The organism is Arthrobacter sp. TmT3-37, from assembly GCF_054510835.1.
Map to the genome: position 1 here is coordinate 338,475 of NZ_JBTNDU010000001.1, position 56,683 is coordinate 395,157.

The 56,683-nt window shown below is 69.2% G+C and carries 50 protein-coding genes and 1 tRNA gene (2 of these 51 only partly in view); 19 read left to right on the top strand and 32 right to left on the bottom strand.

The window, feature by feature from the left end:
• The 10 genes from rpsJ to ACX80U_RS01615 form a co-directional block, all read right to left on the bottom strand.
• Nucleotides 1–122: the 5' end (the start) of a 30S ribosomal protein S10 gene (gene rpsJ / locus ACX80U_RS01570; RefSeq protein WP_026531952.1), read on the bottom strand. Its footprint begins 187 nt before the window's first position; 122 of the gene's 309 nt are visible here — the first part of the coding sequence; its start codon is at nucleotides 120–122; the stop codon falls past the left edge of the window.
• 488 nt (nucleotides 123–610) lie between these two features.
• Entirely contained in the window at nucleotides 611–1,801 is a 1,191-nt protein-coding gene (gene tuf / locus ACX80U_RS01575) for an elongation factor Tu (RefSeq protein ID WP_104118804.1), read from the bottom strand.
• A 206-nt stretch (nucleotides 1,802–2,007) separates the two neighbouring features.
• Nucleotides 2,008–4,122, bottom strand: a complete 2,115-nt coding sequence (gene fusA, locus ACX80U_RS01580) for an elongation factor G (protein ID WP_459267176.1) — start codon at nucleotides 4,120–4,122, stop codon at nucleotides 2,008–2,010.
• An 87-nt stretch (nucleotides 4,123–4,209) separates the two neighbouring features.
• The gene (rpsG, locus tag ACX80U_RS01585) at nucleotides 4,210–4,680 is read right to left on the bottom strand and encodes a 30S ribosomal protein S7 (RefSeq protein WP_043440595.1); all 471 of its coding nucleotides are present in this window, start codon (nucleotides 4,678–4,680) and stop codon (nucleotides 4,210–4,212) included.
• Nucleotide 4,681: 1 nt separating this feature from the next.
• Entirely contained in the window at nucleotides 4,682–5,056 is a 375-nt protein-coding gene (rpsL, locus tag ACX80U_RS01590; protein WP_043440593.1) for a 30S ribosomal protein S12, read from the bottom strand.
• Nucleotides 5,057–5,420: 364 nt separating this feature from the next.
• Nucleotides 5,421–9,314, bottom strand: coding sequence for a DNA-directed RNA polymerase subunit beta' (locus tag ACX80U_RS01595; RefSeq protein WP_133082406.1), 3,894 nt, complete (start codon nucleotides 9,312–9,314; stop codon nucleotides 5,421–5,423).
• A gap of 175 nt (nucleotides 9,315–9,489) precedes the next feature.
• Nucleotides 9,490–12,999 carry a DNA-directed RNA polymerase subunit beta gene (rpoB, locus tag ACX80U_RS01600; protein WP_133082405.1) on the bottom strand — a complete coding sequence of 1,170 codons (3,510 nt, stop codon included), beginning with the start codon at nucleotides 12,997–12,999 and terminating at the stop codon, nucleotides 9,490–9,492.
• 313 nt (nucleotides 13,000–13,312) lie between these two features.
• A complete protein-coding gene (gene crtI / locus ACX80U_RS01605) occupies nucleotides 13,313–14,929 on the bottom strand; it encodes a phytoene desaturase family protein (protein WP_459267177.1) in 1,617 nt (538 codons plus the stop codon).
• Entirely contained in the window at nucleotides 14,926–15,825 is a 900-nt protein-coding gene (locus ACX80U_RS01610) for a phytoene/squalene synthase family protein (RefSeq protein ID WP_244185837.1), read from the bottom strand. Before ACX80U_RS01610 ends, crtI begins: the two co-directional genes overlap by 4 nt.
• Nucleotides 15,826–16,893, bottom strand: coding sequence for a polyprenyl synthetase family protein (locus ACX80U_RS01615; RefSeq protein ID WP_133082403.1), 1,068 nt, complete (start codon nucleotides 16,891–16,893; stop codon nucleotides 15,826–15,828). It abuts the gene before it with no gap.
• A 121-nt stretch (nucleotides 16,894–17,014) separates the two neighbouring features.
• On the opposite strand from ACX80U_RS01615, the gene idi reads away from it, so the two are divergent.
• Nucleotides 17,015–17,611, top strand: coding sequence for an isopentenyl-diphosphate Delta-isomerase (gene idi / locus ACX80U_RS01620; protein WP_459267178.1), 597 nt, complete (start codon nucleotides 17,015–17,017; stop codon nucleotides 17,609–17,611).
• A gap of 79 nt (nucleotides 17,612–17,690) precedes the next feature.
• On the top strand, nucleotides 17,691–18,890 hold the full coding sequence (locus tag ACX80U_RS01625) for an acetyl-CoA C-acetyltransferase (RefSeq protein WP_459267179.1): 1,200 nt from the start codon (nucleotides 17,691–17,693) through the stop codon (nucleotides 18,888–18,890).
• A 115-nt stretch (nucleotides 18,891–19,005) separates the two neighbouring features.
• On the opposite strand, the gene rplL is transcribed toward ACX80U_RS01625, so the two are convergent.
• The 8 genes from rplL to ACX80U_RS01665 form a co-directional block, all read right to left on the bottom strand.
• Nucleotides 19,006–19,386, bottom strand: a complete 381-nt coding sequence (rplL, locus tag ACX80U_RS01630; RefSeq protein ID WP_133082401.1) for a 50S ribosomal protein L7/L12 — start codon at nucleotides 19,384–19,386, stop codon at nucleotides 19,006–19,008.
• Between the two features lie 57 nt (nucleotides 19,387–19,443).
• Nucleotides 19,444–20,043 (bottom strand): 50S ribosomal protein L10, encoded by a 600-nt coding sequence (gene rplJ / locus ACX80U_RS01635; protein ID WP_133082400.1) that lies wholly within the window; start codon nucleotides 20,041–20,043, stop codon nucleotides 19,444–19,446.
• A 266-nt stretch (nucleotides 20,044–20,309) separates the two neighbouring features.
• A complete protein-coding gene (locus ACX80U_RS01640) occupies nucleotides 20,310–21,395 on the bottom strand; it encodes a GNAT family N-acetyltransferase (RefSeq protein WP_459267180.1) in 1,086 nt (361 codons plus the stop codon).
• A 102-nt stretch (nucleotides 21,396–21,497) separates the two neighbouring features.
• Complete coding sequence (gene rplA, locus ACX80U_RS01645; RefSeq protein ID WP_133082398.1) at nucleotides 21,498–22,202, bottom strand: 50S ribosomal protein L1; 705 nt, start codon at nucleotides 22,200–22,202, stop codon at nucleotides 21,498–21,500.
• 147 nt (nucleotides 22,203–22,349) lie between these two features.
• Entirely contained in the window at nucleotides 22,350–22,781 is a 432-nt protein-coding gene (gene rplK, locus ACX80U_RS01650) for a 50S ribosomal protein L11 (RefSeq protein WP_087030133.1), read from the bottom strand.
• A 122-nt stretch (nucleotides 22,782–22,903) separates the two neighbouring features.
• Entirely contained in the window at nucleotides 22,904–23,800 is an 897-nt protein-coding gene (nusG, locus tag ACX80U_RS01655) for a transcription termination/antitermination protein NusG (protein ID WP_459267181.1), read from the bottom strand.
• Nucleotides 23,801–23,907: 107 nt separating this feature from the next.
• Entirely contained in the window at nucleotides 23,908–24,165 is a 258-nt protein-coding gene (gene secE / locus ACX80U_RS01660) for a preprotein translocase subunit SecE (protein WP_244185840.1), read from the bottom strand.
• Nucleotides 24,166–24,318: 153 nt separating this feature from the next.
• Nucleotides 24,319–24,391, bottom strand: a tRNA-Trp gene (locus ACX80U_RS01665).
• A gap of 257 nt (nucleotides 24,392–24,648) precedes the next feature.
• On the opposite strand from ACX80U_RS01665, the gene ACX80U_RS01670 reads away from it, so the two are divergent.
• Nucleotides 24,649–25,884: an aminotransferase class I/II-fold pyridoxal phosphate-dependent enzyme gene (locus tag ACX80U_RS01670; protein WP_133082396.1), complete on the top strand. Its 1,236-nt coding sequence runs from the start codon at nucleotides 24,649–24,651 to the stop codon at nucleotides 25,882–25,884.
• A 25-nt stretch (nucleotides 25,885–25,909) separates the two neighbouring features.
• Here the strand turns inward: ACX80U_RS01670 and ACX80U_RS01675 are convergent, their stop codons facing one another.
• Entirely contained in the window at nucleotides 25,910–26,590 is a 681-nt protein-coding gene (locus ACX80U_RS01675; RefSeq protein WP_459267182.1) for a LuxR C-terminal-related transcriptional regulator, read from the bottom strand.
• Nucleotides 26,591–26,734: 144 nt separating this feature from the next.
• On the bottom strand, nucleotides 26,735–28,066 hold the full coding sequence (locus ACX80U_RS01680; protein WP_459267183.1) for an ATP-binding protein: 1,332 nt from the start codon (nucleotides 28,064–28,066) through the stop codon (nucleotides 26,735–26,737).
• A gap of 124 nt (nucleotides 28,067–28,190) precedes the next feature.
• Between ACX80U_RS01680 and ACX80U_RS01685 the strand changes: the two genes are divergently transcribed.
• From ACX80U_RS01685 to ACX80U_RS01700, 4 genes are all read left to right on the top strand, one after another.
• Nucleotides 28,191–29,870 carry a PspC domain-containing protein gene (locus ACX80U_RS01685; protein ID WP_459267184.1) on the top strand — a complete coding sequence of 560 codons (1,680 nt, stop codon included), beginning with the start codon at nucleotides 28,191–28,193 and terminating at the stop codon, nucleotides 29,868–29,870.
• Nucleotides 29,867–30,115, top strand: a complete 249-nt coding sequence (locus ACX80U_RS01690; RefSeq protein ID WP_133082392.1) for a hypothetical protein — start codon at nucleotides 29,867–29,869, stop codon at nucleotides 30,113–30,115. The genes ACX80U_RS01685 and ACX80U_RS01690 overlap by 4 nt, the downstream gene beginning before the upstream one ends.
• 43 nt (nucleotides 30,116–30,158) lie before the next feature.
• Nucleotides 30,159–30,401, top strand: coding sequence for a PspC domain-containing protein (locus tag ACX80U_RS01695; protein WP_133082391.1), 243 nt, complete (start codon nucleotides 30,159–30,161; stop codon nucleotides 30,399–30,401).
• An 80-nt stretch (nucleotides 30,402–30,481) separates the two neighbouring features.
• On the top strand, nucleotides 30,482–31,276 hold the full coding sequence (locus tag ACX80U_RS01700; protein WP_459267185.1) for a carotenoid biosynthesis protein: 795 nt from the start codon (nucleotides 30,482–30,484) through the stop codon (nucleotides 31,274–31,276).
• A 32-nt stretch (nucleotides 31,277–31,308) separates the two neighbouring features.
• Here ACX80U_RS01700 and ACX80U_RS01705 read toward each other — a convergent pair whose 3' ends face one another.
• A complete protein-coding gene (locus tag ACX80U_RS01705; protein WP_459267186.1) occupies nucleotides 31,309–32,736 on the bottom strand; it encodes a phytoene desaturase family protein in 1,428 nt (475 codons plus the stop codon).
• Nucleotides 32,733–33,599 (bottom strand): UbiA family prenyltransferase, encoded by an 867-nt coding sequence (locus tag ACX80U_RS01710; protein ID WP_244185841.1) that lies wholly within the window; start codon nucleotides 33,597–33,599, stop codon nucleotides 32,733–32,735. The genes ACX80U_RS01705 and ACX80U_RS01710 overlap by 4 nt, the downstream gene beginning before the upstream one ends.
• A 228-nt stretch (nucleotides 33,600–33,827) precedes the next feature.
• On the opposite strand from ACX80U_RS01710, the gene ACX80U_RS01715 reads away from it, so the two are divergent.
• Nucleotides 33,828–34,853 (top strand): 6-phosphofructokinase, encoded by a 1,026-nt coding sequence (locus ACX80U_RS01715; protein WP_459267187.1) that lies wholly within the window; start codon nucleotides 33,828–33,830, stop codon nucleotides 34,851–34,853.
• Between the two features lie 4 nt (nucleotides 34,854–34,857).
• Entirely contained in the window at nucleotides 34,858–35,580 is a 723-nt protein-coding gene (locus ACX80U_RS01720) for a GNAT family N-acetyltransferase (protein WP_133082387.1), read from the top strand.
• A 59-nt stretch (nucleotides 35,581–35,639) separates the two neighbouring features.
• Here the strand turns inward: ACX80U_RS01720 and ACX80U_RS01725 are convergent, their stop codons facing one another.
• From ACX80U_RS01725 to ACX80U_RS01740, 4 genes are all read right to left on the bottom strand, one after another.
• A complete protein-coding gene (locus ACX80U_RS01725) occupies nucleotides 35,640–36,068 on the bottom strand; it encodes an ankyrin repeat domain-containing protein (RefSeq protein WP_133082386.1) in 429 nt (142 codons plus the stop codon).
• Complete coding sequence (ygfZ, locus tag ACX80U_RS01730; protein WP_459267188.1) at nucleotides 36,065–37,153, bottom strand: CAF17-like 4Fe-4S cluster assembly/insertion protein YgfZ; 1,089 nt, start codon at nucleotides 37,151–37,153, stop codon at nucleotides 36,065–36,067. The genes ACX80U_RS01725 and ygfZ overlap by 4 nt, the downstream gene beginning before the upstream one ends.
• A gap of 91 nt (nucleotides 37,154–37,244) precedes the next feature.
• Entirely contained in the window at nucleotides 37,245–37,844 is a 600-nt protein-coding gene (locus tag ACX80U_RS01735; protein ID WP_087076961.1) for a heme-binding beta-barrel domain-containing protein, read from the bottom strand.
• Nucleotides 37,845–38,040: 196 nt separating this feature from the next.
• Nucleotides 38,041–38,787 (bottom strand): hypothetical protein, encoded by a 747-nt coding sequence (locus ACX80U_RS01740; RefSeq protein ID WP_459267189.1) that lies wholly within the window; start codon nucleotides 38,785–38,787, stop codon nucleotides 38,041–38,043.
• A 185-nt stretch (nucleotides 38,788–38,972) separates the two neighbouring features.
• Here ACX80U_RS01740 and ACX80U_RS01745 point away from each other — a divergent pair, with 185 nt between their 5' ends.
• The 6 genes from ACX80U_RS01745 to ACX80U_RS01770 all read left to right on the top strand — a co-directional run bounded on the left by ACX80U_RS01745 (nucleotide 38,973) and on the right by ACX80U_RS01770 (nucleotide 45,407).
• Complete coding sequence (locus ACX80U_RS01745; protein ID WP_133082384.1) at nucleotides 38,973–39,680, top strand: winged helix-turn-helix transcriptional regulator; 708 nt, start codon at nucleotides 38,973–38,975, stop codon at nucleotides 39,678–39,680.
• A 210-nt stretch (nucleotides 39,681–39,890) separates the two neighbouring features.
• The gene (mshD, locus tag ACX80U_RS01750) at nucleotides 39,891–40,862 is read left to right on the top strand and encodes a mycothiol synthase (RefSeq protein WP_133082383.1); all 972 of its coding nucleotides are present in this window, start codon (nucleotides 39,891–39,893) and stop codon (nucleotides 40,860–40,862) included.
• 79 nt (nucleotides 40,863–40,941) lie between these two features.
• A complete protein-coding gene (locus ACX80U_RS01755; RefSeq protein WP_208739754.1) occupies nucleotides 40,942–43,164 on the top strand; it encodes an RNA degradosome polyphosphate kinase in 2,223 nt (740 codons plus the stop codon).
• Nucleotides 43,164–44,132, top strand: coding sequence for an NUDIX hydrolase (locus ACX80U_RS01760; protein WP_459267190.1), 969 nt, complete (start codon nucleotides 43,164–43,166; stop codon nucleotides 44,130–44,132). Before ACX80U_RS01755 ends, ACX80U_RS01760 begins: the two co-directional genes overlap by 1 nt.
• A 192-nt stretch (nucleotides 44,133–44,324) precedes the next feature.
• Complete coding sequence (locus ACX80U_RS01765) at nucleotides 44,325–44,564, top strand: hypothetical protein (protein WP_133082380.1); 240 nt, start codon at nucleotides 44,325–44,327, stop codon at nucleotides 44,562–44,564.
• Between the two features lie 69 nt (nucleotides 44,565–44,633).
• Nucleotides 44,634–45,407, top strand: coding sequence for a 4'-phosphopantetheinyl transferase family protein (locus ACX80U_RS01770; protein WP_459267191.1), 774 nt, complete (start codon nucleotides 44,634–44,636; stop codon nucleotides 45,405–45,407).
• Between the two features lie 61 nt (nucleotides 45,408–45,468).
• Here the strand turns inward: ACX80U_RS01770 and ACX80U_RS01775 are convergent, their stop codons facing one another.
• Nucleotides 45,469–46,836, bottom strand: a complete 1,368-nt coding sequence (locus ACX80U_RS01775; protein ID WP_459267192.1) for a M1 family metallopeptidase — start codon at nucleotides 46,834–46,836, stop codon at nucleotides 45,469–45,471.
• Complete coding sequence (locus tag ACX80U_RS01780) at nucleotides 46,833–50,822, bottom strand: Pls/PosA family non-ribosomal peptide synthetase (RefSeq protein ID WP_459267193.1); 3,990 nt, start codon at nucleotides 50,820–50,822, stop codon at nucleotides 46,833–46,835. The genes ACX80U_RS01775 and ACX80U_RS01780 overlap by 4 nt, the downstream gene beginning before the upstream one ends.
• Nucleotides 50,823–50,908: 86 nt before the next feature.
• On the opposite strand from ACX80U_RS01780, the gene ACX80U_RS01785 reads away from it, so the two are divergent.
• From ACX80U_RS01785 to asd, 3 genes are all read left to right on the top strand, one after another.
• Nucleotides 50,909–51,688 carry a thymidylate synthase gene (locus ACX80U_RS01785; RefSeq protein ID WP_459267342.1) on the top strand — a complete coding sequence of 260 codons (780 nt, stop codon included), beginning with the start codon at nucleotides 50,909–50,911 and terminating at the stop codon, nucleotides 51,686–51,688.
• Nucleotides 51,685–52,248, top strand: coding sequence for a dihydrofolate reductase (locus ACX80U_RS01790; RefSeq protein ID WP_459267194.1), 564 nt, complete (start codon nucleotides 51,685–51,687; stop codon nucleotides 52,246–52,248). The genes ACX80U_RS01785 and ACX80U_RS01790 overlap by 4 nt, the downstream gene beginning before the upstream one ends.
• A gap of 79 nt (nucleotides 52,249–52,327) precedes the next feature.
• Nucleotides 52,328–53,467: an aspartate-semialdehyde dehydrogenase gene (asd, locus tag ACX80U_RS01795; protein ID WP_459267195.1), complete on the top strand. Its 1,140-nt coding sequence runs from the start codon at nucleotides 52,328–52,330 to the stop codon at nucleotides 53,465–53,467.
• Here the strand turns inward: asd and ACX80U_RS01800 are convergent.
• Nucleotides 53,464–54,261 carry an ANTAR domain-containing protein gene (locus ACX80U_RS01800; RefSeq protein WP_459267196.1) on the bottom strand — a complete coding sequence of 266 codons (798 nt, stop codon included), beginning with the start codon at nucleotides 54,259–54,261 and terminating at the stop codon, nucleotides 53,464–53,466. The genes asd and ACX80U_RS01800 overlap by 4 nt on opposite strands.
• 167 nt (nucleotides 54,262–54,428) lie before the next feature.
• Here ACX80U_RS01800 and ACX80U_RS01805 point away from each other — a divergent pair, with 167 nt between their 5' ends.
• A complete protein-coding gene (locus ACX80U_RS01805; RefSeq protein WP_133082372.1) occupies nucleotides 54,429–54,857 on the top strand; it encodes a hypothetical protein in 429 nt (142 codons plus the stop codon).
• A gap of 37 nt (nucleotides 54,858–54,894) precedes the next feature.
• Here the strand turns inward: ACX80U_RS01805 and ACX80U_RS01810 are convergent, their stop codons facing one another.
• The 3 genes in view from ACX80U_RS01810 to ACX80U_RS01820 are tightly spaced (at most 8 nt apart) and all read right to left on the bottom strand, a layout consistent with a single transcriptional unit that may run on beyond the window.
• A complete protein-coding gene (locus ACX80U_RS01810) occupies nucleotides 54,895–55,974 on the bottom strand; it encodes a UDP-N-acetylmuramate dehydrogenase (RefSeq protein WP_459267343.1) in 1,080 nt (359 codons plus the stop codon).
• Nucleotides 55,975–55,982: 8 nt separating this feature from the next.
• Nucleotides 55,983–56,423, bottom strand: a complete 441-nt coding sequence (locus ACX80U_RS01815; protein WP_459267197.1) for a MaoC family dehydratase — start codon at nucleotides 56,421–56,423, stop codon at nucleotides 55,983–55,985.
• A 2-nt stretch (nucleotides 56,424–56,425) separates the two neighbouring features.
• A protein-coding gene (locus ACX80U_RS01820; RefSeq protein ID WP_133082370.1) for an FAS1-like dehydratase domain-containing protein crosses the window boundary here: on the bottom strand, nucleotides 56,426–56,683 show its 3' portion. Its footprint extends 192 nt past the window's final position; only the last 258 of its 450 coding nucleotides appear in the window; the start codon falls outside the window, past its right edge; the stop codon is at nucleotides 56,426–56,428.

Consider the following 56,683-nt stretch of genomic DNA (forward strand, 5'->3'; position numbering starts at 1 on the left):
GGCACGGGGCCCACTACCGTTGCGCCTGCGCGCGTCACCGTCTCAACGATCTTCCGTGCTGAAACATCGATGACCTCGTGGTCATATGACTTCAGCCGGATGCGGATTTTTTGTCCCGCCATGGCGTCTCGACTCTCTCTCTACATAACTGCCTGGGCAGTTCCGGTACGTACGTACATTTCCTGCGTCCGTTGTACGACGCTTCCTGAGCAGACTGAATCCGGACAGATCCGGGTTCCTCACCCTGCCAGGGCTCCGACCCCCGCGCTCGGGCGTGTCGCACTTCCTGACACGCACGGTCCGCTGATTTCGGACGAGCCGAACGGGGTGGACTATATTTGGGCCCTGCGCCTCGGCGGACTCGATCCCTGCATCAGGCATTATCCTGACCGGGAAGAAGTCTCGAACCGCGCGCGCCGGCGCTTGAACAACTTATCCAGTGTGGCAGATTACCGCGATGATTGCGAACCGGGGCCCAGCGGGGTAGGGGTGATCTGCGCTACTGGGACGCCCCTCCCCCACCCCGGCGACGAGAAGGCCCCCGCCGTGGATACGGCGGGGGCCTTCCTGTCGCCTACCGGTCAGAGCCCGGTGGCTGGGTGATACCGAATTACTTCAGGATCTTGGTGACACGTCCCGAACCGACGGTGCGGCCGCCTTCGCGGATCGCGAAGCCGAGGCCCTCTTCCATGGCGATGGGCTGGATGAGCTCGACGGTCATCTCAGTGTTGTCGCCGGGCATGACCATCTCGGTGCCCTCGGGGAGGGTGATGACGCCGGTCACGTCCGTGGTGCGGAAGTAGAACTGCGGGCGGTAGTTCGAGTAGAACGGGTTGTGACGCCCACCCTCGTCCTTGGCCAGGATGTAGACGTTGGCCTCGAAGTCGGTGTGAGGGGTGATGGAACCCGGCTTCACGATGACCTGTCCGCGCTCTACGTCCTCGCGCTTGATGCCGCGGAGGAGCAGGCCACAGTTCTCGCCGGCCCAGGCCTCGTCGAGCTGCTTGTGGAACATCTCGATACCGGTGACCGTGGTCTTCTGGACCGGACGGATACCGACGATCTCGACCTCGGAGTTGATCGCGAGGGTTCCGCGCTCGGCGCGGCCGGTGACGACGGTTCCACGACCGGTGATCGTGAAGACGTCCTCGACGGGCATGAGGAAGGGCTTGTCCTTGTCGCGCACGGGGTCCGGCACGTTGTTGTCGACAGCTTCCATCAGTTCCTCGACGGACTTGACCCACTCGGGGTCGCCTTCGAGGGCCTTCAGGCCGGAGACGCGGACGACAGGAGCGTCGTCACCGTCGAAGCCCTGCGAGCTGAGCAGCTCGCGAACTTCCATCTCCACGAGGTCGAGGAGCTCTTCGTCGTCGACCATGTCGGACTTGTTCAGGGCGACCAGCAGGTAGGGGACACCGACCTGGCGGGCGAGCAGCACGTGCTCGCGGGTCTGGGCCATGGGACCGTCGGTGGCGGCGACAACGAGGATGGCACCATCCATCTGGGCCGCACCGGTGATCATGTTCTTGATGTAGTCGGCGTGACCGGGGGCGTCTACGTGTGCGTAGTGGCGCTTCTCGGTCTGGTACTCGACGTGCGAGATGTTGATCGTGATGCCGCGCTGCTTCTCCTCGGGAGCCGAGTCGATCGACGCGAAGTCACGCTGCTCGTTGAGGGTGGGGTACTTGTCGTACAGCACCTTGGAAATGGCAGCCGTCAACGTGGTCTTTCCATGGTCGACGTGACCGATGGTGCCGATGTTAACGTGCGGCTTAGTCCGCTCGAACTTTGCCTTCGCCACGGGTTCCTCCTAGAACGTTTGAGAAGATCTGCTTCCCAGCCGCGCTTTTCGCAGCTGAAACTCATGCAAGTCTACTGGGGGCTTTTGGTTTTGATGAAATTGCTCTGCACTGCCGGTCCGACTGGTCCTGCAGCTGGGGAGGAGGGCCGGCCTGCCCTGGGACAGGCCGGCCCTCGCTCCCCGTGGTCCCGTTTCCGGGAGGGGTACTACTCGCCGCGCGTCTTCTGGATGATCTCGTCGGCCACTGCCTTCGGGACCTCCGAGTAGCTGTCGAACTGCATCGAGTACACGGCACGACCCTGGGTCTTCGACCGCAGGTCACCGATGTAGCCGAACATGCCCGAGAGGGGCACGTGGGCGCGGATGACCTTGACGCCGCTTGCATCCTCCATGGACTGCATCTGGCCACGGCGGGAGTTCAGGTCACCGATGACTTCACCCATGTATTCCTCAGGGGTGCGGACCTCGACGTCCATGAGCGGCTCGAGCAGTACGGGCTGAGCCATCCGGGCGGCTTCCTTGAACGCCATGCGACCGGCGATCTTGAAGGCCATCTCGGAGGAGTCGACGTCGTGGTACGCGCCGTCGAGCAGCGTCGCCTTGATGCCGACCACGGGGTAGCCGGCGAGGACGCCGTCGTTGAGCGCGTCCTGGATGCCTGCATCGACACTCGGGATGTACTCGCGGGGCACGCGTCCACCGGTGACCTTGTTGTCGAACGAGTAGAGCTCGCCCTCGGCGGTGTCCAGCGGTTCGATCGCGATCTGGATCTTCGCGAACTGGCCCGAACCACCGGTCTGCTTCTTGTGCGTGTAGTCGTGCTTGGCGACGGCGCGCTTGATGGTCTCGCGGTAGGCCACCTGGGGCTTGCCGACGTTCGCCTCGACCTTGAACTCGCGGCGCATACGGTCCACCAGGATGTCCAGGTGGAGCTCGCCCATGCCGGCGATGATCGTCTGTCCGGTGTCCTCGTTGAGGGACACCTGGAAGGTGGGATCCTCGGCCGAGAGCTTCTGGATGGCGGTGGAGAGCTTCTCCTGGTCACCCTTGGTCTTCGGCTCGATGGCCACCGAGATCACGGGCTCCGGGAAGCTCATGGACTCGAGGACGATCTGGTTCGCCGAGTCGGACAGGGTGTCACCGGTGGTGGTGTCCTTCAGGCCGATCGCGGCATAGATGTGGCCGGCAAGGGCTTCCTCGACGGGAATCTCCTTGTTGGCGTGCATCTGGAAGAGCTTGCCGATGCGCTCCTTCTTGGTCTTCGTGGAGTTCGTCACCTGCGTGCCGGCCGAGATCTGGCCGGAGTACACGCGGATGAAGGTCAGCTGCCCGAAGAAGGGGTGCGTGGCGACCTTGAACGCGAGGGCGGAGAAGGGCTCCTCCGTGCTGGGCTTGCGCGTCAGCTCGACCTCTTCGTTCCGGGGATCGTGGCCGATCATCGGGGGGACGTCGAGGGGCGAGGGCAGGTAGTCGATGACGGCGTCGAGCATCGGCTGCACACCGCGGTTCTTGAACGCGGAGCCGCAGAGGATCGGGTAGAGCTCTGAGTTGATCGTCATCTTGCGGATGCCGGCCTTCAGCTCCTCGATGGTGATCTCCTCACCCTCGAGGTACTTGTTCATGAGCTCGTCGGACGACTCGGCGACGGTCTCGACGAGCGTCGCGCGGTACTCCTCGGCCTTCGCCTGGAGGTCCGCCGGGATCTCCAGGATCTCGTACTTCGCACCCATGGTCACGTCACCCTTGGCATCGCCGGGCCACACGAGGGCACGCATGTAGAGCAGGTCGACGACGCCGATGAAGTCGTTCTCGGCACCGATGGGGAGCTGCAGCACGAGGGGCTTGGCGCCCAGGCGGCTGATGATGGTGTCGACGGTGAAGTAGAAGTCCGCGCCCAGCTTGTCCATCTTGTTGACGAAGCAGATGCGGGGGACCTCGTACTTGTCGGCCTGACGCCAGACGGTCTCCGACTGGGGCTCGACGCCCTCCTTGCCGTCGAACACGGCGACGGCGCCGTCGAGGACGCGCAGTGAGCGCTCGACCTCGACGGTGAAGTCGACGTGCCCGGGGGTGTCGATGATGTTGATCTGGTTGTTCTCCCAGAAGCAGGTGACGGCGGCGGACGTGATCGTGATGCCGCGCTCCTTCTCCTGTTCCATCCAGTCGGTGGTGGAGGCGCCGTCGTGCGTCTCGCCGATCTTGTGGTTGACACCCGTGTAGAACAGGATGCGCTCGGTAGTAGTGGTCTTGCCGGCATCGATGTGGGCCATGATGCCGATGTTGCGGACCTTGTTGAGGTCGGTAAGCACGTCCTGTGCCACGGTGTCTCCCTTATGACGAGAATGGAGTTCTGCTGGACCGCCGGCCGGGCCGGCCCTGGTGGGGTGGCGGTCCGGCCGGCAGATCTGCTACCAGCGGTAGTGTGCGAAGGCCTTGTTCGACTCGGCCATCTTGTGCGTGTCCTCGCGGCGCTTGACTGCGGCACCGAGACCGTTGGAAGCGTCGAGGATCTCGTTCTGGAGGCGCTCCGTCATCGTCTTCTCGCGACGTGCCTTGGAGTAGCCGACGAGCCAGCGAAGGGCCAGGGCGGTCGAACGACCGGGCTTGACCTCGACGGGGACCTGGTAGGTGGCTCCGCCGACACGGCGTGAGCGGACCTCGAGGGTCGGCTTCACGTTGTCCATGGCCTTCTTGAGCGCTGCGACGGGGTCGCCGCCGGACTTGGCGCGAGCACCTTCGAGGGCACCGTAGACGATGCGCTCTGCGGTGGACTTCTTGCCGTCGACGAGCACCTTGTTGATCAGCTGCGTGACCAGGGGTGAGCCGTAGACGGGATCTACAACGAGCGGCCGCTTCGGGGCCGGGCCCTTACGTGGCATATTACTTCTTCTCCATCTTTGCGCCGTAGCGGCTGCGAGCCTGCTTGCGGTTCTTCACGCCCTGGGTATCCAGTGCGCCACGGACGATCTTGTAGCGGACACCGGGGAGGTCCTTCACACGACCGCCGCGCACGAGCACGATGGAGTGTTCCTGAAGGTTGTGACCTACGCCGGGGATGTAGGCGGTGACTTCGATGCCACCGTTGAGGCGCACGCGGGCGACCTTGCGGAGAGCCGAGTTCGGCTTCTTGGGGGTGGTCGTGTAGACGCGGGTGCAGACGCCGCGCTTCATGGGGCTGCCCTTCAGTGCGGGCGCCTTGGTCTTGGAGACCTTAGGTGTCCGGCCCTTACGGACCAGCTGGTTGATCGTAGGCACTTTCGTGTTCTCCGTAATGTCTGAAGTGTTCTCTGTCGCCCGAATCCGCGGTCGCGGCGCCTTTGCAGGGCCGCTCCGTCCGGGGATCGGGATCATCAGTCGTTTGGCGCTTCGCCTACCAACGAACTGCCGCAGAACGACTGTAGGCGTGCGAAAATGTGGCATTCGCTGTACAACTTACGTACAACACGGAGATACGTTTTGCAACGCCGATCCACTGCCACACAAACAATTGCCTTCAAGTCTACCAGAGATCGGCGGAGGGCGCTCCCGCCGGCCGCTCCCCCGCATGGTGGGGACCCCACGAGGGGACGGGAAAGGCCCCGGACCAGGAGGTCCGGGGCCTTTCCGCCGACAGTCGGGATCAGCGGAAGTCGCTGTTGCCCATGTCGTAGTCGTCCAGCGGGATGGCGTGGAACTCGGGGCTCAGGCCGCCCTCGACACCGGCGTAGTCGAAGTCGCTGAACGCGCTCGGACCGGTGAACAGGTTCGCCTTGGCTTCCTCGGTGGGCTCGACCGTGACCTTCGTGTAGCGGTCCAGACCGGTACCGGCCGGGATGAGCTTGCCGATGATCACGTTCTCCTTGAGGCCGAGCAGCGGATCGCTCTTGCCTTCCATGGCGGCCTGCGTGAGGACACGCGTGGTCTCCTGGAAGGAAGCGGCCGACAGCCACGACTCGGTGGCGAGCGACGCCTTGGTGATACCCATGAGCTCGGGCCGGCCCGAGGCCGGCTTCTTGCCCTCGGACACCACGCGGCGGTTCTCGTCCTCGAAGCGGCGACGCTCGGCGAGCTCACCGGGGAGCAGGTCCGACTCGCCGGACTCGATCACGGTGACGCGACGCAGCATCTGGCGGACGATGACCTCCACGTGCTTGTCGTGGATGCCCACACCCTGGCTGCGGTACACGCGCTGCACCTCGTCGACGAGGAACTCCTGGGCCTTGCGGGGGCCGAGGATGCGCAGGATCTGCTTCGGGTCGACCGCGCCGAAGACGAGCTGCTGCCCGACCTCGACGTGCTCGCCGTCGGCGACCAGCAGGCGCGCACGGCGCAGGACCGGGTACGCGATCTCCTCGGAGCCGTCGTCGGGGGTGACCACCAGGCGAAGCTGCTTCTCGGCATCCTCGATGGTGACGCGCCCTGCTACCTCGGAGATCGGAGCGACACCCTTGGGTGTACGCGCCTCGAAGAGCTCCTGGATACGGGGCAGACCCTGGGTGATGTCCTCCGCGGAGGCCACACCGCCGGTGTGGAAGGTACGCATGGTGAGCTGCGTGCCGGGCTCACCGATCGACTGCGCGGCGATGATGCCGACGGCCTCTCCGATGTCCACGGTCTTGCCGGTCGCGAGCGACCGGCCGTAGCAGAGCGCACACGTTCCGACACTGGACTCGCAGGTGAGCACGGAGCGCACCTTGATGTCCGAGATACCGGCCTCGAACAGTTCACCGATGAGCACGTCTCCGACGTCGGAGCCCGCGGCAGCGAGCACCTCGCCCTTGGAGTCGACGACATCGGTGGCCAGCGTACGGGCGTATGCCGAGTTCTCGACCTCCTCGTGCAGCACCAGCTCGCCGTCGGCGTTCGGTACGGCGATCGTGACCTTCAGGCCGCGCTCGGTGCCGCAGTCGTCCTCGCGGACGATGACGTCCTGCGAGACGTCGACCAGGCGCCGGGTCAGGTAACCCGAGTTGGCCGTACGCAGGGCGGTGTCGGCGAGGCCCTTACGGGCACCGTGCGTCGCGATGAAGTACTCCAGGACCGACAGGCCCTCGCGGTACGAGGACTTGATCGGACGAGGGATGATCTCACCCTTGGGGTTGGCCACGAGGCCACGGATACCGGCGATCTGGCGGACCTGCAGCCAGTTACCACGGGCACCGGAGGACACCATGCGGTTGATGGTGTTGTCCTTCGGCATCGCGGCGCGCATGGACGCGGCGACCTCGTTGGTCGCCTTGTTCCAGATGTCGATGAGCTCCTGGCGGCGCTCCTCGTCGGCGATGAGGCCCTTGTCGAACTGCGACTGGACCTTGGCGGCCTGCGTCTCGTAGCCCTCCATGATGCCGGCCTTGTTGATCGGCGCGGAGATGTCCGAGATGGCGACGGTGACGCCCGAGCGGGTGGCCCAGTAGAAACCGGCGTCCTTCAGGTTGTCCAGCGTGGCCGCCGTGACAACCTTCGGGTAGCGCTCCGCGAGGTCGTTGACGATCGTCGAGAGCTGGCCCTTGTCGGCGACCTTCTCCACCCAGGGGTAGTCCTCGGGGAGGGTGTCGTTGAACAGGACCTGTCCGAGGGAGGTCTCGATCAGCGCAGGGGTACCGGGCTCCCAGCCCTCGGGCGCAGCGATGTCGGCGCTGGGTACGAAGTTGGGGACGCGGATCCGGACGACCGAGTTCAGGTGCAGCTCACCGGAGTCGTGGGCCATGATGGCCTCGGACGGGCTGGTGAAGACGCGGCCTTCGCCGGCACTCCCCTCACGCTTGGTGGTGAGGTGGTGCAGACCGATGATCATGTCCTGCGAGGGCAGGGTGACCGGACGGCCGTCGGACGGCTTCAGGATGTTGTTCGAGGAGAGCATCAGGATGCGCGCCTCGGCCTGGGCCTCGGGGCTCAGCGGCAGGTGGACCGCCATCTGGTCGCCGTCGAAGTCCGCGTTGAACGCACCACAGACCAGCGGGTGCAGCTGGAGGGCCTTGCCTTCGACCAGCTGCGGCTCGAACGCCTGGATGCCGAGCCGGTGCAGGGTGGGTGCACGGTTCAGCAGCACGGGGTGCTCGGTGATGATCTCTTCGAGGACGTCCCACACCTGGGGGCGGTAACGCTCGACCATGCGCTTGGCGCTCTTGATGTTCTGCGCGTGGTTGAGGTCCACCAGGCGCTTCATCACGAACGGCTTGAAGAGCTCCAGGGCCATCTGCTTGGGCAGACCGCACTGGTGCAGCTTCAGCTGCGGGCCGACGACGATGACCGAACGGCCCGAGTAGTCGACGCGCTTGCCGAGGAGGTTCTGGCGGAAACGACCCTGCTTGCCCTTGAGCATGTCCGAGAGGGACTTCAGGGGACGGTTGCCCGGTCCGGTGACGGGACGGCCACGGCGGCCGTTGTCGAACAGGGAGTCGACCGCTTCCTGCAGCATGCGCTTCTCGTTGTTCACGATGATCTCGGGAGCACCGAGGTCGAGCAGTCGCTTCAGGCGGTTGTTGCGGTTGATGACGCGGCGGTACAGGTCATTGAGGTCGGACGTCGCGAAACGGCCGCCGTCGAGCTGGACCATGGGGCGCAGTTCCGGCGGGATCACCGGCACGGCGTCGAGGACCATGCCCAGCGGGCTGTTGGTCGTCGTCAGGAACGCGTTGACCACCTTAAGGCGCTTCAGGGCACGCGTCTTGCGCTGGCCCTTGCCGTTCTGGATGATGTCGCGCAGCAGCTCGGCCTCGGCCGGCATGTCGAAGTTCTCGAGGCGCTTCTTGATCGCCTCGGCGCCCATGGAGCCCTCGAAGTACAGTCCGTAGCGGTCGCGCAGCTCGCGGTAGAGTCCTTCGTCGCCCTCGAGGTCTGCGACCTTGAGGCTCTTGAAGCGGTCCCACACCTGGACGAGGCGCTCGATGTCGGCGTCGGCACGCTTGCGGACGTTCGCCATCTGGCGGTCGGCCGAGTCGCGGGCCTTCTTCTTGTCGGCAGCCTTGGCGCCTTCACCCTCGAGACGGGCGAGCTCGTCCTCGAGGTCCTTGGCGATCGCGGCGATGTCGGCGTCGCGCTGGTCCGTCATCTGCTTCTTCTCGAGGTCGTGCTCGGCCTGGAGGTTCGGCAGTTCGGCGTGGCGGTTCTCCTCGTCGACCGAGGTGATCATGTAGGCGGCGAAGTAGATGACCTTCTCGAGGTCCTTCGGTGCCAGGTCGAGGAGGTAACCCAGGCGCGAGGGAACGCCCTTGAAGTACCAGATGTGCGTCACGGGAGCGGCGAGCTCGATGTGGCCCATGCGCTCGCGGCGCACCTTGGCACGGGTGACCTCGACGCCGCAGCGCTCGCAGATGATGCCCTTGAAGCGCACGCGCTTGTACTTGCCGCAGTAGCACTCCCAGTCACGGGAAGGGCCGAAGATCTTCTCGCAGAAGAGGCCGTCCTTCTCGGGCTTGAGGGTGCGGTAGTTGATGGTTTCCGGCTTCTTGACCTCGCCGTAAGACCAGCCGCGGATTTCGTCCGCGGTGGCAAGGCCGATTCGCATGAGGCCGAAGGAGGATTCGCTGGACATAGGGTCCCTGTTCTCTCTTTGTTCTCTAAATTCTTGAAGTCTTATGGGTGCGGCGGGGGTCCAGGCCCTGCGCCGGACCGGTGTTCGAGGAAGCGGCCTTCAATATTTCAAGGCCGTCCGCGGCCGCCGGAAATTTCGTTGGCCGCGTTCGAACACCGGTTCGACGGGGTGAAACCTAGACTTCCTCGACAGAACTCGGCTCGGCCCGTGAGAGGTCGATGCCCAGTTCCTCCGCGGCCCGGAAGACTTCTTCATCCGAGTCACGCATCTCGATCGTGGTGCCGTCGGTGGAGAGGACTTCCACGTTCAGGCAGAGCGACTGCATTTCCTTGATGAGGACCTTGAAGGACTCGGGAACGCCCGGCTCGGGGATGTTCTCGCCCTTGACGATGGCCTCGTACACCTTGACGCGTCCGTGGATGTCGTCCGACTTGATGGTCAGGAGTTCCTGCAGCGTGTAGGCCGCACCGTAGGCCTCGAGGGCCCACACTTCCATCTCACCGAAGCGCTGTCCGCCGAACTGCGCCTTACCACCCAGCGGCTGCTGCGTGATCATCGAGTACGGGCCGGTGGAGCGCGCGTGGATCTTGTCGTCCACCAGGTGGTGGAGCTTCAGGATGTACATGTAGCCGACGGAGATCGGATCCGGGAACGGTTCGCCGGAGCGACCGTCGAACAGGCGCGCCTTGCCGGACTCGCCGATGAGGCGCTCTCCGTCGCGGGTGACGTTCGTGGAACCGAGCAGGCCGACGATCTCGTCCTCGGTGGCGCCGTCGAACACGGGGGTCGCGACGGTGGTCGAGGAGATCTCCCGGGGGAGGTTCGGGAGGTTCTTGAGCCACTCGGGCTCGCCCTCGATCTTCCAGCCCTGCTTGGCTGCCCAGCCGAGGTGGATCTCGAGCACCTGGCCGACGTTCATGCGTCCGGGAACACCGAGCGGGTTCAGGACGATGTCGACGGGGGTGCCGTCCTCGAGGAACGGCATGTCCTCGATCGGGAGGATCTTGGAGATGACGCCCTTGTTGCCGTGGCGGCCCGCGAGCTTGTCACCGTCCGTGATCTTGCGCTTCTGTGCCACGTAGACGCGGACCAGCTGGTTGACGCCCGGGGGCAGCTCGTCGTCGTTGTCGCGGTCGAAGATGCGAACACCGATGACCGTGCCGGACTCGCCGTGGGGGACCTTCAGCGAGGTGTCGCGGACTTCGCGGCTCTTCTCGCCGAAGATGGCGCGCAGCAGACGCTCCTCGGGGGTCAGCTCGGTCTCACCCTTGGGGGTGACACGGCCGACGAGGATGTCGCCGGCTTCGACCTCGGCACCGATGTGGATGATGCCGCGCTCGTCGAGCGCGCCGAGGACCTCCTCGGAGACGTTCGGGATGTCGCGGGTGATCTCCTCGGCACCGAGCTTGGTGTCGCGGGCATCGACCTCGTGCTCCTCGATGTGGATCGACGTCAGGACATCGTCGGAGACGATGCGCTGCGACAGGATGATCGCGTCCTCGAAGTTGTGACCCTCCCAGGACATGAACGCCACGAGCATGTTCTTGCCGAGCGCGAGCTCGCCCTGGTCCGTGGAGGGACCGTCGGCAATGATCGTGTTGTACTCGACGCGGTCGCCCTCGGAGACCAGGACGCGCTGGTTGTACGCGTTGCCCTGGTTCGAGCGGGCGAACTTCATGATCGGGTAGTTCGTCTCCGTGCCGTCGTCGTTGAGGACGCCGACCAGGTCGGCGGACACCTCCTTGACCACGCCCGCCTTCGTCGCGGTGACGGCGTCACCGGCGTCGACGGCTGCGTTCTTCTCCATGCCGGTGCCCACGAGGGGACGCTCGGAACGGAGCAGGGGCACGGCCTGGCGCTGCATGTTCGCACCCATGAGGGCGCGGTTGGCGTCGTCGTGCTCCAGGAACGGGATCATCGCGGTCGCGACGGACACCATCTGGCGCGGGGAGACGTCCATGTACTCGACCTCGGCGGGCTCGACGAGCACGGGCTCACCGGAACCACCACGCGTCCGCACGAGGACCATGTCCTCGGTGAACGTGCTGTTCGCGTCGAGGGGCGCGTTCGCCTGGGCGATGAGGCGCTCCACCTCGTCGTCGGCGGTCAGGTAGTCGATCTGGTCGGTGACGATGCCGTCGACGACCTTGCGGTACGGGGTCTCGATGAAGCCGAACGCGTTGATGCGGCCGTACGAGGCGAGCGAACCGATGAGGCCGATGTTCGGGCCTTCAGGGGTCTCGATGGGGCACATGCGGCCGTAGTGCGAGGGGTGGACGTCTCGGACTTCCATGCCTGCGCGGTCACGGGACAGGCCACCCGGGCCCAGCGCGGACAGGCGACGCTTGTGCGTCAGGCCGGCGAGCGGGTTGTTCTGGTCCATGAACTGCGACAGCTGGGAGGTTCCGAAGAACTCCTTGATCGCGGCGACGACGGGGCGGATGTTGATCAGGGTCTGCGGCGTGATGGCCTCGACGTCCTGGGTAGTCATCCGCTCGCGGACGACGCGCTCCATGCGGGACAGGCCGGTGCGGACCTGGTTCTCGATGAGCTCGCCCACGGCGCGGATGCGGCGGTTGCCGAAGTGGTCGATGTCGTCGACCTCGACGCGGAGCTCCACGTCCTCGCCGTCGCGCTTGCCGCCGAGGGTCTTGTCACCGGCGTGCAGGGCGACCAGGAACTTGATCATCGCGACGATGTCGTCGATGTTGAGCACCGAGGCGTCGGAATCGGTGAGGTCCTTGTCGATCCCGAGCTTGCGGTTGATCTTGTACCGGCCGACCTTTGCCAGGTCGTAGCGCTTCGGGTTGAAGTACAGGTTGTCCAGGAGGGTCTGGGCAGCCTCGACCGTGGGGGGCTCGCCCGGACGGAGCTTGCGGTAGATGTCGAGGAGGGCGTCCTCGCGGGTCTCCGTCGCGTCCTTCTCCATGGTGGCGCGGATCGAGTCGTACTGGCCGAACTCCTCGAGGATCTGGCCCTCGGTCCAGCCGAGCGCCTTGAGGAGCACGGTGACGGACTGCTTGCGCTTGCGGTCGAGCCGGACGCCGACCTGGTCGCGCTTGTCGATCTCGAGCTCGAACCAGGCACCGCGCGACGGGATGATCTTCGCGCTGAAGATATCCTTGTCGCTGGTCTTGTCGGCGGTGCGCTCGAAGTAGGCACCCGGCGAACGGACGAGCTGCGACACGACGACGCGCTCGGTGCCGTTGATGACGAAGGTGCCCTTGTCGGTCATGAGGGGGAAGTCACCCATGAACACGGTCTGCTGCTTGATCTCGCCCGTGTTGTTGTTCATGAACTCGGCCTTGACGTACAGCGGGGCGGAGTAGGTCGCGTCGCGATCCTTGCACTCGGCCATCGTGTACTTGGGGTCGGCGAACTCCGGCTCGGAGAAGCTCAGGGACATGGTGCCCTGGAAGTCCTCGATCGGGGAGATCTCTTCGAAGATGTCGGCCAGCCCGGAGGTGGTGGCCAGACCCTGCAGTCCCTTTTCCAGCGCTTCCTCAACGCGGGCCTTCCAGCGCTCGTTGCCGACGAGCCAGTCGAAGCTGTCCGTCTGGAGGGCGAGAAGATTGGGAACTTCAAGCGGTTCGTGAATCTTTGCGAATGAGAGCCGGGGTGCGGCGCCGTCGGCGTCGACCTGGCTGGTAGCGGTTGCATTATTAGAGGTGCTCGGGGCGACCAAGAGGGATCCTTCCACAGACCGTCAGGCTTGTCAGCGCTTTCGCCTCAGCACCGCCACCGCAGTATGCTGCGGGGATCTCAGTGCTCACCAGAGTCCGCCCGCGTGAACCCCACCATGTGGCCAGGTTAAACGACGAGAGCAGAGCAAAGCCCACCGCTATATGAAGGCTGAGGTTTAGAGGGAAGACGCAAAGAACTACGTTACGGCACGCGCAGCAAAAAGTCCAATACCCCTCTCCCCCTTCGTGCGTCAAGCCCGCCACGCCTGGTGGGGAGGAAGACCGGCCGGTACCATCCGGCGGCAGGAGCCGTTCCTAGCCGGCGGCAGGCTCCGGCAGCGGGCCCGTACTGGTGTCACCCCGCAGCCGCTTGACGATGAGCTCCGCGCTGATGAGGCACATGGGGATCCCGATGCCGGGGACGGTCGAGCTCCCCGCGTAGAACAGGTTCCCCACCCTGGCGCTGCGGTTCGAGCCGCGGAAGAACGCGCTCTGCTTCAGGATGTGCGCCGGCCCGAGGGAGGTACCGCGCCACGCGTTGAGGTCGTCGGCGAAGTCCTGGGGGCCGTAGCTGCGACGGACCACGATGCGCTCGGCGAGGTCCGGGATGCCGGCCCACTCGGCGATCTGCCCGATGACGGTGTCCGCGAGCTCCTCGACCCGCGCGTCTCCCCCGCGCTCCACGCCGCCCCTGCCGATCGTGACATCGGCCGGGATGGGCACGAGCACGAAGACGTTCTCGTGTCCCTCGGGGGCCACGGATCCGTCGGTCGCGCTGGGGCGGCAGACGTAGAGCGACGCCGGCGAGGGCACCGAGGTCTCCTTGCCGAAGATGCGTCCGAAGTTGTCGCGCCAGTCCGTGGTGAACAGCAGCGTGTGGTGTTCGAGCTGCGGCAGCCCGCCCCGCACGCCCAGGTACAGCAGCAGGGCGCTGGGCCCGGGAACGCGCTTGTCCCAGTACGTCTCCGGGTAGGTCTGCAGGTCCGCCGGCAGCAGCGTGGTCTCGGTGTGGTGAAGGTCCGCGGCGGACACGACGATGTCCGCGCCGATCGACGTCGTCGTACCGTCCGCGCGGTAGGTGACTCCGCGGACCGTCGCCGTCCGCCGGTCGATCGGGGACCGCCCGGGTGTGCGGGCCTCGGTGTCGATCGACACGACGTCGGCGCCCGTGCGGATCTCGACGCCGGCGGACGTCGCGACGCGGCGCATGGCATCGATGAGCGTGGCGAACCCGCCCATCGGGTAGAGCACCCCGTCGTCGAGGTCGAGGTGGCTCATGAGGTGGTACATGCTCGGCGCGTCGAAGGGTGAGCTGCCGAGGAAGACCGCGGGATAGCCGAGGATCTGCTGGATGCGTGGGTCCTTGAAGCGCTTCTCCACGAAGGACTGCAGGGGCTGCAGGAGCAGCGAACCGATCCTCGGGAGCCTGCGCAGGACGTCCGGCCGGAGGAACGGGAGGAAGGACTGGAAGGTCGAGTAGAGGAAGCGCCGCTTGGCGATCTCGTACGCGTCCTCGGCGGAGTCGAGGTATTTCGACAGCTGCTCGCCGGCGCCGGCCTCCAGGGACTCGAAGAGCTTCGTCACGGCCTCGCGCTCGGCCGGGACGTCGACCGCTCCCCCGGCCTCGAAGACCACACGGTAGCCGGGATCGAGCTTCACGAGCTCAAGCTGCTCGGCGGCGCTCGTGCCCATCAGTTTGAAGAAGTGGTCGATCACCTCCGGCATCAGGTACCAGGAGGGGCCCGTGTCGAAGCGGAAGCCGTCCTGCTCCCACGAGCCCGCGCGGCCACCGACCTGCCCGCGCTTCTCGAGCAGGGTGACGTTGTGGCCCTCCCGTGCCAGCAGGGCCGACGTCGCCAGACCGCCGATCCCGCCGCCGATCACGACGACGTCCCTGGCGCCCACGCGTGTACCGCTGTCCTGAGGTGTCATGCCGTCCTCTCCTGCGCGGCAGGTTCCGGTACCGCGCGACCGGTGAAAGCTCGGGCAAAAATGCGGACCTTGACCGGGTTCGGGACCCGGATCCGCGCCCGGAGGAGGTCCTCCGCGGGGGTGCGGCGCAGCCTGGCCGCGAGCTCGGTGAACAGGCCCTGCGCCAGCGCCACGGCCCGTCGGGGGGTGGGGGGCAGCCCGGGGAGCGCTGCAGCCGAGATGCGCAGGTCCTCGTCGATGTCGTCGAGGAGCCTGATCTTGTCGGCCTCCGAGAAGCTGCCGGGGCGGATCCCCGGGAAGTAGCTGCGCCCGAGGGTCGAGAAGTCCTCGGCGAGGTCCCTCAGGAAGTTGATCTTCTGGAATGCGGCGCCGAGGTGCCTGGCCCCGTCGACGAGCACGGCGTCCTCCGCCGCCGTCACCGGGCGGTCGACGAGGAAGGCCCGCAGGCACATCAGCCCGACCACCTCGGCGGACCCGTAGACATACAGCGCGAAGGATTCCGGGGTGTGCTCGCGCTGGGTGAGGTCGGCCCGCATCGAGGCGAAGAAGGGCCTGGTGAGGTCCACCCCGATGCCTGTCGCGCGGGCGGTGATGGCGAAGGCGTGCACCACGAGGTTGGCGCTGTAGCCGGTGCCCATCGCGTTCTCGGTCTCGCGTTCCAGACCGTCGAGGAGGTTCTCGACGTCGGCCGCCGCCAGCCCGGCGCCCGCGGCGGCTCCGTCGACGATCTCATCGGCGACCCGGACGAGCGCGTACACCGCCTCGATGGCGCTGCGGGTCGGCCGGTCCAGGATGCGCGAGGCCATCCCGAAAGAGGTCGAGTAGCAGCGGATCACCTCGGCGGAGGTCTTCAGCGCGGCCGCGTCGTAGCGTGCGAGGGAGTCGTCGATGCCCACTCAGTGCACCCGGTCCACGACGGCCGTCACCACGGGGTGGAGGGCGGAGCGCAGGGTCGCGGGCACGGCGTCGGACTCGAGGTGGGCGCGGGCCCGGGCGGCGTACTGAGCGGCGAGGTCCACGGAGTAGTCCCGCGCCCCGCTGTCCACGAGGACGCGCCGCACGTGGTCGGCGTCCGATGCGGACATCCCCGAGTCCCCGACGAGCGACGAGATGCTCTCCCACTCGGGACGGGCCGCGACATAGGACATCAGGGCGGTCCGCTTGCCCTCGCGCAGGTCGCCCCAGTTCGTCTTCCCGGTGCGCGTCTCGTTGCCGAACACACCGAGCAGGTCGTCCGCGATCTGGTAGGCGATCCCGGCGTCGCGCCCGAAGTCGCCGAGGCGGCCGATGACCTCCTCGTCCGCGCCCGCCAGCACGGCGCCGGCCTGCAGCGGCCCCTCGAAGGAGTAGACGGAGGTCTTCAGTCGCGCCATCTGCACGATGTCCTCGAGCGGCGGCATCGCGCTGGTCAGGGAGGTCTCGATGTCGAGGAACTCCCCCGCCGCGGATGCGAAGACCGCTTCGTCGAGGATCTCGCCGAGGCGGCGCCTGGTCGCAGCCGGCGCGTCGGCCCGCTCGAGCAGGCGGTACGCGTTGGACAGCGCGAGGTCACCGGCGATGACCCCCGCGGAGAAGCCGATGTGGCGCGCGCCGTCGGGCGACAGTCCCGCGTCCTCCGCGATGGCCCGGTACCGGCCGGAGACGTTGGGGATGCCGCGGCGGATGAAGTCGCGGTCGATCACGTCGTCGTGCACGATCAGCGCGGTGTGCAGCATCTCGAAGGCCGCGCCGACCTCGGCCGCGTTGTCGAGGTCGGTGCCTCCGAGCATCTGGTAGGCGGACATCACCAGCCTGGGCCGGAAGCGCTTCCCCCCTGCCGTGCACCGCTCGAGGGTTTCCCACAGGGCGTGGTACCCGGGTCCGATCTTCGCGGCGCGGACCTTGGACTCGTCGAAGAACCGGGCGAGGGCGCCCTCCACCTGCTCGAGCCCGGCGGGCGCGACCAGCAGAGTGTCCATGTCCATAGGTAAAGTAAACAACGGATAGTGCGCCGCTGACGAAACACAGGGCGTAGGCTGCCCGGCCGGTCGGCCGGGGGCAGCGGACTCCGCCCAGTGCGCGGACGATCAGCGGAGGAGACCCACGATGGCCAGCGAGACGGGCATCATGCAGCAATCGGCGGCGGACGGCACGGGCCACGAGGTGGTGGTGCTGCTCGCCGAGGACGGCACCGCGCTCGGCACGCACGACAAGGCGACCGTCCACACACCCGACACCCCGCTCCACCTCGCCTTCTCCACGCACGTGTTCGACGACGCCGGGCGCATCCTCGTGACGCGCCGTGCCCTGTCGAAGAAGGCCTGGCCCGGGGTCTGGACCAATTCCTTCTGCGGGCACCCCGCCCCGGGGGAGACCTTCGAGGCAGCCGTCCACCGGCGTGCGGCCCAGGAGCTCGGCTTCGCCGTGAGGGACATCAGGCCCGCGCTCCCCGACTTCAGGTATCGCGCCGTCGATGCGTCCGGCATCGTCGAGAACGAGATCTGCCCCGTCTACACGGCGATCGCGGACAGCGCCGTGGATCCGCTGCCCGACGAGGTCATGGACTACCAGTGGGCCGACGCCGCCGGACTCGTGCGGGCCGTCACCGCGACGCCGTGGGCGTTCAGCCCCTGGCTCACCCTCCAGCTCCCCCTGCTCTACCCGCAGGGCGCCGAGGGCCCCGGCCCCCGCGACCTCCCCTGACGACGCCGGCTCCGGGGTCCGCAGCTCGGAGCCATAGTCTTGTAGCGGCACCATTTCAACGACGAAAGAGAGTATCGCCATGGCGACACCCACGCCATCCCCCGACGACGTCGTTCTCGTCGGCGGCGCCCGCACACCCCTCGGACGCCTCAACGGACAACTCGCCTCCTTCACCGCCGTCGAGCTCGGCGCGCTCGCCATCGCCGGCGCACTGGACCGGGCCGGTGTCGAACCCGCCGCCGTGGACGCCGTCATCCTGGGTCACGTGGTCCAGGCCGGCTGCGGCCAGAACCCGGCCCGGCAGTCCGCGGTGAAGGCGGGCATCCCCTGGAACGTCCCGGCCGTCACCCTCAACAAGGTCTGCCTCTCGGGGCTCACGGCCGTGATCGACGCGGCCCGCCTGATCCGCAGCGGTGAGGCGCGTGTCGTGGTGGCCGGGGGCCAGGAGTCGATGACGCGTGGACCCCACCTGCTGCCCGGCTCCCGCCAGGGCTGGAACTACGGCTCCATCTCCGCCCTGGACTCGGTGGCCCACGACGGACTGACCGATGCCTTCGACCACGACTCGATGGGTGCCTCGACGGAACGCGGCAACGTACGCCTCGAGATCGACCGCACGGCCCAGGATGCGGTGGCCGCGGCCTCGCACCAGCGCGCGGCGGCCGCTACCGACAGCGGTGTCCTCGCCGAGGAGATCGTCCCCGTCACCGTCCGGCAGCGGAAGGGCGACGACATCGTCCTCACCACGGACGAGGGCATCCGGCCCGCGACGACCGTCGAGTCGCTTGCGAAGCTCCGGCCGGCGTTCAACCCGGACGGGGCGATCACGGCCGGCAACTCGTCGCCCCTGTCCGACGGCGCGGCGGCCCTCGTGGTCACCAGGCGCGCCTATGCCGAGGAGAAGGGCCTGGGAGTCCTCGCCGTCGTCGGACGTCCGGGCCAGGTCGCGGGCCCGGACAACACCCTGCACTCCCAGCCGTCCGAGGCCATCAAGCAGGCGCTCGACCGGGCCGGGTGGACGGCGTCGGACCTCGACTTCATCGAGATCAACGAGGCCTTCGGGTCCGTGGCCGTCCAGTCCCTCAGGGACCTCGACTACCCGCTGGAGCAGTGCAACATCCACGGCGGAGCCATCGCCCTGGGTCACCCGATCGGCGCTTCGGGGACGCGCCTGGCGCTGCATGCAGCCATGGAGCTCGCCCGGCGCGGGTCGGGGAGATCCGCCGTGAGCCTCTGTGGCGGCGGCGGTCAGGGAGAGGCCCTGCTCCTCTGGCGTTGAGGGTCCGGTCGGGCCATCCGGGTGCAGACACGAAAAAGCCCCGCTTCACCGGAAGCGGGGCTTTTTCGTGTCTGCACCCGGGCCCGGCGTGTGCCGGACCCGGGAGCAGCGGGTGTTACTTGAGGGTGACGGTGGCGCCGGCGGCCTCGAGGGCCTCCTTGGCCTTGTCTGCGGCTTCCTTGGTGACGCCCTCGAGGACGGCCTTGGGGGCGCTGTCGACAACGTCCTTGGCTTCCTTCAGGCCCAGCGAGGTGAGCGCGCGAACTTCCTTGATCACTGCGATCTTCTTGTCGCCTGCAGCCTCGAGGACGACGTCGAACGAGGTCTGCTCCTCTTCGGCGGCTTCGCCGGCTCCGCCACCGGCGGGGCCTGCGACTGCAACGGCAGCAGCGGTGACATCGAAGGTCTCCTCGAACAGCTTTACGAAGTCCGAGAGTTCAATGATGGACAGTTCCTTGAAAGCTTCGATGAGCTCTTCGTTGGTGAGCTTCGCCATGGGAGGCGTCCTTCCTTTAGTGGTGCACGGCACCGGAGTGTATGGATCGAGGCGAAACTAGTTCGCTTCGGTTGCTGCGGCTTCCTCGGCGGGAGCCTCCGTGGCAGCCTCTGCAGGAGCAGCGGCTTCCTCGGCAGCAGGAGCGTCGGCGTCGGCTGCAGGTGCAGCGCCGCTTCCCTCCTCGAGCTTGATGCGCAGGGCATCGACGGTGCGGGCCAGGGCGGACATCGGCGCCTTGAGCACGCCTGCGACCCGGGCGAGCTGGAGTTCACGCGACTCGAGGGCCGCCAGGGCGACGACCTCGGATGCGTCGAGGGCCTTGCCCTCGAAGATTCCAGTCTTGATGACGAGCTTCGGGTTGGCTTTCGCGAAATCCGTGAGGCTCTTGGCGGCAGCTACGGCGTCACCCTTGATGAAGGCGATCGCGGTGGGTCCGGACAGCTGGCCTTCGAACGCGTCGATGCCTGCTTCCTTCGCCGCGATGCCGGTCAGGGTGTTCTTGACGACGGAGAACTTGGTGTCCGCGCCAAGGGCACGGCGCAGTTCCTTGAGCTGAGCAACAGTGAGCCCGCGGTATTCGGTCAGGACAGCGGCGGTGGAGTCCTTGAAATCGGTGGTGATCTCGTCCACTGCAGAAACCTTTGTTGGCGTTGCCATAACCCTCCTTCCGGGGAATATGCGCCGGCTTTCCAGCCCCAATAAAAAACGCCCCGCGCAGATGCACGGGGCTGTGCTCGACACGGGCGGAGGCCGGTGGAGAGGAGCTTCGTTCACCTGCGTAGGCCGTCCCTCAGGGGAACTTTCGGATCCGAGTCCTTCTTCCTGGTCGCGCACGGGTGCGCTCGCGGGAAGTGGAGGTGGATCGACCGACGGTCTTTGGTCCTTCAAGCCTACGTGACGCACCCGGCGCGACCAAATCGGCGTCAGGCGAGCACCTTCTGCCAGCCCGCGGTCCGGCCCGAGGCCCTGAATCCGAGGGCCACATTGACGTCGAGCATGAACGTGTTCTCCTCGGCGTTCCAGGTGTAGATGCGCTCCGCAGTGGGCCAGGCGTCGCGCGCGCGCCGGAGATTGGCCGCCTTGAGCCATGTCCCCAGGCGGTGCCCCCGGTGCTCGTCGAGCACCAGGGTGTCCTCCTGGTAGACGACGGCCGGACGGGCCTCCGAACGCTCGAGGATGGTATGGCCCACCAGCTGCCCGCTCGCAGCGTGCCGCACGGCGCACACGAGGCTCGAGGTACCGCCGGCCAGCGTCCGCTGCTCCTCCCGTCGGATGCGGTCGGCGTCCCACGCCTCCTCCTCCTGCGCGAACCCACCGAGGGGCGGATCCGTGCTCATCTTCTGGCGCAGGAGGGCGTAGTCCTCGACGAGATCGTCGGGGCACCGGTCCACCCACTCCACGAGGTCGTAGTGCCCTGAGCCGATGATCCGGGCGGCATGCTCGAGCCGCAGGGCGTCCTCGACGTCGTCGAGGGCGAGGACGCTCTGGCGGTCCACCTGCACCAGGTCGAAGCCGGACCGCCGCGCGAAGATTGCGGAGGCGTCGGACGCGGGGAAGAAGCCGGCGCCGGTGGGCGGGACGAGCCGCGCATCCGCCGCCGGCTCGTCCCCGGCGCTGGAGTCGCTCCAGGACATCATGATGGTCCGGCCGCGGTGTGCCATCTCCTGTTCCACGAAGCACAGGAGGGAGGTGGCGATGCCGCGGCGGCGGTGGGAGGGCGCCACCTCGATCTGTACGAAGGCGGTCTGCGGGTTGTCCCGCAGGGGGATGCTGAGCCGCGCGTTCGCGACGATCTCCGAGCCGTCCCGCGCGACGCCGAGCACGTACTCGCGGTCGGGTGTCGCCTGGAGCATCACGAGCCTCTCCTCCGCGTCCACGCCGTGGTCGTCGTGCCCCCAGATGGCGCGCTCCACGGCGTTGCTCACCGCGGCACTCTGCGCGAAGTCCTCGCCCCCGTCCGCGTCGAGCGTCGCGGGGATCGGGAGTTGCCGGATGGCGATCGTCGACATCGGTCCAGCATAGGGTCAGTGATTGGGATACCTCAACCACTGTTGCCCTCGGACACGAAAAAGCCCCGCGGCGCAGGCCGCGGGGCTTGTCCGGAGGTCCACCTAGACGGTGAAGACCTTCGTGACACTCGGATCGACGGAGATGCCGGGACCGAAGGTGGTCGAGACCGTTGCCTTCTGGATGTAGCGGCCCTTCGAAGCCGACGGCTTCAGGCGGAGGATCTCCTCGAGCGCTGCGGCGTAGTTCTCGCCCAGCTTCTGCTCGTCGAAGGAGACCTTGCCGATGATGAAGTGGAGGTTCGAGTGCTTGTCGACGCGGAAATCGATCTTGCCACCCTTGATGTCGGTGACGGCCTTGGCGACGTCCGCCGTGACCGTCCCGGTCTTCGGGTTCGGCATCAGGTTGCGGGGGCCGAGGATCTTTCCGAGGCGTCCCACCTTGCCCATGAGGTCGGGGGTCGCGACCGCGGCGTCGAAGTCGGTCCAGCCGCCCGAGACCTTCTCGATCATGTCGTCGGAACCGACGAAGTCGGCGCCGGCCGCGATCGCAGCCTCTGCCTTCTCACCGGTGGCGAAGACCAGGACGCGGGCGGTCTTGCCCGTGCCGTGAGGGAGGTTCACGGTGCCACGGACCATCTGGTCCGCCTTGCGGGGGTCCACTCCGAGACGGAAGGACACCTCGACTGTGGCGTCGAACTTGGAAGGATTGGTCTCCTTCGCGAGGACTACCGCTTCGAGGGGGGCGTACTGCTTGTCCGCCTCGATCTTCGCGGCAGCTCCCTTGTATGCTTTGCTGCGCTGTGCCATCTGCTTGTTCTCCTTATGCAGTCGTGGTCTGCGGACCGCGCTGGGCCCTGCCACTCACGCCGTCGTCCGCGGGGTGCGTCGTCGTCGTGCTGTGAAAATGGTGGTCTGCCCGTCCGACGGTGCGGGACGGGGCGGTGGTGAAGGTGGTCAGCCCTCGACCGTGATGCCCATGGAGCGGGCGGTGCCGGCGATGATCTTCGCGGCGGCCTGGACGTCGTTGGCGTTGAGGTCTTCCATCTTCATGGTGGCGATCTCTTCGACCTGGGCGTTGGTCAACTTCGCGACCTTGACCGTGTGAGGCGTGCCCGAGCCCTTGGCGACTCCTGCTGCCTTCTTGATCAGTTCGGCTGCCGGCGGGGTCTTGGTGATGAAGGTGAACGAGCGGTCCTCGTACACCGTGATCTCCACGGGGATGACGTTTCCGCGCTGGGATTCCGTCGCGGCGTTGTACGCCTTGCAGAATTCCATGATGTTGACACCGTGCTGGCCAAGTGCGGGACCAATCGGAGGAGCCGGGTTGGCGGCGCCTGCATTGATCTGCAGCTTGATGAGGCCGGTGACCTTTTTCTTGGGGGCCATGAAAGGGTCCTTCTCTTGCATTGCGTTCCCGCGGGACAGGAGCGTCCTGCGGGGTGGTGGCCATCATGGCGTGACGGCCGAACGGTGCTTCCCCGCCGAGCAGACGGGGAGTCGCCGAAGCTTTACTGGATCTTGGTGACCTGGTTGTAGGAGAGCGTGACCGGGGTCTCGCGCTCGAAGATCGACACGAGCACGACGAGCTGCTGCGACTCGTGCTTGATCTCGGAGATCGTCGCCGGGAGCGTCTCGAAGGGGCCCTCGTTGACGGTGACGGACTCGCCGACCTCGAAGTTGACGGTGGCGGGGGTGAACTGCGGCTGCACGGGCTTGCCCGACTCGGCGTCCGTGTGGACGATGGTGTGCTCGAGCATCGAGAACACCTCGGACAGGCTCAGCGGAACCGGGTTGTGGGCATTGCCCACGAAGCCGGTGACACCGGGGGTGTGGCGGACGGCACCCCAGGACTCGTCGGTGAGTTCCATGCGGACCAGCACGTAGCCGGGGATGCGCACGCGGTTGACGATCTTCCGCGTGGTGTTCTTGATCTCCACGACCTCTTCCATCGGCACCTGGATCTCGAAGATGTAATCTTCCATGTCCAGGGTCTGGATGCGGGTCTCGAGGTTGGCCTTCACGCGGTTCTCGTAGCCGGCGTAGGAGTGGATGACGTACCAGTCACCCTCCTGGCGGCGGAGCCGGGCCTTGAAGGCCGCGACGGGATCCTCGGCCGGGACGTCCTCCGCCGGAGCGTCGTCGCCGGCCTCGTCCGCTTCGGAGGCTGCAGCCTCGTCCACGGCGTCGGTGGCCGTCGCGTCGATCTCGCCGTCGGCGGCATCGAGTTCGGCGTCGTCCGCGAGGAGTCCGTCCTCGGCCGCGACGTCGGTGTCGGCGGGGTACTCGTCGGAGTCCTCAGCAGGCACGTCGACGTCGGAGGCGTCGACCTCCGCCTCCGTCCCGTACTCCTCGTTCTCCAGACCATCTTCGGGAGTGATCTGCCGTTCGAGTTCTTGCTCGGACACCTAGCCGCCTGCTTTCTGACATTCTTCGCAAGTCTGTCTTGCTTGCCTGTACTGAACCCGACACGACAACAGCCGCGCCGGAACGTGCATTCCCGGGAGGGTCAGCGTCAGCTGTCGCCGAAGACCCACACCGCGCCGGCCCCGAACAGGAGGTCCAGGGCGGTCACGAGGAGCATCATGATGACCACGAAGGCGAGGACGGTGATGGTGAATCGAACCAGTTCCCGACGGGTGGGCGTGACGACCTTCCCGAGCTCCGCGAGGACCTGGCGGATGAACAGCATGATGCGTCCGAAGAAGCCGCGCCGGGGAGCCTTCTTCTCGGAGGGGCTTCCCTTGGAGCTGCTCGCAGCCGTATCGGTCACCTTCAACCTCATCAATCTGTGTGGTGTTCCAGCAGGACCACCAGTGGCGCCCCCAGCTGATCATGTGTACCGCCGCGCGGGGCCTGTGCCTGCGCCGGGGCTTCGTGATCTTTTTCTGCCGTGCCTTCGCCGTCTTTCCGCGAAGGCCACGCGCAGGGCAGACAGGACTCGAACCTGCAACCTGCGGTTTTGGAGACCGCTGCGCTACCAATTGCGCCACTACCCTTCGGTTCGAAACGTTCAGCTACCACTCCGGACGGCCCGGTGAGGGCACGAACCATCATGGTGTTTCAACACCGAGGAACAAGTCTACGCATTCACCGGCGGAACGTCGAACCGGGGCGTCCCGACGGCCCCGCCGCCGGGTGGCCACGGTCGCTCGGCGGCCCCGCGACTCCTCCGTCCCGGAACCCGATGCGGACCCGGACAGGGGCCACCGCCTAAGCTGGAAACCGACACAAGACCCTCACCGAACGGGACCCGATGAACGCGACGACCGACGACTCCATCCGCGCAGCCCTCCCCCGGATCTCCCGGCGCATCGATTCCATCGCGGAGTCCGCGACGCTCGCCGTGGACGCGAAGGCGAAGGCCCTCAAGGCGGCCGGCCGGCCCGTCATCGGTTTCGGTGCGGGCGAACCGGACTTCCCGACGCCGGACTACATCGTCGAGGCAGCGATCGCAGCAGCCCGCCAGCCGAGGTTCCATCGCTACTCCCCCGCCGGTGGCCTCCCCGATCTCAAGCAGGCGATCGCCGAGAAGACCCTGCGCGATTCCGGGTACGCCGTGGACCCCGCGCAGGTGCTCGTCACCAACGGCGGCAAGCAGGCCGTCTACGAATCCTTCGCGTCCCTCCTCGATCCCGGGGACGAGGTCCTCGTGCCCACGCCGTTCTGGACCACCTACCCCGAGGCCATCCGGCTGGCGGGCGGCGTGCCGGTCGAGGTGTTCGCGGGCCCCGAGCAGGGCTACCTCGTGACCGTCGACCAGCTCGAGGCCGCGCTCACGCCGCGCACGAAGGTGCTGCTGTTCGTCTCGCCGTCCAACCCCACGGGAGCCGTCTACGCCGCCGATGCCGTCCGCGAGATCGGCGAATGGGCCGCTGCACGTGGACTCTGGGTGGTGACCGATGAGATCTACGAGCACCTGACGTACGACGGCGTACCGTTCACCTCGATCGCCACGGCAGCCCCCTCCCTCGGCGACCGGGTGGTCATCCTCAACGGCGTGGCCAAGACGTATGCGATGACCGGGTGGCGTGTGGGCTGGATGGTCGGGCCGAAGGACCTCGTGAAGGCGGCGACGAACCTGCAGTCGCACGCGACGTCGAACGTGTCGAACGTCCCCCAGATGGCGGCGCTGGCCGCGGTGTCGGGTCCGTTGACGGCTGTCGACGCGATGAAGGTGGCGTTCGACCGCCGCCGTCGGGCCATGGTGTCGGCGCTCAACGAGATCGACGGCGTCGAGTGCCCGACGCCGCACGGCGCCTTCTACGCCTACGCCGATGTGCGGGCGCTGCTCGGCCGGAGCTTCGACGGCGTCACGCCGGCGACCTCCGCCGAGCTCGCGGCGCTGATCCTGGAGAAGGTGGAGGTCGCCGTCGTGCCGGGTGAGGCCTTCGGCCCCAGCGGGTACCTGCGCCTGTCCTACGCCCTCGGCGACGAGGACCTCGCGACGGGCGTGGGACGCCTCCAGGAGTTCCTCGGCTCCGCACGCTAGCTGTCCCGGCCGTCCGCGGCCGGGCTCAGAGCAGCCTGCGCTCCGTGGCCCAGCGGGTCAGCTCGTGCCGTGAGGACAGCTGCAGCTTCCGCAGGACCGCGGACACGTGCGTCTCGACGGTCTTGACGGAGATGAAGAGCTCCTTTGCGGTCTCCTTGTAGCTGTAGCCCCGCGCGATGAGCCGCATGACCTCCAGCTCGCGCGCCGACAGGCGGTCGAGCTCGTCGTCGACGGCGACGGACGCCGTCCCGAAGGCGTCGAGGACGAAGCCGGCCAGGCGCGGGGAGAACACGGCGTCCCCGGAGGCGATGCGCTGCACGGCGTCGGTGATCTCCGGGCCCGAGATGGTCTTCGTGACATAGCCGCGGGCACCCGCGCGGATGACGGCGACGACGTCCTCCGCCGAGTCCGAGACGCTGAGGGCGAGGAACCGCGAGGCCGTCCCGCGCGTGACACAGCGGTGGATGACCTCGGCGCCGCCGCCACCGCGCCCGCCGGGCAGGTGCACGTCCAGGAGGACGACGTCGGGCCCCGTCGCGGTGATCACCGACTCCGCCTCCTCGACCGTCGCAGCCTCGCCGAGGACGCGGACCAAGGGACCCAGCGCGGCCCGGAGGCCGGAACGGAAGATGCCGTGGTCGTCGACGATGACCACGGACACTGTCCCGGGCACCGCGCCGTCCGCGGGGAGGTTCTCGCTGTCCACGTGTGTCCCTTTCGCCGGCCGTCCTGCCGGGGTCCTGTCCTTCGCGTTCCCGCGCGTTCCTTCGCGTTCCTTCGCGTCCCCGCCCCTCACCGTCCGGCGTCGCCGCCGTCCCGCTCCGGCCGGTCCCGGTGGGTCGCCCCGGGCCTAGGCGGCGCTCCCCGTGGTTCTGGGCAGGCGGAGCCGCACCTCGGTGCCATCGCCGTCGCTGCGCAGTTCCGACGAGCCGCCGTGGCGCAGCATCCTGCTGTGGATCGATTCACGGATGCCGAGGCGGTCCGACGGCACTGCCGACGGGTCGAATCCGTCGCCCCTGTCACGGACGAACACCTCCACGGTATCCGCACCGGCCTCGAGGTAGACCGAGACCGCCACCGCCGCGTGCTTCGCCGCGTTCAGCATGGCTTCCCGCGCGGCCTGCGCCAGGGCGTCCTCTGCGGGTCCCAGGGCGGCGTCCCCGACGGCGACGACGGCGACCGGGTGACCGTAGAGGTCCTCGATCTCGCCGGCCATCGCGCGCAGTCGCTCCGCGAGACTGCCCGGGTCCCTCGCCGGATCGGCGAAGAGCCACTGGCGCAGTTCGCGTTCCTGGGCCCGTGCAAGGCGCAGCACGTCGGTCTCGGAATCCGCCCGGTTCTGGATGAGGGCGAGCGTCTGCAGGACCGAGTCGTGCAGGTGGGCGGCGATCTCCGCGCGCTCGGTCTCGCGTGCACGCGCCGCGCGCTCCGTCTCGAGGTCGCGCCAGAACTTCAGCCCCCAGGGAGCGAGGACCAGGCCGACACCCGCGAGGACGGCGAGGACCGCCACGAGGGTCGCCATGGTCAGGGTCCACGAGCCGCTGCTGGACAGCGCGACGAGGACGCCGGCGACCACCAGCACGATGCCCGCGAGCAGGCGCAGGGCCCCGCCCGCCCGGCCGGCACCGGCGCGGTTCATGACCCGGGCCCGCCGCACGTCGTCCAGCTGCGACCACGCCAGGGCGGCGCCCGTGGCGACGACGGCGATCGGCACGAGGAAGCCCCAGTTGACCTGCACCCCGAGCAGCTGCACCACGAAGACGGCCGCGGCGAGCAGCAGTGCCGTGCCGAACAGGACTTCCCGACGCCCGGCCCGCACCGTCCGTTCCCGCCAGGAGTCGGGTTCGAGGATGCCACCCGTCCCGGCTCCTGCCGGATCCGCGAAGCCGTTCCGCTGGTCCCCGCGGCCGGCCTGCGCGCCGCCGTCGTGCAGGATCTTCGCGTCGACCCCGTGCATGAAGGCGGCGGGCCCCGTCTGCCGCCCCGCCTCGGCGGCCTTATCCGCCGCCGTCGGCACGAAGATCCAGAGCCAGGCATAGAGGAGGACGCCGGCGCCCGAGGCGAGGGTCAGCACCGCCATGCCGATACGCACCCAGGAGCGGGGTATCCCGAGATGGACGGCGAGGCCGGCGCAGACGCCCGCGATCACGCCGTCGGATCTGCGCAGCAGCGGGGGTCTCATACCCTCATGAAAGCACGCGGCCGGGCTCTCGGGGGTGCTCCCGGAGCACAATCAGGGCCCACTCAGGGTTCAATCAGGGTAGGTCCCGATGGTCGGCTGCGACGGCCGGCGGAAGGATGGAGGCATGACCTCAGCACCATCACCAGGCGGGCCGTCCTGGAAGCAGAATCCGGCCACACCGCATCCGGCGGATCGTCCCGCCTCGTCGTCGTTCTTCCGCTGGCTCCGCGGCCTCGACATCACCCGGGCACCCGACCGCTGGGTCGGAGGGGTGGCAGGCGGCGTGGCACGCCGTACGGGCCTGGACCTGGCGCTCGTCCGAGGACTGATCGTGATCCTCTCGGTCTTCGGGGGGATCGGGGTGCTGCTCTACGGACTCGCGTGGGCCCTGCTCCCCGAGCCCGACGGGCGGATCCACGTGGAGCAGGCCGGTCGGGGCTCCTGGACGTCCGGGCTGAGCGGTGCCGCCGCCCTCGTGGCGATCGGCCTGTGGCGGCCGAACCTCCCCTTCCTCGGTGACGGTGGTGGCGGCGGACTGCTCTGGACGCTGTTCTGGATCGGCGCCGTCGTCCTCTTCGTCTACTGGATCGTGAACCGGTCGGGCGGCGGACGGGCACGTCCGGACCTGCCGGGCGGAGGCCCTGCCGCACCCGGGAACGGACCCACGCACCCGTCCGGGCCGGCTCCCTTCGGGCCGGCGCCCTTCGGACCCTCGTCCACCGGCCCCGCACCCGGCGGCACCGGCCCCTCCCAGGGCCCGTCCGATGCGCCGTCGGACAGCTCCGCCGACGGGCCCGCCGACCGCGCTGCCGGCGGTTCCGTCGGAGCGCACGACACTCCCACGGGACGGCAGGGCGACGACGGACCGGGCGCCGGGCGGATGCACGGCGACGCACCGTTCGGGGAGGACGTCCACCACACCGTCCCCCTGCCGTACCAGCCCGATGCCCGGGTGGGGTCCACCCTGTCCTATCCGCTGCCCTACCAGCCAGGACAGGCGGCATGGTCGGGCTCCCCGACCGCCTACCTCGGATCGCGTCCGCTCGAGCCGGACCTGCTCCGCGGAGCCGCGCCGACCGTGCCGCAACGCTGCTCCACGCGGCCCTCCGGCTCCGCCACCGCACTCCTCATCGGCGGCGCGATCACCGTCGCGGCGGTGCTCCTCGCGCTCGACTACGTGGGGGTCCTCGGCCTCGTCAACTCCGCCGTGGTGGCACTGGCAGCTGCCGCGATCGTCCTGGCCCTCGGCATCGTGGCCCTCGGTACACGGGGCCGGAGTTCAGGCCTCGTGGGCCTCGTCGCAACCCTGGCGACGATCGGCGCGCTCGCGTCCTCCTTCACCGTCGTCGGCGGTGCCTGGGTCGTGGCACAGGAGAACAGGACCACCCCGGCGTCGCTCCAGGCGGCGTCGGACGGCTTCAGCATCCTGGCAGCGGAGACCACGATCGACCTCACCGGGCTGCCCGCTCCCACACGGGACGTCGTGGTACCGGTGAACTCGCTGGTCAGCGACGTCACGGTGATCGTCCCCGAGGACGTGCCCGTCGAGGTCCGCACGCGGATGGCCCTGGGCAGCGCCGATGCCCGGGGCACCGCCGAGGACATCGGTACCCCGTCGCCCGAGTTCCGGAGCGACGGCGGCGTCCTCAGGTTGAGCGACGGCGAGCTGAACCCCGACGCCACCGGCGCCGCCCTGATCCTCGACGTGAGGGGCGCGATGAGCGACGTCACCATCCGCACCGCCTCCGACACCGTCGGCAGCGACCCCCGGACCGACACCACCCCGACAGGAGAGACACCATGAGCACCTCGATCACCGAGCGGAAACGCCGGCCACGCGTCGCCACGATCGTGTGGGGGGCGGTGATCCTCGTCGTCGCCGGGCTCGTCCTGGTCGGCCAGTTCGTCGCCCTGTCGATCGACCCGGTGGTCGTGGCCCTCGGCCTGCTCGTCGGTGTCGGCCTCGCCCTCGTGGCCGGCGGGATCCTGTCGCTGCGCTCCCGGCCGACGACCGATGAGCAGGATCACCCCGATGCCATCGACTACTGACCAGCCCTCCCCACGCCACACTCCCGGAACCGAAAGGCACACCATGCAGTCGTTCTACCGCTTCCTCCGCTCCTCCCCCATCAAACGCGCACCCGGCGGCATCCTCGGCGGCATCGCCGCCGGCATCGCCCGGCAGTACGGCTGGCGCGTGAGCTACGTCCGGATCGCGATGCTCCTGAGCTTCCTGCTCCCGTTCATCGGCCTCCCCCTCTACGGGGTGCTCTGGCTGCTGCTGCCGAAGACCGACGGCACCATCGCCCTGGAGCAGCTCCTCCCGCGCGGCTAGGGATCCGACAGCACGACCGGAAGGGGCATCCGCAGCAGCGGATGCCCCTTCGCTGCTGCGGACCTGCAAGGATGGTTGGCGTGCCGAAGACTCCCACCGCCCGCCGCTTCCCCCGCCTGCTCGCAGCCTCCTGTGCCTTCCTCTTCGTCTCCGGCTACTTCGTGGTGCGCTTCCCCGACGTGGAGGGCGCGAGCTACGCGTCCTACGGTTTCAACCTGCTGATCGCGCTGCCTGCGTTCATCGCCCTCGTGCGGCAGTTCGGCGCTGCGCGCGGCACCGCGGCCCTGGTGGCCGTGTCCCTCTTCGGGTACCTGATCGAGGGGTTCGGCGTCGCCACGGGCGTCCCCTACGGCGAGTTCTACTACGGGGAGCCGCTGGGACCCACGATCCTCGGCCTGGTCCCGTACCTGCTGCCGCTCTCCTACGTACCGCTGGTGATCGGCGCGGTGGCGGTCGTGTCCACCGGCGGGAGCGCCCTGCGCCGGACGGTCCTCGGAGGCCTCCTGCTCGTCGTGATCGACGGCGTCCTCGACCCCGGCGCGGTGGCGCTCGGCTTCTGGATCTGGCCCGGCGGCGGCCCGTACTACGGCGTCCCGCTCTCCAACTACGGCGGCTGGCTCATCTCCGGGCTGATCGCCTCGGCGCTGGTCACCTGGATCGGCGGGCGCCGCCTGACCGCGACCGCCCTGCGGCCGGGGCTGCTCGACAGCCTGCTCGTCTCGATGTTCCTGTGGCTGGGCGTGTGCGTCTTCTCCGGCCTGATGTTCCCCGCAGTGCTCGCCGCGGCCCTGATCGTCCTGGTGGTCCGGCGCCGGCTGCAGCTCGTACCCGCCACCACTCCCGCGCAGGACGCGGTCGCCGCCCCGCACTCCTGAACGGTGTCACCCGAACGGGCCCGAAGCGCCGTTCAGGCCGTGGCGGCCAGCCGGCTCAGCAGCTTCTGGGTGGACATCATCGCACCCCCGAGCACGGCGGGCAGTCCACCGCCCGGATGAACCGAGGCGCCCACGCGCCACAACCACGGCCGCAGCGGGTCCGTGTAGGGCGGCAGGTGGAACGGTCCGCTCAGCCACGCCGGGTGCACCGCACCGTACAGAGCACCACCGGCCGAGCCGCGCTCGCCGAAGTAGCCCGGATCCAGGATCTCGTACGCGTCGAAGTAGTCCTCGAGCGGCTCCGGAAGGCCCAGCACGCGCGTGGCCCGGTCCAGTTCACGCTGCACGAAGGGATCCTGGAGCGAATATCTCCTGCCGTTGGCCGGCGCGGTGAGGAGCAGGGCGAGGGTCGCCGACTCGTTGGGATACACGCCGTGCGCGGGATAGTAGTTGGCGAACGCCATGGTCTGCTCGGGCTCGTCCCCGGCCTCGAGGCTCGCGTAGAGCGCCGCCGGGTCATCCGGCATGAGGACACCGTGACGTGCCGTGCCCTCCGGCAGCGGCCGGGACAGCACGGCGTAAATCCCCACGGCGGAACAGGTGAGCTTCCGCGGCGTGCGCGGTGCCCGGCCTGCCAGCAGGCCGGCCAGCCGGTGGGCATCGAGGCCGCTGACGACGGCGTCGGCCGGGTAGGTGCCCGTGGACGTGACGACCCGCCGTCGGGCGATGCGCTGCGCGGGCTCCCCCGTGCGGATCTCGACGCCCGTGTCGAGGGCGAGCCGCTCCAGAGCCAGCACCAGTTCGTAGATGCCGCCCTCCGGGATCCAGACGCCGTCGTGCGCCATGATGGCAGGCATGCTCGCGTACAGCGCGGGCGTACGGGTGGGGCTCACCCCCGCATTGAGCGTGTGGATCGCGATGACCTCGCGCAGTCCGTCGGGCAGCCACGGCAGGCTGTCGAGGTAGCTGCGCGTGGTGAGGCGGCGGCCGTACAGTCCGGCCAGCCGGGTCAGGGCCGGGTAGGCCGCCTTGTCCATCGGCCCCGTCGTGAGCAGCTGTGAGACGTCCCCGCCGAGGATGCCGTGCTCCGCGGCGAAACGCGTCCAGGCCTCGTGCCAGGGGTGCCCCTCGGGGACGGGCAGGGCGCTTTCGACGCCCCGGTAGTAGTACGTGCCGACGTCCGGCAGGCGCTCCAGGCGGAGCGCCGCGACGTCCTCCGCCCGGGCGGACCCGGGCGGCGCGACGTCGTCGAGCCTGTGCAGGAGTTCCTGCCAGACACCCGGGAACGTGAGGAGCGACGGCCCGGTGTCCATGCGTTGCCCCGCGACCTCCACGCGGCGGCTCTTGCCGCCCACGGAGTCGGAGGCCTCGAGCAGGGTCACGCTGTGCCCTGCGCGTCCGAGCAGCGCTGCCGATGCCAGCCCGCCGATCCCCGCGCCGACGACGACGACGCGGCTCACGGGTACAGCCCCAGGGTCAGTGCGACGACGAGCTGCACGCCCGCGACGGTCCCGGCCACGTAGGGGAAGGCGATCGAGTACCGGTACAGCCGGTGGCCCGTCGCGGGCCGCGGATCCCGGGAGAGACCGACCAGCAGCCAGCCGGCGATCAGCGCATTGACGACGGCCACCGGGATGTTGACGAGCGCGAAGCACACGGTCGATGCCGCCCACCATGCCCCGCTCCATGCCACGACGCCGCGCGCACCGAGCCGCACCGCCGTCGTCGTGATGCCCACGCTGCGGTCCTCGTCGATGTCCTGGACGGCGTCGTAGGTGTGCTTGGCCGCGCTCCAGGCCATGAGGCCGAGGGCGGCGGCCCATACCGGGTCGTCGCCCAGGGCGTAGGGCACGAACACGAGGGGGAAGGCGTAGGCGGCATTGCTGAGCGAGTCCACGTACGGGCGGGCCTTGAAGCGCAGCGGCGGTGCGGAGTAGAACACGAAGACCAGGGCGTAGGCGGCTATCCACGCGAGCGCCGGAGGCGGCAGGGTGACGGCGAACCAGGCAAGGAAGGGCACGTTCGTGATCAGGACGGAGAGCCAGATCGCCCGGACCTCGGAGGCCCGGATCCGGGCTCCCTCGAGCGATCCCTTGCGGGGATTGAGGGCGTCGGTGTCCTGGTCGAAGATGTCGTTGACGCCGTAGATCAGCAGGTTGAACGGCAGCGTGAGCCAGAGGAGGAGCGCGAGGGCCTCCTCCTGCCAGAACACCCCGGTGAGCCACATGCCGACGACACCGGTGCCGAGCGTGTTGATCCAGAGCACCGGCCGGGAGATCGAGACCATGCGCAGCGCCGCTGGCGCAAATCCTGCCTGTGGCACTGCTGGGATCCTCCTCGGACCGGCTGGGCGCGCACCCGACGGGACTCGAGCCCGTCGTGCGCCGGATGGTCCCAGCCTACGGGGTGCGCGGCGGCCCTCGGTCTGCCGCCGCGACGGACCTCGAGGACGCAGACGGGTGCGGCAACACTGGTGTGTCTAGAATCATAGGCGGGCCCGATGGCGTGCTCCTGATGCACCATCCACCTCGTCGAAGGAACCCCACCCCCCATGAAGATCGGAATCCTCACCAGCGGCGGCGACTGCCCCGGACTGAACGCCGTCATCCGCGGCGCGGTGCTCAAGGGCATCAAGGTGCACGAGCAGAAGTTCGTCGGATTCCGCGACGGGTGGCGTGGCGTCGTCGAGGGCGATGTCATCGACCTCCCCCGCCATGCGGTGAGGGGTATCTCCAAGCAGGGCGGCACCATCCTGGGCACGTCGCGCACCAACCCCTTCGAGGGCAAGGGCGGCGCGGAGGCCATCAAGGAGAACCTGGATCGCCTCGGCATCGACGCGGTGATCGCAATCGGCGGCGAGGGCACGCTGGCCGCCGCGAAGCGGCTGACGGACCTCGGCCTCAAGATCGTGGGCGTTCCCAAGACGGTCGACAACGATCTCGACGCCACCGACTACACCTTCGGCTTCGACACCGCCGTGCAGATCGCCACCGAGGCGATCGACCGCCTGCGCACCACGGGTGAGTCCCACAGCCGCTGCATGATCGCCGAGGTCATGGGCCGCCATGTCGGGTGGATCGCCCTGCATGCTGGCATGGCCTCCGGTGCCCACGCCATCCTCATCCCCGAACAGCAGACGAGCATCGAGCAGATCGCCGAATGGGTCTCCGACGCCAACGCCCGAGGCCGCGCGCCCCTCGTCGTCGTCGCGGAGGGCTTCGTGCCCTCGCACATGGAGCAGGCCCACTCCGAACGCGGACTGGACACCTTCGGCCGCCCCCGCCTCGGCGGCATCGCCGACCAGCTCGCACCCGAGCTCGAGTCGCGCACGGGCATCGAGACCCGCGCCACCATCCTCGGCCACATCCAGCGCGGCGGCGTCCCGACGTCGTTCGACCGTGTCCTCGCCACCCGTCTCGGCATGGCTGCCGTGGACTCCGTGAAGGACGAACTCTGGGGGACCATGGTCTCGCTCAACGGCACGGAGATCGCCCACGTGGGCTTCGAGGCGGCGCTCGGCAACCTCAAGCGGGTTCCGCAGCACCGCTACGAAGAAGCCGCCATCCTGTTCGGCTGATCCCATGGAACTCGATCCGGGGACCATCGCGATCGTCCAGCTCGCCTGGTCGCGGCTCCTGGGGCTCGACGACGGGGCCCTGGGCGACGGCGGGTCCGACCGCCTGTACAGCGTGGACGACGATGCCGCCGTCCTCTCGTTCGTGACGCTGTTCGGCCGGGAGGTCCTCCGGGGGCCGCGATGGGCGGTCGACGCCGGCCGGGGTCTGCCTGCCCCGGAGCTGCGCAGCTCCTCGGCCCTGCTCTCCCTCAGCCATGGGCGCGGCGGCCGCGGGCTCGGCGAGGCCCAGCTCTACTTCTGTGATGCCCTGCCGCAGCTGGACGGGCCACCGGCCGTCGTCTCCGACGAACGCGACCTCGTCCGTGCGCTCGAGCAGCGGTGTCCGCCCGACGACGTCGCGGAGGCCGATCTCGGCGGCGTCGACCATCCGTTCGTGCTGGTCGCTGAGGGGGACGGGACCGGGGAGGACCGGCCCACTCCCCTGTCCGGCGCCGGCTACGACATCTGGGAGGGCATCCTCGCGCATCTCGCGGTCCTCACGCCGCCCGAGGAGCGGCGCAGGGGCTACGGCGGGCGCATCGCCGCCGTCGCGATCGAGGAAGCCATGGCCGCGGGCCTGGTGCCCCAGTGGCGCGCGAGGACGGACAACACGGCCTCGCAGCGGACCGCTCGCCGTGCGGGCTTCGTCTTCGCCGGTACGCAGACGTCGGTGCTCCTCGAGGGTTGAGGACCGGCGCTGCGGGGTGGATCCGGCATGCCGGCATCCCTGCGTGACGTGAGCCGGAATCAGCCGAACAGTTCGACGACGTCCGTCCGCCCGAACATCTCCGCGGCGGCACGGGCGGAGGGCGTCCCGGCGTCGGGATCCGCGCCCGCCGCGACGAGGAGCCGGACCACCTCGGTATGCCCCTTGAAGACCGCGCCTGCCAGGGGTGTCTGTCCGCGGTCGTTGGCCTGGTCGGCGTCGGCGCCCCGACCGAGGAGGTCGCGCACGATGGCCGGGTGCCCGCTGTAGGCGGCTAGCATGAGGAGGCTGTCGCCCGCGGTGTTGGTCAGGGTGAAGGGCACGCCGGCATCCAGGTACCTCACCAGGGTGGCGCTGTCGCCGGAGCGGGCGGCCTCGAACAGTGCATGGGCTAGGGCGATCGCAGCGGCTGCGCCGTCGTCGTCGTTCGTGGCTGTACCTGCCGGAACCCCGTCGTCCCCGGCGCTCATCGCGGCGCCCTCAGGAAACCGGTCGCGCGCCCGACCACCTGGCCGGCGTCCGGTGCGACGATGACCTCCTGCGCGGCGGCATAGGCCTCCTCGCCGTCCTGCACGAGGAGGTCCGCCGAGGCATCGACCGATCGCTTGAGCACGGCCAGGGCGATCGGGCCCATCTCGTAGTGGTGGCCCACGGAGGTCACCCGGCCGACCGTGCGGCCCTCGCTCAGCACGGCACTGCCGGGAGCCGGGAGCGTGTGCTGGCTGCCGTCGAGGTGGAGGAACGTCAGGCGGCGCGGCGGGTGCCCGAGGTTGTGGACACGCGCCACGGTCTCCTGGCCCTTGTAGCAGCCCTTCGCGAGGTGCACGGCCGTGCGCATGAGGTCGAGTTCGTGCGGGATCGTCTTCTCGTCCGTCTCGAAGCCCGGCCGGGGCCGCCACGCCGCGATACGCAGCGCTTCGGCCGCCAGCGACCCCGCGAGATCGAGACCCGTGGCGGCCACGACCTCCTCCAGGCGCTCGCGCGGCACCAGGTATTCGAACCAGGGCCGTTCCCGTCCGGGGTGCTCGGTGTCGGCGATGGCCGAGTAGGCATAGCCGCCGATGCCGATCGCTGGCCAGGGGTCCTCCCACACGACGACGCCGTCCCCCAGTTCGGGCAGCGCCCTGCTCGCCCCGAGGACAGCCCAGTCGTCGGTGGCGTCGCCGACCTCGACGCGGAGCATGAACTTCATGCGCTCCAGCCAGGCTGCCAGCGGTGCGGCTTCTCCGCCTTCGGTGATGAGCCAGGTGGTGGCGCCGTCGTCCACCACGTGCGCCGAGTACTCGATACGCCCCTGCACGGTCAGGAGCAGGGTCTCGGAACTCCGGCCCGGCTGGAGACCGAGGAGCAACTGGGAGGACAGCGTGTTGAGCCAGCTGAGCCGGTCCGGACCGGAGACCGTGACCACGCCCCGCTGGGAAAGGTCGACGACGGCCCGGCCGTCGGCGAGGGACCGCTGCTCGCGGAAGGGGTCACCGTAGTGGGCTGCGACGCCGGCGTCCGCACCGCCGCCGTCGACGGCGCCGGGACGGCTCAGGAGGGGGCTGGGTGTCATGACGGTATAACGCCTTCCGGGCGGGACTATTCCTGATGGGCGCCCCGAGGGCTCGCCGCAGTGCTGCTCCGGCCCTACCGGGTCCGTGCTGTCAGGAGGCTTTCTTGAGGATGGCCGAGGCGTGCGCCTCCAGGGAGTTGCCGTCCGCCGCGACATCCCATCGCCAGTAGAGGTTCCCCTCCACCAGGCCGAACAGGCGGGTGGCGGCGGTGTACTCCTTGGAGTGCTGCCCTCGCATCACGAGGTCGGTGCTGAGCTGGATCTGGGGTCCCTTGATGCTGCCGTAGTACAGCTCGGCGATACCGCCCGGATGCACAATCGTCGCCGTGATGTCGAACCCGCCGGCGTCGTTGCGGAACTGCTCCACCTCGTCGGCCGTCTTCAGGGCCGGGACGATGTCCGCGGGGCTCAGGCCGGGCCCGACGTCGGCGTCGTTCAGCTTGCGGTCGAGGGCCCAGAACCCGGTCTCCACGGACAGTGGGCGGAGCTGCGAGCCCTGCTCGTCGATGAGCCACGATTCCGCACTGTACTGGAGGTAGGGCAGGCCGTTCTGCGAGAACACGACGCGCTGCGAGAAGCGCTCCGAATCCGCGGTGCCCTCGCCGAGCATCCCCGTCCCCTCCCAGGTTCCGAGGAGCCACGACAGTGGGACCAGCTCGGGCGTCAGGTCGGTGGGCAGATCAATCGACATGGGGTCTCCGGGACGGTCGGCTACTTCTGGCCCTTGTACAGGCGCGTGATGACGAGGGCCGCGAAACCGGCCATGCCGAGACCGGCGACGACCAGCAGCGAGATGAAGAAGATTTCAAGGGCAAGAATGGACATGCTTCCATCCTAACGCCCGCTCCGCACGGGACGGGACGGGCGGATGTGCGTGCCCGCCTTCCTCAGGACAGGAAGAGTTTGTCGAGGAAATAGACCACGGAACCGATGGCGAGCACGGGGGTGACGCCCGCAGCGACGGCCGCGAGGACGTCGAGGGGCGCGTCGCGGGCCACCAGCAACCTGCGTGTGGCGGCGATGACGGCTCCGCAGGCGAGCCCCACCACGCCGGCGGCGAGCGCGGGGACATCGGTGAACAGGAGGGCGCCGAGGGGTCCCGCGAGCGCAGCGAGGACGACGGCGGCGGGCGCCACGAGCCGGTCCGGCAGGGGCAGGAGGGCGACGGCGATCGCGACGAGGATGCTGACCCCGGTCACCAGCGTCATGCCGGAGTCGGCCGCGTTGGCCGTGAGGCGGTCGGCCGCCACCCATCCGGCGCCCATCGCCACGGCGATGACGCCCGAGCTCGCACCGAGCGTGGATTCAAGGCGAAGGCTCTGGCCGGTCCCGCGGACCAGCTGGATCATGAAGACCGCACCGACCCCGAGGGCCACCGCGGCGGGGAACCAGGCCAGGAAGGACGGCCCCGGCACCGTGGCCGCGAGGATCACCGCGAGCAGGGCGCTCAGCCCGATGGCCGTGGACTGGCTCTTCCTGGCCGGGACGCGGAGCACGTACGGCCAGCCGATCGCAGCCAGGACGCAGACTGCTGCGACGGCGATCGCGAGGACCGGAAGGGCGATGTACGAGGAGGCGACGATGATGCCCGCGGCTGCGGTACCGGCCGCTGCGGCCACACTCGTCCTCTTCACCCCAGCAATACTGCCCTACCGGTCCTACCCGTGGGAAAACCGGGACGACGCGGGGCAGGAGCCCACGTGCGCCCGATCACAGGGCGGCGGCTATACTTGTCGAAATCTCTACCGCCCCGGTTCCGGATCCCTGCACCGGTGGCGCCGTTGCCCGATGATGCGCATTCCCGACCCGTGGAGGACCTATGCCGCACATCCTGATGCTCACGAACACCACCGGCTCGTCCGTCGACATCCTGCCGGCGCTCGAACTGCTCAACCACAAGGTGCACATCCTCGCGGCCGAGCCCACGGCGCTCCTGGAGACCGAGCCGTGCGACGTCGTCCTGGTCGATGCGCGCAAGGACCTGGTGGGAGCCCGCTCGCTCACCCAGCTCCTGAAGGCCACGGGCCTGAGCGCGCCCCTCGTCCTCGTCCTCACGGAGGGTGGCATGGCGGCCGTGGCTGCGAACTGGCTGGCGGACGACGTCGTCCTGGACTCGGCCGGCCCCGCGGAGGTGGAAGCGCGCCTGCGCCTCGTGATCGCGCGGTCGACGGCGGCGAGCGAGGAGACCAGCACCGAGATCCATGCGTCCGGTGTCGTGATCGACGAGGCGAGCTACACGGCGCGGGTCGGCGGCGAGCCGCTGAACCTGACGTACAAGGAGTTCGAGCTCCTGAAGTACCTGGCGCAGCACCCGGGCCGGGTGTTCACCCGGGACCAGCTCCTCCACGAGGTGTGGGGTTACGACTACTACGGGGGCACTCGCACCGTCGACGTCCACGTGCGGCGCCTGCGGGCGAAGCTGGGATCGGACCACGAGCAGCTGATCGGGACCGTCCGGAACGTCGGATACCGCTTCACGCTGACCCGGCTCCCGGAGGACCGCAGCGCGGTCAACCAGGACGCCTGAGACGGCAGGATATGCGACAAGCCCCCTCCACCGCGGGTGGAGGGGGCTTGTCGCGTATCCGGGACAGGACCGGATCGTGGTGGAGGACATACGGGTCGAACGTATCGCGGGCACCCCACTGGTGCATCCCCCTCGAGCAGTTCCCGACACTACCGCACCTGCGCCCGGTCGGCCAAAACGCGTGCAGGGAGCGGGGACTAGGCTGGGCGCATGACCGCCGCGCAGCACGCCCCCACCTGGTCCATCGACAGGATCGCCGGCGCCCCGGCGGCCCCGGTCCTCGAGGAGATACGCCGCCTCGCGGCCGCCGCCGTCGAGGCCGACGGCAATCCGCCCTTGTCCGAGCAGACCCTGGTGACCCTCCGCGCGCAGGACGCCGGGGACCGGCTGCTCGTGTTCACGGCCCGGACGCCCGGGCCGGACGACAGCGAGCTCGCCGGTGTCGCCGTCGTCCACCGCAGCACGGAGGACGGCGCGGTCCTCGAACTCGTCGTCGGGCCCGACTGCCGTGGCGAGGGCGCGGGGACCGCCCTCATCGAGGCGGTCCTCGCGGAGGGACTCGACGACCTCCGCGGCTGGTCGCACGGCAACCACTCGGCAGCAGCAGACCTCGCGGACCGCTTCGGCTTCGCACCCGTGCGGGAACTGTGGCGCATGCGCCTGACGCGTGCCGCGGTCGAGGAATCGGTCCCCACCCTGGTACTCCCCGAGGGGGTCGTACTGCGATCCTTCGTCCGAGGGCAGGACGAGGAGGCCTGGCTCGCCGCCAACGCCGCGGCGTTCGCGCATCACCCCGAGCAGGGATCGATGACCCGGGCCGACCTCGAAGCGCGGATGGCCGAGGACTGGTTCGACGCGGAGGGCTTCCTGCTCGCGGTGCGCGAGGCGGACGGCGCCCTGCTCGGCTTCCATTGGACGAAGGTGCATCCGGGCATCGGCGCGCATCCGCCCATGGGCGAGGTGTACGTGGTGGGGGTGACGCCGGAGGCCCAGGGCATGGGCCTCGGCAAGGCGCTCACGATCGCGGGCATCGAGCACCTCCACGGCAAGGGCCTGCAGGCCATCATGCTGTACGTCGACGGCGACAATGCCGCGGCCGTCGCGCTCTACCGGAAACTCGGTTTCACGCGCTGGGACGTGGACGTCATGTACGCGGGGAAGACGCCGCAACCCACCTTGTAAGGTTATTTTCGAGGCGTGCCCCGGCCGGTCAGGACGGGGCACCAGCCGCACCACGCCCGCCCACGCTGCAGGAGACGCAATGGATTCAGAGATCAAACGCCGGGGAGCGTCGCTGTACGGGTCTTCCGAGACGGCTCCGGCCCGGGCAACACAGGACCGGATCGACATCCCGGACTTCGCCCCCAGCCTCCTGCCGTCGGGCGACATCCGCCCGGACCGCTTCCTGGACCGCGAGATCAGCTGGCTCGACTTCAACGCGCGTGTCCTCGAACTCGCGGAGGATCCCGAACTCTTCCTCCTCGAGCGCGTCAACTTCCTGTCCATCTTCGCGTCCAACCTGGACGAGTTCTTCATGGTGCGCGTCGCCGGCCTGAAACGGCGCATCGCGACGGGCCTCGCGGTGCCGTCGGCCGCCGGGCTCAGCCCGATCGAGCAGCTCGAGAAGATCATGCAGGACGGCTACCAGCTGCAGCAGCGCCACGCGGCCGTCTTCGCCGAGCAGATCCGGCCGGCCCTCGCCCAGGAGCAGATCCACCTCACCACGTGGGGCGAGCTCGACGACGCCGCGCGGGCCGAGCTCCACAAGATCTTCGCCGAGAAGGTCTTCCCGATCCTCACTCCGCTCGCCGTGGACCCTGCGCACCCCTTCCCGTACATCTCCGGCCTCTCCCTGAACCTCGCCGTGGTGGTACGCAACCCCATCAGCGAGAAGGAGCTCTTCGCGCGTGTGAAGGTGCCCGACCAGCTGCCGCGCCTGATGTCGGTCGACGGCCCCCGCGCCGGCAATGTCGCCGGCCGGATCGCGCGCTTCATCCCGCTCGAGGAAGTCATCGCCGTCCACCTGGATCAGCTCTTCCCGGGTATGGAGGTCCTGGAGCACCACCTGTTCCGTGTCACCCGGAACGAGGACCTCGAGGTGGAGGAGGACGACGCCGAGAACCTCCTGCAGGCCCTCGAGAAGGAGCTACTGCGCCGCCGCTTCGGGCCTCCCGTGCGCCTGGAGGTGACCACGGACATCAACCCGAGCATCAGGGCGCTCCTGTCCCGTGAGCTCGGCGTGGAGGAGGACGAGGTCTACAACCTCCCCGCTCCCCTGGACCTGCGCGGGCTCAGCGTGATCGCCGGGATCGACCGCGGGGACCTCCACTACCCCAAGCACGTCCCGCACACGAGCCGCTACCTGAACGAGAGCGAGACGTCGAAGGCGGCGAACGTGTTCGCCGCGATGCGCCGCCGGGACATCCTGCTGCACCACCCGTACGACTCGTTCTCGACCTCGGTGCAGGCCTTCCTGGAGCAGGCGGCCGCCGACCCGAAGGTGCAGGCGATCAAGCAGACCCTGTACCGCACGTCGGGCGACTCCCCCATCGTCGACGCCCTGATCGACGCCGCGGAGGCGGGCAAGCAGGTCCTGGCGCTCGTGGAGATCAAGGCCCGCTTCGACGAGCAGGCCAACATCTCCTGGGCGCGGAAGCTCGAGCAGGCCGGCGTGCACGTGGTCTACGGGATCGTGGGCCTCAAGACGCACTGCAAGCTCTCGCTCGTGGTGCGGCAGGAGATCGACGGGCTGCGGCGCTACTGCCACATCGGCACGGGAAACTACCATCCCCGCACGGCGCGCTACTACGAGGACCTCGGGCTCCTCACGGCCAACGACCAGGTGGGACAGGACCTGTCGCGCCTGTTCAACCAGCTCTCGGGCTACGCCCCGAAGTCCACGTTCAAGCGCCTCCTGGTGGCTCCGCGTTCGGTCCGCTCGGGGCTGATCGACCGCATCGAGCGGGAGATCGCGAACAAGCAGGCGGGTCTCGCGGCGCGCGTGGTCATCAAGGTCAACTCGATGGTGGACGAGGCGATCATCGACTCCCTGTACCGGGCGTCGCAGGCAGGCGTGACGGTGGACGTGATCGTGCGCGGCATCTGCTCGGTGCGTCCCGGTGTCCCGGGCCTCAGCGAGAACGTGACCGTGCGTTCCGTGCTCGGCCGCTTCCTGGAGCACTCGCGCGTGTTCGCCTTCGCGAACGGCGGCGAACCGGCGGTCTTCATCGGATCCGCGGACATGATGCACCGCAACCTGGACCGTCGCGTCGAGGCCCTCGTGCAGCTCAATGCGCCCGAGGACATCTCCTACCTGATGAACCTCATGGACCGCTACATGAACCCGGCCGTCTCCAGCTGGCACCTCGACGAGACCGGCTGCTGGACGCGCCACCACAAGGACGACGACGGCGCGCCCCTCGAGGACATCCAGTCCTGGCTGCTCGCGTCGCGGGCACGCCAGCGGGCGGTGTCACGCCGCTGATGGCCGCGACCACGAAGAACGCCACCGCCGTCGTGACCCAGGGCGGCAGCGCGACGGTCGTCGCGGCCGGGACGCTCTGCTGGCGCATCGAGAAAGGCCGGCTCCAGGTCCTGATCATCCACCGTCCCCGGTACAAGGACTGGTCCTGGCCGAAGGGCAAGCTCGATCCGGGCGAGACGACGCCCGAGTGTGCCGTGCGGGAGACCTTCGAGGAGGTGGGCCTGAGCGTGAAGCTCGGCATCCCGCTGGCGACGATCACCTACCCGGTGTCCTCCGGCGACAAGGTGGTGCACTACTGGGCCGCGAAGACCGAACGGCTGAGCCCTGAGCCGGACGGCAAGGAGGTGGACCGCGTCCAGTGGGTATCGCCCGAGGAGGCACGCGACATGCTGACCAGCGCCTCGGACATCGAGCCCCTCGAGTCCCTCATCGCCGCCCATGCGGCGAAGGACCTGCAGACGTGGCCCCTCATCGTGGTGCGGCATGCCAAGGCCAAACCTCGGTCCTCGTGGAGCAGGGCCGAGGGCGAGCGACCCCTCGCCGCCACGGGCCGGCGCCAGGCGATCGCGGTCAGCCGCCTCCTGCAGGCCTGGAACCCCGAACGCGTGGTCAGCAGTCCCTGGGTGCGCTGCGTCCAGACCATCTCCCCCTACGTGAACCAGCGCAGCGCGAAGCTCAAGCTCGTCGACGCCCTCACCGAGCACGACGCCGCCCGGAAGCCGGGGCGCGCCCGGAACGCCGTGGAACGCGTGTTCGACAAGCGCCGCCCCGTCGCCCTGTGCACGCACCGTCCCGTGCTCCCTCTGGTGTTCTCGGTCCTGGGCAACCACATGACGAGCAGGCTGCGAGCACTGCTCCCCGTCGAGGACCCGTACCTGGCACCCGGCGAAGCGGTGATCTGCCAGGTCAGCACCCTCAACCAGGGTCGCATCGTCTCCGTGGAGCAGTTCCGCGCCTACGACGACTGATCGGTGCCCGAGCGGACAGGGCCTCCACGGACGTCCCCTGCCCCTCGCACCGTCCTCGGGACCGGAGGACGACCGGAGGACGACCGGTCGGCGTCGATTCACCACGTCCGGCGCCGCCGTTCATGCCGCGTTCACCCCCCGGGTCTACCGTGAGGTGCTCCTGCAGGATCCAGCACCGAGGACGGGACGGACATGGCTGATGTGAAGGGGCTCATACGGGGGCTCGCACCGCACGAGATCGATCAGATCCACAGGATCGGGCCTGCCGGGCGCCTGACTCCGAAGCTCCTGCACGCCATCGACCGGGCCGCCGGCGGTCCGGGTGAGGGCCGCGGCTACTACGTGTACGGCAGCTCCGCGGGCACGGATCGACCCCGACCGTTCGTGCTGCGCGAGGACGTGTGCGCCGAACTGTTCGGCGTCCGCCACTAGGCACGACCTGCGGCGTACGACCCTCCGGTGGTCCTGCGGGACGTGCATCCCCCGGGAGAGGATAGCGGGATGACGTCCCCCCACGAGCCGCTGGATACAGGAGCCGCACCAGGCGGACCGACGGCCGGCGTCCTGCTCCGGCTGCAGGTCGGCCCGGGGAGCCACGGCCCGGGGCGCCACGGTCCGGGATCCGGGCTCCCTCCGGTCGACGTCATGGCGGGCCTCCTCGACGACACCGAACGTGCACGCGCTGCGCGAGTGGTCGACACGGATGTCTCCGGGCCCTTCGTCGCCGGACGGTACCTGCTGCGCGCTCTGGCCGCCGAGCTGCTCGGCGTGGAGGCCCGCCGTCTCACCTCGAGCTTCACCTGCCCCCGGTGCACCCCGGCGGGCGGGTCCGATCACGGCCGGCCGGGGTACCTGCTCGACGGCGAACGCCTGCCCGTGGCGCTCAGCCTGTCCCGCGCCGGTCAGGTGATCCTGCTCGCGGGCCTGGACCTGCGTGGCTCCGTCCGCGACCCGAGTGCCGGCATCGGCGTGGACCTGGAGCGGGTGGCGGATGTGGGGTTCGACGGGTTCGACGACGTCGCCCTCACGCCTGCGGAACGGTGCTCCCTCCGGGGGTTGTCCGTGCCGCGCCGGGCTGCGGCACGGGCTCGCCTGTGGTCGCGGAAGGAAGCCCTGGTCAAAGCCCTGGGAACGGGGTTCGCCGACCGGGCTCCTGACGAGGTGGACGTGCTGATGGACGACAGGATCACCGACGTCCTGGAGGTCGGCGGGGTGCTGCTCGGAACCCTGGGCCTCGCGGCCGCCGTCGCCGTTCTTCCCCTCCCTACCGGTTAATCCCCTCCCTACCGGGTGGTCCCCGCACGCGCCGGGCAGCACCGGGTCCGGCCCGCAGGCGTCACAGGGCGGGGAGGTCCTCGGCGAACAGCCAGGGTGCCAGCAGCGCTCCGACGTCGATGCCCTGCAGGGTGCAGGTGGCGAAGGCGAGGAAGTCCGGCGTGGTCACGGACCCGAACCGGTACTCCTCCGACCACGCGCGCAGGAGTCCGAAGAACGCGTCGTCACCGGCGGCCCTCCTCAGCGCGTGCAATGCCAGCGCGCCTCGCTTGTACACGCGGTCGTCGAACATGTCGGAGGCACCCGGATCACCGATGGTGAGGTCCTGCGGTTCCCGGGTGAGGCGCTGGTGCGTGGACAGCGCGCGGGCGTCCGCCGTCGTCGATCCGCCGGCCTCGGACCACAGCCACTCGGCATAGCAGGCGAAGCCCTCGTGCAGCCAGATGTCCTGCCACCGGGCGGCCGTGACGGCGTTGCCGAACCACTGGTGCGCCAGTTCGTGGGCCATTAGCCGCTGCGCCTCCCAGTCCTGGTCGAGGTGGTTGCGGCCGATGATGGAGAGCGTCTGCGCCTCGAGGGGGATCTCCAGCTCGTCGTCCGCGACGACCACGAGGTACTGGGAGAAGGGGTACGGCCCGAAGTGCCGCTCGAAGGCCGTCATCATCTCATGATGGCGGGCCAGCGAGGCCCTGGCGGCGGGCACGAGCGACGGCGGGACGGCGGCGTACTGCGGCACCGGCTGTGCAGGATCGCGCGGCACTGCGTGTGCGGGAAGCCCGACGGCGGGCCGTGCCGGGTCGTTCAGCGCCACGAGCTCGTAGCGCCCGATCTGGACGGTCGCGAGGTAGGTGGCCATCGGCTCCGCCTGCTCGTAGACCCACGTGGTCCGACTGGACTTGGCGATCCGCGAGACGAGCACACCGTTGCAGACGGCGCGGTAGCCGGCGTCGGTGGTCACCGTGAACCGGTAGCGGGCCTTCCGGGACGGGTGGTCGTTGCACGGGAACCAGGACGGCGCTCCGGTGGGCTGCCCGGCCACGAGGACGCCGTCGGTCAGTTCCTCCCACCCGACCTCGCCCCAGGTACCGGAGATCGGCTCGGGGTTGCCTTCGTAGCGGATGTCGAGCCTGAACTCGGCGTCGTCGGGCACCGGGTCTCGGAACCCGATCACGAGCTTGCCGGCGCGATCCTTGAAGGAGCGCACCCGCACGGTGTCGGACGTGACCTTCGTGGTGCGCAGTCCACTGAGGTCCAGCTCGAGCTCCCGCAACTCGTGCTGGGCGGTCATCGTCAGGACGGCACGGCCGGACAACCGGTTGCTGGCGAGCCTGTAATCGAGGGTCAGGTCGTAGTGCCCCACCCGGTAGGAGGTGCTGCCGTTGGCCGGCGTGTACGGGTCCGGTGAGCAGGCCTCTGCGTCACCGCTCACGCACCGTCCCCCGGACCCGACCACGAGCTGACGGGATTACCCATCCAGTAGCTCCCCGCGGGGACGGTCTCGCCGCGCATCACGAGCGACGCGGGGCCGACCGTGCCGCCCGCGGCGATGTCCGCAGCGGGAAGGATCACACTGTGCGGGCCGAGGGTCGCGCCTGCGGCGAGCTCGACGGTGTCCATGCTCATGATCCTGTCATGGAAGAGATGCGTCTGCACGACGCAGCCACGGTTGACCGTCGAACCGTCGCCGAGCGTCACGAGGTCCGCCTCCGGCAGCCAGTAGCTCTCGCACCAGACACCGCGTCCGATCCGCGCGCCGAGCGCCCGCAACCACCAGACCAGCGCCGGGGTACCGCTGGCGGCACGGGCGAACCATGGCGCGCTCACGCTCTCGACGAAGGTGTCCACGACCTCGTTGCGCCAGATGAAGGAACTCCACAGGGGATGCTCGGCCGCCTGGATCCGCCCGACCAGCAGCCACTTCGCGGCGACGGCGCTGCCGGCCGCGACGGCGCCGAGCATCATGAAGACCACGCCGCTCAGCAACGCCGCCACCGGATACCCGCCCCGGAGGGCGAGTGCGTCGAAGATGACGAGCGCGCCCGCGGCGATCATCACGGTGAGGATGACCGGCACCACGCGGCACAGTTCCCAGAAGGCCCGGGCAGCCCTGAGCCTCCGCGGGGGCTGGAAGGTGCGGCTCTGATCGCCCGTCACGGCGAGCCGGCGCAGGCGCGACGGCGGACTGCCCAGCCAGGAACTGCCGGCCTTGGCCTTTGCGGGCGTGGCCGAGAGCACGGCGACGAGCGAGTTCTTGGGCACCCGCCGCCCCGCGGACGTCATGCCCGAGTTGCCGAGGAACGCGCGCCGCCCGATCTTCGCAGGAGCGATCCTGAGGTAGCCGCCACCGAGTTCGTACGAGGCCACCATCGTGTCGTCCGCGAGGAAGGCACCCTCGTTGATCGTGGTCATCCTGGGGATCAGCAGCACGGTGGAGGCCTCGACGTTCCGACCCACACGTGCCCCGAGCAGCCGGAGCCACACCGGGGTGAAGAGGCTGGCGTAGAGGGGGAAGAGGAGATCCCGCGCCAGGTCGAGCGTGCGCTCGGTGGCCCAGATCTGCCACCCGATCCGGCTGCGCGCCGGGTAGAAACCCTCCCGCAGGCCGATTCCGAGCAACCGGACGGTTCCGAGCACGAGGACGGCGTTCCCGATGAGCCAGAGGACCGCCGCGAGGACCACGGACCCCACGAGGGACAACCAGACCGCCGAGAGCGACGGCGCTCCCCGCAGGGCGGCCACGACCGGGAGGGCGGCGATGACGGCGGCGACATACGGGATGAGGGCGAGGCCTCCGGATGCCGCGGCGAACACGAGGAACGACAGGCCTGTCCGCAGCCGAGACCGCGGCGGCGGAGCGTCCGGCCACCCGTGCTTCGCCCTGCCCGCCCGCGTCGCGGGCGAGCCGGAGACGAACTGTCCGGGCCCGACGGCGCCCTGGACGGCGGAACCGGGCGCCACCTCGGCGCCGGCGCCGATCCTCGCGCCCGGCATCAGGGTGCTGCGCGCACCCACCACGGCCCCGGCCCCGACGGAGACGGCCCCGATGTGGACGCGGTCGCCGTCGATCCACCAGCCCGAGAGATCGACCTCGGGTTCCACCGATGCGCCGGCGCCGAGGGTCAGGAACCCTGTGACCGGCGGGACGGAGTGGAGGCTGACGTCCGGGCCGATCCGCGCTCCGAGGGCCCGCGCGTACACCGGCACCCAGGGTGCGCTCGCGAGGCCGACCGCGCCCACGCTGTCCGAGATCTGCTCGGCCAGCCAGAGCCGGAGGTGGACCTTGCCGGAGCGCGGGTACACCCCGGGCTGAACGCCGCCGAGGAGGATACGGGCGGCCGCCGCGGACAGCGCCATGCGGCCGAGGGGACTGACGAAGACGAGCCAGGACAGTCCCACCCACCACCAGGACAGGGTGGGAGCCGCCGTCAGGAGGCCCGTGCCCCCGAGCACGTTGGCCGCGATCATCGCGTAGGTCAGCCAGCGCATCCCGGCGAGGAATTGCAGGGGGATGCCCATGACGGTCTGGAAGACCTGCGACCTGGTCGTGGTGCGCCGCACGGTCCGCGGTGGTGCGGGAGACCGCTCGCCGCCGTCGCCCGTCCCCGCGGCGAAGGCGGCGAGCGCGCCGAGCCGTGGGTGGGCGTAGACGTCCGCCACAGTGACGACCGGGTACCTCGAGCGGACGAGCGACACGAGCCGCGCAGCCGCGAGGGACCCACCGCCGTGCAGGAAGAAGTCGGCGTCCTCGTCCGCCGGCACCGAGCCGAGGACTGCCGCCCACTGGTCGGCTATCCACTGCACGCGCGGGTCGAGACCCCGCGGATCCCCGGGTTCCCCGACACCGGGGAGGGGCCACGGCAGGGCGTTCCGGTCCACCTTGCCGCTCGTCTTGGTCGGCAGCGAGCCGGCGAGGGTCAGCAGCGGTACCAGCGCCGCGGGAAGGCGCTCCGCGAGGAGGTCCCGCAGCTCAGGGAGATCGGGCTCGGGCCCGGCCGCCACCAGATAGCCGACCAGCAGCTGGTTGCCCGATGGCGTCGACTGCACCGCGGCGGCGGCCGCGGAGATCCCGGGGAGGGACTGGAGCGCAGCGTCCACCTCCCCGAGCTCGATGCGTCGGCCCCCAAGCTTGACCTGGTCGTCCGCGCGCCCCACGAAGACGAGCCCGGCGGCCTGCAGCCGGACGAGGTCTCCGGAGCGGTAGGCGCGATCCCAGCCGAGCGTGGGCATCGGCGCGTACTTCTCGGCGTCCTTCCCGGGGTCCAGGTAACGGGCCAGGCCCACTCCCCCGATGATGAGCTCGCCCGTGCCGTCCTCCCGCACCGGCACGCCGGACTCGTCCACGACGGCGAGGTCCCAGCCGTCCAATGGCAGGCCGATGCGCACCGGCCCGTCCCCGCCCAGGCGTGCTGCACACGCGACGACGGTCGCCTCGGTGGGTCCGTAGGTGTTCCACACCTCACGGTCGTGCACGGCGAGGCGCTGCGCGAGTTCCGGCGGGCAGGCCTCGCCGCCGAAGATCAGGAGCCGCACGTTCTCGAGGGATTCCGCGGGCCACAGGGCGGCGAGCGTGGGCACCGTGGACACGACGGTGATGCCGCGCGCTATCAGCCAGGGACCGAGGTCGACGCCGGTCCGGACGAGCGCTCGGGGCGCGGGCACGAGGCAGGCGCCGTGCCGCCACGCCAGCCACATCTCCTCGCACGAGGCATCGAAGGCCACGGACAGGCCCGCGAGCACACGGTCCGCGGGACCGATCGGTTCGCGCTGCAGGAAGAGGCGTGCTTCCGCGTCGACGAAGGCGGCCGCCGAGCGGTGCGTGACAGCCACGCCCTTCGGCGTCCCCGTGGAGCCGGACGTGAAGATGATCCAGGCGTCGTCGTCCGGCGTCGGAGCCCCCGTCCCCGCCGGGCGCCCGCCGGTCGCCGCTCCTCGCCCGACCGGCCCTCCGGTCAGGGACAGCCCCTGCCCGACGACGACGACGGCACGTGACTCCGCGAAGACCACGCGGGCGCGCTCGTCGGGGTCGTCGGCGTCGACCGGCACATAGGCCGCACCCGCGACGAGGATGCCGAGGATCGCGATGTAGAGCTCGTTGGTCCCCGACGGGATGCGCACCCCCACGGTGTCGCCCCGCTTCACCCCGGCGTCGTGCAGCGTCGCCGCGAATCCTTCCGCGGCACCGACGAGCTCCGCATAGCCGAGATCCGAGGTCCCGTCGTCGAGCGCCGACGCATCGGGGTGCTGTGCGGCCGTCGAACGCAGGATGTCGAGGAGGGTACGGGGTGCCGGCGCGAGCGCCGACGCCGCGAACTGTGCGGGGTAGGGCGCGGCGGTGGCCCCGGGCGGGGGTATGGTCACGGGTGGAGTCTTCCGTCGGAAGGTGAACGGAAGGTGTCGTGCATGGGGCCCCTCCATTGTTCCGGCGAACTCTACCGGCGCCTAGACTTGATCGGGTGAGCACCCCCATCCCCACCCCCTATGAGGATCTGCTGCGCGACGTGATGGCCAACGGCGCGGCGAAGAGCGACCGGACGGGCACCGGGACACGCAGCGTCTTCGGCCGGCAGCTCCGCTTCGACCTGAGCGAGTCCTTCCCGCTCATCACCACCAAGCGCGTGCACTTCAAGTCGGTGGCACTCGAACTGCTCTGGTTCCTGCGCGGCGATTCGAACGTCCGCTGGCTCCAGGAACGCGGCGTCTCGATCTGGAACGAGTGGGCGGACGACGACGGCGAGCTGGGACCGGTCTACGGGGTCCAGTGGCGCTCGTGGCCCACCCCGGACGGTGGACACATCGACCAGATCGCCCAGGTGGTCGAGGCCCTGAAGAGCAACCCGGATTCCCGCCGCCATCTCGTGTCCGCGTGGAACGTCTCCGAGATCGCCGACATGGCGCTGCCGCCGTGCCACGTGTTCTTCCAGTTCTACGTGAGCCCCGGCACGGACGGCGGCCCGGGGAAGCTCTCCTGCCAGCTGTACCAGCGGTCCGCCGACACCTTCCTCGGCGTGCCGTTCAACATCGCCTCCTACGCGCTGCTCACCCTGATGATGGCGCAGCAGACCGGCCTCGAGCCCGGGGAGTTCATCTGGACCGGTGGCGACGTGCACGTGTACGACAACCATGTGGAGCAGGTCGCCGAGCAGCTGTCCCGGGAGCCGTACCCGTACCCGCGGATCGAGCTGAAACGCACGCCGGCCAGCATCTTCGACTACACCCTGGAGGACTTCGACGTGGTCGACTACCAGCACCACCCCACCATCAAGGCTCCGGTGGCGGTATGAGCGGCACCCCCTCGCCGTCCACCCTCGGCGTACGCGACGCCGTCGGGTCGCACCCCGTGATCGGCATGATCTGGGCGCAGACCGAGAACGGCGTGATCGGCAGGGACGGCGGCATCCCCTGGCACGTGCCGGAGGACATGGCCCACTTCAGGGCGACCACCACGGGGCATCCGGTCATCATGGGCCGCCGCACGTGGGAGTCCTTCCCCGAGAAGTTCCGGCCCCTGCCGGACCGCACGAACATCGTCCTCTCCCGCTCCGGCACGGATCTGCCGGGCGCCGTCGTCGTCGATTCGCTGGACGCCGCCCTCGAAGCGGCACAGGCCGGACCGGGCGCCGAGGAGATCTGGATCATCGGCGGCGGGCGGGTCTACGCAGAGGCCATGGACCGGGCGAACGCCGCCCTCGTCACCGTCGTCGAGTCCACCGCGGAGGGTGACACCGTCGCTCCGGCCCTCGGTGCCGACTGGACCCTCGCGGCGCTGAGCCCCGAGTCCGGCTGGTTCGAGTCCTCGGGCGGGACCCGGTACCGCATCAGTCTCTGGACGAAGCAGGGCTGAACCCGCGGCCCGGCCCGCCTCAGGGAGGTGCCGGTCACAAAGCGCGGTCCGCAGGACCTCCACGGCTAAACTGGAGGGCATGACTTCAGCACCCGACAGCCCAGCCCTGCCCTCCGTCGGATTCGTGGGCTGGCGCGGCATGGTGGGCTCGGTCCTCATGCAGCGGCTCCAGGACGAGGGCGACTTCACCCGCATCAATCCTGTGTTCTTCTCGACATCGGCCGCGGGCGGAGCCGCACCGTCGTTCGCCGACGGCTCCGGCACCCTGCAGGACGCATACGACGTCGGGACGCTCGCCAAGCTGCCCATCATCGTGACGGCACAGGGCGGCGACTACACGTCCGAGGTCTACCCGAAGCTGCGCGACGCCGGGTGGTCCGGGCTGTGGCTCGACGCCGCGTCCACCCTGCGCATGGAGCAGGACAGCGTGATCGTCCTCGACCCCGTCAACCGGTCGGCCATCGACGCCGGACTCGCGAACGGTGTCCGCGACTTCATCGGCGGCAACTGCACGGTCTCCTGCATGCTCATGGGGCTGGGCGGGCTCTTCCGCAACGGCCTCGTGGAGTGGGGCACCTCGATGACGTACCAGGCGGCCTCCGGCGGCGGCGCCCGCCACATGCGCGAACTCCTCAACCAGTTCGGGGCCCTCCATGGCACCGTCGCCCTGAACCTCGACGATCCCGCCTCGGCGATCCTCGACATCGACCGGGCGATCCTCGCCAAGCAGCGGCACCCGAGCCTCGAGGCCACGCAGTTCGGCGTGCCCCTGGCCGGATCGGTCATCCCCTGGATCGACAGCGACCTCGGCAACGGCCAGTCCAAGGAGGAGTGGAAGGCCGGTGCGGAGACCAACAAGATCCTCGGCACCGACACCCCCATCCCCTTCGACGGCCTGTGCGTCCGCGTGGGCGCCATGCGCTCGCACTCGCAGGCCCTCACCCTGAAGCTGACGCAGGACCTGCCCGTGAGCGAGATCGAGTCGATCATCGCTGCGGACAACGAGTGGGTGCGGGTCATCCCGAACACGAAGACGGACACCCTCGCGGGGCTGACCCCGGTCGCGGCGACGGGGTCGCTGGACATCCCGGTGGGCCGCATCCGCAAGCTCGAGATGGGCACGGACTACATCAGCGCCTTCACGGTGGGCGACCAGCTGCTGTGGGGTGCGGCCGAGCCGCTGCGCCGGATGCTGATGATCGCCACCGGAAACCTCTAGCCCTCGGCGTCCGCCCCTGCTGCCGGTGGTGAAGCGGGCGCGGACGCCTGGTAGATCAGGGCCCTCGCCACGTCCCGGATCCGCACGTTGCTGTCATTGGACATCTGTTTGAGGCGCAGGAACGCCTCCTCGCTGCCACACCGGTGACGACCCATGAGGATTCCCTTCGCCTGGTCGATCACACCCCGGGACGTCAGTGCCTCCTGGAGCTGCTCCACCTCCCTGCGGGCCGAGTGGTAGAGGCTCGAATGCGCCATGGCCGTGGTGGCGTACTCCACGAACCGGCGTGAGGTCTCGGCAGAGCTCTCCGCCGGCGGCTGCTCCAGGTACCCGAGGATCCTGACGAGGTCGTCCCGGTAGTCGGTCACGTCCTCCACCTGTTGCAGGACGGCGACGAGCACACCGTCCTCGTCGAGGACGGGGATGTTGACCGGACTCCAGTAGCGTTCGAGGAACGCGCCGGGCCGCGTCGGGTCGGGGATGTCGTAGCGGTGGATGTGCAGGCTGTCCCGCTGCCCGGTGGAGATCACCCGCTCGAGGGACTGGCGCATGGTCCGGGCGGGGGCGTCATCGGTCTGTCCCGGGTTCTCGGGGAAGACATCGAAGGCCTGGCGGCCGACCAGCTGGTCCCGGCTGATGCCCGTCGATTCCGTGAACGCCGCGTTGACGTCGAGGATGACGAAGTCGAGATCCATCAGGGAATAGCCCGAGGTGGACGCCTCGAAGGCACTCTCCCGCAGGGACCTCGCCGAACCGTCCGGTCCTCGGCGCGTGACGTGTCGCTGTTCCGTCATTCGTATCCTTGTCGCTCACAACGGTTCCGCAGCAGGCCATGACGCTGCGATCGTTCGGATGGACAATCGTATCCACTGCCCCCGACATCCTGCGGGCACATCCGGCGGGTATCCCGTGCTTGCATCCCGGGTGGGAAAAGGTCGGAGGGTCGCGGCAGGATGGGCGCATGGATCCCGTGAACGCAGACACCATCCTCCGGCGCTTCTTCGCCGCGAGCGGCCACACGCGCCATCCGGAGAGCCTGCTGCGGTACGAGCGGGTCCAATGCCACCTCCGGGACTACCTCGAGACGGTCGCGGCCACCCGGTTGGAGAGGGTCGACCAGGAGTTGCTGGCCCTCGAGCGCCAGTTCGGGACCACGGAACCCTATGTGCGGGTCATGGGCGCGCAGCAACTGCTGCACGCACTGCCGGAGTTCCTGTCGCCTCCCCAGCTCCTGCCGGATTTCCACGACCGCCTCGCCCAGATCAGCGTCGCATCCCGCCTGGCGCAGTGGCTGTGCTCGCGGCGGCTCGTGGCGCGCGAGGACAGCCGGAGGGACCTCGTCCTGACCCGCGCTGCCGCCGAGCAGGCCCGCCGCTCCCCCGCGCTGTAGGACTGCGGGAACGCACGCCGCTGGGGCGGGGAATCCGCTAGAGGGAGCAGTTGATGAGCAGCGGCTCGGGTTCCAGGCGGATGCCGAACGTCCGTTCGACGCCGTCGCGCACGAGGCGCGCGACCGCCAGGAGGTCCGACGCCGCGGCGCCGCCCCGGTTGGTGAGGGCAAGGGTGTGCTTGGTCGACAGGGATGCGCGTCCACCCGCGGCGGCGCGGCCGTCGTCGTCGGCGAGGCCGAAGCCCTTGGCGAAGCCTGCGTGCTCGATCAGCCAGGCCGCGCTGAGCTTGACCCGGCCCTCCTCGCCGGACGGATACCGGGGAGCGTCCTGCGGGAGTCGGTCCGCGACGGCGGAGGGGACGATCGGGTTGGTGAAGAACGATCCGGTACTCCACGTGTCCGGGTCGGGGGCGTCGAGCACCATGCCCTTGCCGGCGCGGAGCCTGAGCACCTCCCGGCGGACGTCGTTGGCATAGGCGCGGGCCCCTACTTCGACGCCCAGCGCCCGGGCGAGCTCCGCATAGCGGACCGGCTTGCTCATGCGCCCGAGCCCCAGCTGGAACTCGACAGCCAGCACCACGTAGCGGGGTGAACCGTTGACGGTGCTGCGTTTGAGCAGGGAGTCCCGATAGCCGAACGTCAGCTCGAAGTTGGTGAAACTCTTGATACTGTCCGTCCCGCGGTCATAGGTCCGGACCATGGCGATGGTCTGCGACACGTCCGAGCCGTAGGCCCCGACGTTCTGGACGGGCGTGGCTCCGGTCGAGCCGGGGATGCCGGAGAGCGCCTCGAGCCCGGAGAAGGCGTGCATCACGGTGTACCGGACCAGTTCGTCCCAGTCCTGGCCGGCCTGGACGCGCACCATGACGCCGCCGCACGTGGCATCGTCGTCGTTCACCGTGAAGCCCGTGGACGTGATGTGGACGACCGTACCGTCGAAGCCGTCATCACCGATGAGCAGGTTGGACCCGCCGCTGAGAATGAGCAGCGGGTCACCCGCGGCATCGGCGGCGCGGACGGCCTCGACGATCTCCTGCTCGGTCGAGGCCTCCACGAGTGTGCGGGCCGGGCCTCCGACGCGGGCGGTGGTGAGGTCGGCGAGACGCGTGCCCGTCAGTGGCGCCGTCACGGCAGCCTCACCACGGCCTGTGCCTTCACGAGGACCTTCTGCCCGGCGGACATCACCGTGAGGTCGACCCGTGCCGTCGATTTCTCCGTGTCGATCGCGCCCACGACGCCGGTCACCTCGACGACGGCCCCCGGCTCCCCCGGCTGCGCCGTCGTGTCCTCGACGACGACCGGCTTGGTGAAGCGCGTCTGGTAGTCGACGACGGCGGCCGGATCCCCGACCCAGTCGGTGACGAGCTGCACCGCGGCGCCCATCGTGAACATGCCGTGGGCGATGACGCCGGGAAGCCCGACGCCCTCGGCGAAGGCCTGGTTCCAGTGGATGGGGTTGAGGTCGCCCGAGGCCCCGGCGTACCGCACGAGGTCCTGGCGCGTGAGGGCGATGGTGGCGGAGCCGATCTGCTGCCCGACCTCGAGTGTGGAGATGGATACCGTCATGGCTACTGGTCCTCTCCGCGCACGAGGATGGAGGACGTCGTCGTGGCCGTCGGCTCTCCGTCGACGGTCGAGATCTCGGCGCGGGTCGTGATCATCGCTCCCCCGCCCATGGCCCGCACGGAGTCCACGTGCAGTGCGGCGACGAGCTGGTCCCCGGCGAGGATGGGGCGATGGTGGACGAAGCGCTGGTCGGCGTGCACGACGCGCGTGAAGTCGATACCCGCGGACGGATCGCCGATGAGCTGCGCATCGGCGCGCTG

What these genes read in the sequence shown, in the direction of transcription:
- ACX80U_RS01690 (WP_133082392.1), top strand. Translation starts at nt 29,867, where the DNA reads ATGAGCACCTCGATCACCGAGCGGAAACGCCGGCCACGCGTCGCCACG.
- rplJ (WP_133082400.1), bottom strand. Translation starts at nt 20,043, where the DNA reads ATGGCAACGCCAACAAAGGTTTCTGCAGTGGACGAGATCACCACCGAT.
- ACX80U_RS01790 (WP_459267194.1), top strand. Translation starts at nt 51,685, where the DNA reads ATGAGCGGCACCCCCTCGCCGTCCACCCTCGGCGTACGCGACGCCGTC.
- ACX80U_RS01735 (WP_087076961.1), bottom strand. Translation starts at nt 37,844, where the DNA reads ATGTCGATTGATCTGCCCACCGACCTGACGCCCGAGCTGGTCCCACTG.
- ACX80U_RS01745 (WP_133082384.1), top strand. Translation starts at nt 38,973, where the DNA reads ATGCCGCACATCCTGATGCTCACGAACACCACCGGCTCGTCCGTCGAC.
- ACX80U_RS01800 (WP_459267196.1), bottom strand. Translation starts at nt 54,261, where the DNA reads ATGACGGAACAGCGACACGTCACGCGCCGAGGACCGGACGGTTCGGCG.
- mshD (WP_133082383.1), top strand. Translation starts at nt 39,891, where the DNA reads ATGACCGCCGCGCAGCACGCCCCCACCTGGTCCATCGACAGGATCGCC.
- ACX80U_RS01805 (WP_133082372.1), top strand. Translation starts at nt 54,429, where the DNA reads ATGGATCCCGTGAACGCAGACACCATCCTCCGGCGCTTCTTCGCCGCG.
- idi (WP_459267178.1), top strand. Translation starts at nt 17,015, where the DNA reads ATGGCCAGCGAGACGGGCATCATGCAGCAATCGGCGGCGGACGGCACG.
- ACX80U_RS01770 (WP_459267191.1), top strand. Translation starts at nt 44,634, where the DNA reads ATGACGTCCCCCCACGAGCCGCTGGATACAGGAGCCGCACCAGGCGGA.
- rplK (WP_087030133.1), bottom strand. Translation starts at nt 22,781, where the DNA reads ATGGCCCCCAAGAAAAAGGTCACCGGCCTCATCAAGCTGCAGATCAAT.
- ACX80U_RS01670 (WP_133082396.1), top strand. Translation starts at nt 24,649, where the DNA reads ATGAACGCGACGACCGACGACTCCATCCGCGCAGCCCTCCCCCGGATC.
- ACX80U_RS01640 (WP_459267180.1), bottom strand. Translation starts at nt 21,395, where the DNA reads ATGTCGACGATCGCCATCCGGCAACTCCCGATCCCCGCGACGCTCGAC.
- ACX80U_RS01815 (WP_459267197.1), bottom strand. Translation starts at nt 56,423, where the DNA reads ATGACGGTATCCATCTCCACACTCGAGGTCGGGCAGCAGATCGGCTCC.
- ACX80U_RS01720 (WP_133082387.1), top strand. Translation starts at nt 34,858, where the DNA reads ATGGAACTCGATCCGGGGACCATCGCGATCGTCCAGCTCGCCTGGTCG.
- crtI (WP_459267177.1), bottom strand. Translation starts at nt 14,929, where the DNA reads ATGACACCTCAGGACAGCGGTACACGCGTGGGCGCCAGGGACGTCGTC.
- ACX80U_RS01685 (WP_459267184.1), top strand. Translation starts at nt 28,191, where the DNA reads ATGACCTCAGCACCATCACCAGGCGGGCCGTCCTGGAAGCAGAATCCG.
- ACX80U_RS01695 (WP_133082391.1), top strand. Translation starts at nt 30,159, where the DNA reads ATGCAGTCGTTCTACCGCTTCCTCCGCTCCTCCCCCATCAAACGCGCA.
- ACX80U_RS01785 (WP_459267342.1), top strand. Translation starts at nt 50,909, where the DNA reads ATGGCCAACGGCGCGGCGAAGAGCGACCGGACGGGCACCGGGACACGC.
- ACX80U_RS01765 (WP_133082380.1), top strand. Translation starts at nt 44,325, where the DNA reads ATGGCTGATGTGAAGGGGCTCATACGGGGGCTCGCACCGCACGAGATC.
- ACX80U_RS01760 (WP_459267190.1), top strand. Translation starts at nt 43,164, where the DNA reads ATGGCCGCGACCACGAAGAACGCCACCGCCGTCGTGACCCAGGGCGGC.
- rpsG (WP_043440595.1), bottom strand. Translation starts at nt 4,680, where the DNA reads ATGCCACGTAAGGGCCCGGCCCCGAAGCGGCCGCTCGTTGTAGATCCC.
- rplL (WP_133082401.1), bottom strand. Translation starts at nt 19,386, where the DNA reads ATGGCGAAGCTCACCAACGAAGAGCTCATCGAAGCTTTCAAGGAACTG.
- ACX80U_RS01725 (WP_133082386.1), bottom strand. Translation starts at nt 36,068, where the DNA reads ATGAGCGCCGGGGACGACGGGGTTCCGGCAGGTACAGCCACGAACGAC.
- ACX80U_RS01625 (WP_459267179.1), top strand. Translation starts at nt 17,691, where the DNA reads ATGGCGACACCCACGCCATCCCCCGACGACGTCGTTCTCGTCGGCGGC.
- ACX80U_RS01615 (WP_133082403.1), bottom strand. Translation starts at nt 16,893, where the DNA reads ATGGACATGGACACTCTGCTGGTCGCGCCCGCCGGGCTCGAGCAGGTG.
- ACX80U_RS01595 (WP_133082406.1), bottom strand. Translation starts at nt 9,314, where the DNA reads ATGTCCAGCGAATCCTCCTTCGGCCTCATGCGAATCGGCCTTGCCACC.
- ygfZ (WP_459267188.1), bottom strand. Translation starts at nt 37,153, where the DNA reads ATGACACCCAGCCCCCTCCTGAGCCGTCCCGGCGCCGTCGACGGCGGC.
- ACX80U_RS01680 (WP_459267183.1), bottom strand. Translation starts at nt 28,066, where the DNA reads ATGAGACCCCCGCTGCTGCGCAGATCCGACGGCGTGATCGCGGGCGTC.
- ACX80U_RS01715 (WP_459267187.1), top strand. Translation starts at nt 33,828, where the DNA reads ATGAAGATCGGAATCCTCACCAGCGGCGGCGACTGCCCCGGACTGAAC.
- ACX80U_RS01780 (WP_459267193.1), bottom strand. Translation starts at nt 50,822, where the DNA reads ATGGAGGGGCCCCATGCACGACACCTTCCGTTCACCTTCCGACGGAAG.
- asd (WP_459267195.1), top strand. Translation starts at nt 52,328, where the DNA reads ATGACTTCAGCACCCGACAGCCCAGCCCTGCCCTCCGTCGGATTCGTG.
- ACX80U_RS01755 (WP_208739754.1), top strand. Translation starts at nt 40,942, where the DNA reads ATGGATTCAGAGATCAAACGCCGGGGAGCGTCGCTGTACGGGTCTTCC.
- rplA (WP_133082398.1), bottom strand. Translation starts at nt 22,202, where the DNA reads ATGGCACAGCGCAGCAAAGCATACAAGGGAGCTGCCGCGAAGATCGAG.